Origin of the sequence: Candidatus Nitrospira nitrosa, from assembly GCF_001458735.1 — a bacterium.
In the GTDB taxonomy this organism is placed as follows: domain Bacteria; phylum Nitrospirota; class Nitrospiria; order Nitrospirales; family Nitrospiraceae; genus Nitrospira_D; species Nitrospira_D nitrosa.
Genome location: NZ_CZQA01000013.1, coordinates 115,344 through 173,014, shown reverse-complemented (window position 1 = coordinate 173,014; position 57,671 = coordinate 115,344). Strand labels below are relative to the sequence as shown.

The following is a 57,671-nucleotide window of genomic DNA, read 5'->3' as shown; positions in this document are numbered from 1 at the left end:
GGTTTTGCGTCACTAGCACCGTCAGTTGCCGAGGCCCCCGGTTGTGGACCGGCTGAGGCCGCAGTTTTCTTGTACATTTCTTCGGCTAATTTGTGTGACGCCGTCATGAGCGATTGTGTCGCAGATTCGATGGCCTCGGCATCGGTGCCCTCTAACGCTTTCTTGAGGGCCGCAACCGCGTCCTGGATCTTCGTTTTGTCATCGGCGGAGATCTTGTCACCGTACTCGGTGATATTTTTCTCGGTTTGATAGACCAGATTGTCACCCTGGTTTTTGGCTTCCGCCAATTTGCGCCGCTTCTTGTCGTCTTCGGTATGCGACTGGGCATCCCGAACCAGCTTCTCGACCTCATCTTTGCTCAGGCCGCTTGAAGCCGTGATCTTGATAGACTGCTCTTTTTGAGTGGCCAAATCCTTGGCGGACACATGGACAATGCCGTTTGCATCAATATCAAAGGTGACTTCGATTTGTGGCATGCCGCGAGGGGATGGTGGAATCCCCACCAAATCGAATTGTCCCAGCAGCTTGTTGTCATTTGCCATTTCCCGTTCACCCTGGAAGACGCGAATGGTCACTGCTGTTTGGTTGTCGGCTGCGGTTGAGAAGACTTGGCTCTTCTTGGTCGGAACGGTCGTGTTGCGTTCGATCAGTTTGGTAAATACGCCGCCGAGCGTTTCAATACCCAATGACAAGGGCGTGACGTCCAAGAGCAACACGTCCTTGACCTCGCCCTTGAGGACACCGCCTTGAACACCGGCTCCGATGGCGACGACTTCATCCGGATTGACGCCGCGGTGCGGCTCTTTTCCGAAGAAATCTTTCACAACCTGAATCACTTTCGGCATACGGGTCATACCACCGACCAAGACGATTTCTTGGATGTCTTTGGCCGTGACGCCGGCATCGGACAGGGCTTTGCGGCAAGGTTCGATCGTCCGTTGAATGAGATCGTCGACCAGCTGTTCCAGCTTGGCCCTGGTCAGCTTGGTGACCATATGCTTGGGGCCGCTGGCATCCGCGGTAATGAATGGGAGATTGATTTCGGTTTCTTGAGACGATGAGAGTTCGATTTTGGCCCGTTCAGCCGATTCCTTCAGGCGCTGGAGGGCCATCCGGTCTTTCCGTAAATCGATCCCTTGGTCTTTCTTGAATTCGTCGACCAGCCAGTCCATCACGCGGAGATCGAAGTCGTCTCCACCGAGATAGGTATCTCCGTTGGTAGACTTCACTTCGAAGACGCCTTCGCCGATTTCCAGGACGGACACGTCGAAGGTGCCTCCGCCCAAGTCGTATACGGCGATCCGTTCATCCTTCTTCTTGTCCAAGCCGTAGGCCAGCGAAGCCGCTGTCGGCTCATTGATAATGCGGAGCACGTTCAACCCGGCGATCTGACCCGCATCTTTGGTTGCCTGGCGCTGACTGTCATCGAAATAAGCAGGAACGGTCACGACGGCCTCGGTGACCTTTTCACCGAGATAGTCTTCCGCCGTCTGCCGCATCTTCTGCAGAATCATGGCGGATACTTCCGGCGGGCTATAGCTCTTGCCGCGCAACTCCACATGAGCATCGCCGTTGTCGGCTTCGACTACCTTGTACGGGAGCCGCTTCATGGCTTCTTGGACTTCGCGGCTCTTAAACTTGCGCCCCATCAGTCGTTTGACTGAGAAAATGGTGTTCTCCGGATTAGTAATGGCTTGACGTTTGGCGATCTGGCCGACCAGACGCTCACTCTTGTCGGTGATGGCCACGACGGAAGGAGTGGTTCGACTTCCTTCGGCGTTGGCGATCACGACAGGGTCGCCGCCGCTCATAATTGCCACACAAGAGTTGGTGGTTCCGAGATCGATACCGATAACTTTACCCATTGGTAGACTCCTTCCTTCTCGACAACGACGACAGGGAATCAGTACGCTGTCGCATCCTATTCGCTTGCTTGGGGTGGGCCGGACGACACGCTGACCATGGCGGCTCGCAACACTCGGTCATGCAATCGGTACCCTTTCTGAAACTCCTCTAAGACACGATTGGCCGGCATCTCGGTGGATGGTCCGTACGAGACGGCTTGATGTGTGTGGGGATCGAACTCCTGTCCAGTCGACTCGATGGCCTGCACACCGAATTTGGACAAGACGCCGGACAGTTGCTTGAGTGTCAATTCCACACCCTGGATGAGTGCCGAATCGCTTCCATTTGTCTGAGCCGCCTTGATTGCCCGTTCCATGTTATCGACAACCGGCAGGAGCTCTTTCAGCAGTTGTTCGTTGCCGAATCGAATTTGTTCGCGCTGATCACGCTGTGTCAGCCGCTTATAATTCTCAAATTCTGCTGCCAACCGGAGATACTTCTCATTGAGCGCAGCGCATTCTTCAACCTTAACGGCGAGGTCGTCTTGCGTCGAGGATGAGGCGGTCGATGTCTCAGGTGAGACCTCTTCTAAGTTCTCGATTGTATTAGCGTTTGGTTTTTCGTGTGTGTGATCTTCAGTCATATGGATACCTGTACAGCGTTGGAGATATCCATAAGCGGAAGGAAGTCAACGGGTCATTGGAAAATAAAATGAGACGGGTGAGGGAATCTTTACACCCAGTGAGTTGGATAAGTCCCATGGGCCCGGCGATACAGCAGTTCGAGTCCTTGGAGTGTCAAGAACGGCTCGATATGCTGAATGGATCGCGCCTCTGATGCGATTACCTGGGCCAATCCACCCGTTGCGATCACAAACGAGGAATGTCCCATTTCGGTTTCAATGCGGTGAACAAGGGTGTCCACCAGACCGGCATACCCAAAGATGAGCCCCGACTGAATGCTGCTGGCGGTATCGGTGCCGATGACGGTTTTGGGACGGGCAAGCTCCACCTTACTCAGCTTGGCTGCCCGGCTAAACAGCGCTTCAGCAGAAATTCCCAAACCCGGTGCGATCACGCCCCCCAGATATTCGCCGGTGCCGCTGACGGCACAGAAGGTCGTCGCGGTGCCGAAATCAACGATGATGAGATCTCGACGAAACTTCTCATAGGCAGCAGCCGCATTCACAATCCGATCGCTGCCGATCTCCTTCGGGTTGAGGTACTTCATGGTGAGCCCGGTCTCAAGATCGGATGAGACGGTGAGAGGCGTGCAGCCAAAGGATGTTTCCACCATCGATTCAAATGTTTCCGTAAGAGCCGGCACGACACTCGAAATGATCGCACCGGAGATATGCTCAGGGATTCGGCCGTTCCTAGCCATCAGGCTGAGGCAGAGGACACCATATTCGTCGGCCGTCGTCTTGGGGTCGGTGGCTAACCGCCAGTGGTTCAGGAGCGTCGGCCCCTCAAAGATTCCCACGACGATGTTGGTATTGCCGATATCGATCGCCAGCAGCATGGGATTCATTGTACTTCGGGCGGCCTGCTTTCGCTACTCTCTCAGATGAATCACATCGGCGGCGCGGACATCGATGAGCGCGGGCGGTTGCGTGCGGGGGGAAGCAGAGAGAGGACGTACCTGTAAGGCGCCGTCGGCCGAGAGCGTTTCCGCCGTGCCCAGGATCCGCTGATCGTTGGCGAACTGGACCTTCACCTGACGGCCTAATGTGGCACAGCGAGCGAGGTAGGCCTGCCGCAGGCTGGTCGGCCCATGAGACTGCAGCTCGTCCAGACACTGTTCAAGCTCCCACAGAAGTTGGGCGAGGAGCCGATTCCGATCGATCGGTTGCGGCACGGTTTCGATCAATGAGGCGGCAATGGGACGCAAATCTTCCGGGAATGATTCGAGCGGGACGTTCACGTTCAGCCCGATTCCAATGATCACGATCGGGCCGTTGGTCGTCGTCATGGTGCTTTCGCAGAGAATCCCACCGACTTTACGGTCCTGAAGAAGCAGGTCATTGGGCCATTTCAGAGCGAGGGGCGCAGTAGTACTGTGTCGAGTCGCCTCGGCGACCGCCAGTGCTGTGACCAGCGGTATCCAGGATAACCATTGTGCAAGGGGGAGGCTCTGGCTGTTCCTGCGAACGACGATGGAGCAATAGATGTTATATCCGGGCGGGGAAAACCAGGTGCGCCCATGTCGTCCGTAGCCGCCTGATTGCTGTTCGGCCGCCACCACTGTGCCGTGCGCGGCGCCCTGTTGCGCAAGCGAGCTGGCTTCTCGATTGGTTGAAGGGAGATCCTGATACAGATATAGGGTCTGTCCCAGCGCCGTGGTAGCCAGGGTACTGCGAATCGCTTCGATGTCGAGCGGAGCAGAGGACGCCATGGGTCAGCGATGCCGGCGTCGTGCACGTACAGTCGATGTCATGACGAGACTGACCGTGGCAGCCGGAGCAGAATGGGTCAAGGCTCCGATGGAAATTCGATCAGCGCCGGCCGCCGCCATGGCACGGACATTGTTCAGCGTGATCCCTCCCGATACTTCCACCAGGGCCCGATTGTTAATGAGCGCGACGGCGCGTCGGACCATGTCCGGCGTCATGTTGTCCAGTAAAATCACGTCGGGTTTTCTCGCCAACGCTTGCCGAACCTCGGAGAGGGACTCCACCTCGACAATGATCGGGAGTGTAGGCGATCGACGGCGCTCCGCGAGTCGACAGGCCTCTTCCACCGGCCGTCGATGCCGTCGAAGAAGGGCGAGATGGTTATCCTTGATCAGAATGCCGTCGCTCAGGGAGTACCGGTGATTGGTTCCACCACCGAGCGCCACGGCCCATTTCTGAAGCTTGCGCCAGCCGGGAAGTGTTTTTCTAGTGTCCAGGATACTGACTGAGTAATCGCGCACGGCTCGACAGAATTGCTGCGTCACGGTGGCGATCCCCGAGAGATGTTGAAGAAAGTTCAGAGCAACCCGTTCGGCTTGTAAGATGGACCGTCCGTCTCCTTCGATCTGAAGCAGCAGCTCTCCGTTCTTCGCGTGCTCACCGTCCCCCTTGGAGACAGAGAGTCGTAGGGCAGGATCAACCATGAGAAAGGTCTGGACCGCGGCGGCCATTCCGGCAACGACCAAAGGCCGTTGAGCGATGATCGTGGCTCGCGCCGGTACCGGAGTCGCAAAGAGCGCAGCGGTGGTGGCGTCTCCCTGGGCAAGATCTTCATCGAGTCCCTGGCGCACGGCCCGTCGGATTTCTGCGGCAGGAAGTGTGACCATCGGTCAGGCTCCGAGCATCGTGCGGAGCTGCTGTTGGCTGTCGGCCAGTAAGGCTCGATCACGTGAGAGGGTCTGTCGCCGATCCTGATGCTCGGCAATTACGTCGGGCGGTGCTTTCGAGGTGAACTCCGCGTTTTTCAGCTTTCCGTCGATTCGTTGCAATTCCTTGTCCGTTTCCGCGATTTGTTTATCCAAACGTTCGATGGCTTTCTGGAGATCGACGTCTTCCGCGACGGGGATGCCTACCGAGAGGCCCTCTGCGATGAGTCGTAGCAATCTGGTCGTCGGCCAATCATGCGGCCGACCGATGTCGACGCGACCACGACTCAGATGGGTGATATACGGCTGTAACTGGCTAAGCTGGTGTTGCCTGGCCGGGTCATCGTGCCCGACATGAAACGTGATCTGCTGTCCCGGCGGATAATTCAGGAGAACTCGGGCGGTCCTGGCAAGTCCCACCGTGTGTTCCAATAAGGAAAAGTCCTGTTCAGTCTCAGACGAGACCCATGCCTGGTCGACAACCGGATAGGTCTGCACGACAATACTCTCGCCCTGATGGGGGAGCGTTTGCCAAATCTCTTCTGTGAGGAACGGCATGAAGGGGTGGAGTAGTCGCATGGTGGTTTCCAGCGTCTCCACGAGCGTATGGCGCGTGCTGGCTCCATCCGGGTGTTCGGGACTTTGGAGGACCGGCTTGATCAATTCCACATACCAGTCGCAGTACTCGTGCCAGAAGAATTGATAGAGTGCCGTTGCAGCCCGGTCAAATCGGTAGGACTCCAACTCCGTCGTGACGACTCGGATCGTATGGGCAAGTCGGCTCAGAATCCATCGGTCGGGGAACGTTCGTTGCGCCGGAGGAAGGGTGACGCGTGGGCCGTCGAGGTACATCAATGCAAATCGCGCGACGTTCCAAATTTTATTCGCGAAATTGCGATACCCCTCAATCCGCTCTTCCGCCAATTTCACGTCCCGTCCTGGCGACGCCATTGAGGCGAGTGTAAATCGGAGCGCATCGGTCCCAAACTCATTCATGACGTGAAGGGGATCAATCACGTTACCCTTCGACTTGCTCATTTTCTTGCCCTCGGCGTCGCGGACGAGTGCATGGATGTAAACGTCTTTGAAAGGGACGTCACCCATGAACTTGAGCCCCATCATGATCATGCGCGCGACCCAGAAGAACAAGATGTCGAGACCGGTGACCAGCGTCGAGGTGGGGTAATAGGTCTTGAGTTCAGGTGTGTGATCGGGCCATCCCAAGGTTGAAAACGGCCAGAGTGCGGACGAAAACCAGGTATCGAGAACATCGGGGTCTCGATAGAGATCGGTCCCGCCGCACGACGGACACGTCGCCGGTGCGGTCCTGGAGACGATTGGCGAGGCTCCCGACAAGATCGCTGTTCGGCTCTCAGTTCTGACTACCTGCTTGACGTTGCACGACAAGCAGTACCAGGCTGGAATTTGGTGGCCCCACCAGATTTGGCGGGAGATGCACCAGTCTTTAATGTCACGCATCCAGCCGAGGTAATTATTGGTCCAACCCTCCGGAATGATACGGATACGCCCCTCTTCGACCGCTGCGATGGCCGGTTCGGCCAACGGCTTGATCTTGACGAACCACTGTGGTGACAGATAGGGCTCGACCACGGTTTTACATCGGTAGCACTTTCCCATGGCCATCTTATGGTCATCGACCTTGACCAGGTGTCCACGCTCTTTCAGCAGCGCCTCAACTTTGGGCCTGGCTTTTGAGACGGGCAGGCCCTGCAACTGGTCGATGACGATGGGATCCACGCCGGCTGCGCGCAGACCGTCCGCCTCGAGCAGGGCGTGATGGTCGAGGATCGCGAGTCGCGGGAGCGCATGTCGTTCTCCTGCTTCGTAGTCGTTGAAGTCGTGCGCGGGAGTGATTTTGACGGCGCCGGTTCCGAATTCACGATCAACGAGGAGTGCATCTCCGACGATGGGGATGGTTCGATTCGTCAGAGGGAGGCGGACCTGTTTGCCGATGAGATGCATAAACCGTTCATCGTCCGGGTGGACCGCGACCGCAGTATCGCCGAGCAGCGTTTCGGGTCTGGTTGTGGCGACGGTGAGATGAATGGTTGGATTCTCCGCGAGCGGGTAATCGATGGAATACAGCTTCCCCTTCGTGTCCTCGTGTTCGACCTCAATATCCGACAGTGCGGTGAGGCAGCGGGGGCACCAATTGATCAACCGTTCGCCGCGATAGATCAGCCCATCCTCGTGGAGCCGGACGAACACCTCGAGTACGGCCTTCGATAATCCTTCGTCCATCGTAAACCGGAGCCGGTCCCAGTCGCAGGATTCACCGAGCTGCTTCTGCTGGTTGACGATAGTGTTGCCCGACGTCCCCTTCCATTGCCAGACGCGCTCGATGAACTGATTCCGTCCGAGCGTCTCTCTGGAAAGACCTTCGGCCATCAGCTGCTTTTCGACGACATTCTGTGTGGCGATCCCGGCATGGTCCGTTCCCGGAAGCCAGAGCGTGTTCCGTCCCTGCATCCGGCGCCAGCGGATCAAGATATCTTGGAGAGAATGATTCAGGGCGTGGCCGACGTGAAGCGATCCCGTGACATTCGGCGGGGGGATGACAATGCAATAGGGCTGACCTGAGTGCTGAGGCGAGGCGTGGAAATAGCCGCGTGTGAGCCATTCGTGCGACCATCGTGTTTCGACAGCTTTCGGGTCGTAGGTTTTTTCGAGTTGAGATGCAGCCATAGGTGTTGAGTCCCAGTGTGCGGGCGGCATCTTAGCATGTCTGTGCGGCTGAGAACATGGTGTGAGTCTCAGCTTGTAGCGAGGAGTGGCATATGCTATACAGTCGCGCACCCAAGTGATCACCACTTTATTGTAGGGAGGACCATGGCACGAGGTCGTGAAAAGGATCGGAAGACGCGCAAGAAGCATCGGAAGAATGTCAAGCGGGTGAAAGCCCTGGCGAAGGCTCGACGAGGGAAAAAGGGGAAGAAAAGCTAGAGTTTTGCAGAACGCGAAGTTTCTTCGGTCTCGATCAGTCGTTTGATTTCCGCTTTGATCTGCTGTTCCGCGACATCAGGGACGATGCGCTGAACAGCCTGTTCAACGGCGAGGCCAACCGAGGCTTTGACTGCGGTTTCAACCACGAGTGGCGTTTGTTTCACCACTTCCAGGTGAACCGCATCGGTAACCTGCTGATTGATCGTTCCTACCTGTTCCCGCACAACGGCGGGTAAGTCCTGATGAACGACGGATTGCATTTGTTCTCGAACCAACTGCGCGAGAGGTTCTGCGAGCGGAGGTTTGAAGAGATCCGTAACGGCTTGTCGAATGATCGGTTCGCTGGTCGCGAGTTCTTTTCGGATCACTGCGGGCAATGCTTCAGCAACAAGCGGTTGAATGATCGTCGTGAGATATTCCTGAGACAGAATGCTTCCCAATTGGACCTGGAGCTCCTGCTGAACGAGCGGCCGTACTTGTGCTCCCCATTGCTCATTCAGTATTTTCGGTAATGACACAGCCAGGCTCCGCTCGCTTCGCGTGGTCATGGCCTGTATGAGTTGGTCAGCGAGGCTCCTCACGACATCGTCGGAAGCCGAGGGGGTGATCAGTGGAGTCGGTGCGGTAGCGGGGGTGCTGAGAGGCTGGTTCATAGGCTCCTCCAAACCGGTGAGAACGGACACCTGGTCAGTTTCGTCATCCTCGGAATCGGCCCCAGTTGAGCTCGGCGGCCAGACACGCCGTTTCAGGCCTGTGCTGGTTGCAGTGCTCGTCTGGTGCTGTTGAAGAGATCTCAGTACAGTCAGTAATTCTTCCGTGTGGAAGGGCTTCTTCAGGAATGCCTTGACACCCAATGTGCGGAGATGGTTCTCGTCCGGGTGATCAGCCGGATTGACCAAGGAGATGAGAGCGGTTTCGGCGAGGGTGTCCAATTTGCCGATCTCCTTACAAAACCCTGAAAAGGTCATGTTGTCGAGCTGGTAGTCGGCGATGATCAGAGACGGGGCGCTTCGTCGAGCGGCTTCAAGTGCGGCTGGGCCATCTTGAAACCCTTGAACCTCGAACCCTTCCGGAGTGGAGATCTGTTCGACCAGTCGTCGGACGGCGGGGCTGCTATCTACGACAAAAATCGGCGATGCCATGGAACGCACTCCATCTTTTTGGGGTTTCTTCGAAGCTAACAAGGGGGGTATGCTTTGTCAAGAAAACCAGCAATACAGAGATGGGTGAGTTGACGAGGTCGTTCGGAATTCGACGTTGTTTACTACTTGGATGTATAGGAGTCACGCGATGAGTTCCTCGATACGTGTCGTATTTTTTGATGCCGCCGATACCCTGTTTCATGTGCACGGGTCGGTCGGTGAGATCTATCTTCGGCATGCGATCGAGTTCGGATTTTTACAGAAACCGGACTCGTTATCAGCGATCAAGCAAGCATTTAGCCGAGCGTTCCGCGAGGCGCCGCCACCGGTGTTTGCCACGGCGGATCCGGTACGGCTCAAGCAGAGCGAACGATTATGGTGGTTCGATATCGTCCACAACGTCTTTTATCGTGTCGGAATGTTTGAGCGGTTCGACGAGTTTTTCGACCACGTATTTCGTGTGTTCGAGGATCATGGATCCTGGCGGTTATTTCCTGAAACGGTTTCCACGCTGACTCGGCTGAAGGCGCAGGGGTTGGAGTTGGGGATTATCTCAAATTTTGATTCCAGGATTTTTGGCGTGTTGCGGGGACTTGGCATCGCTGAAGCGTTCGATACCGTGACGATTTCGAGTTTGGCCCAGGCGGCAAAACCGGCTCCACAGATCTTTCACAGCGCCTTAGAAAAGCATGCCGTGGATCCGGAAGAGGCGCTGCATATCGGTGACAGTCTTCGAGAGGATGTGGAGGGTGGAAGAAAGGCCGGACTGCATGTCGCGCTGGTGAACCGTGACGGGAGTACACAACCGGGCGACGTTCCATGCATCACGAGCCTGGTGGAGCTATTCCCATTACTCGATCGGATCAAGTAGGAGCGGAACGAGGTCTTTGGCACGACCTTGCAGCGAGACATCGACAGACGAGGATTGCGGTGTGGGATCCACGTTGATTTCAACGACGAATGCGCCGGCTTCCTTGGCCACAGCAGCAAAGCCAGCGGCCGGATAGACGACGCCAGATGTGCCGATGACGAGCAGAAGGTCGCAGCGTCTCAGGACCGTGGCGCATTGCTCAAGATCCGCCGCGAGTAGGGATTCCCCGAACCAGACGATATGCGGACGCAGCAGAGCCCCGCATTGGGAGCAGGACGGGAGGATGGAAATTGGGACGTCTCGGTTCTCGTCCACTGCGTTGCAACCGGTGCAGCGGACTTTCCAGATATTGCCGTGAATCTCCGAGAGATTCCGTGAGCCGGCATCTCGATGCAAGCCGTCGACGTTTTGTGTCACCAACCAGAAGGCCGGAGCGCGACGTTCTAATTCTACAACTGCGACGTGGGCAGCATTCGGCTGCTTCGTCGCGATCAGCTCGCGCCGCCAGTTGTACCACTCCCACACCAGTTTCGGGTCGCGCTCAAATGCTTCCGGTGTGGCGAGATCTTCCGCCCGGTAGTGACGCCATAACCCGTCTGCGCCGCGAAACGTCGGCACGCCGCTGTCGGCCGAAATGCCCGCACCGGTCAGCACGGTGATGTTCCGAGCCGTGGCGAGGTGTTGTCTTACAAGTCCAAGATGTGAACCAGGTGCCATGCTCTGTCCGGTCTTCTCCGGGCGGGCTGCGTCGTCGCACAGCCGCATGCTATAGTACCCTCCGTTCGCACGCAATATGAGGATAGGCGTATGAAACAGATTTTGATGGTCGGGGCTGGATCGGTTGGTGGATTTTTCGGGGCTCGACTGGCCAAGGTGAATCCCGACGTGTCGTTCCTATTGCGGCCCAAGACGCTGGCGGCCGTGAAACGGAATGGATTGACGATACGCAGTGCCGACGGAACCTTTACGGTGAGGCCACAGGTCGCCGTAGATGTACGTGAGCTTCCTCAGCCGGATCTGATCGTGCTCGCTGTGAAAGCCTATGATCTCGACGAAGTGCTGACTCAGCTCGAACCGGCCATCACGGAGAAGACGGTTATCCTGACGTTACAGAACGGAATCGATACCGAAGACAGGCTCCTGGCACGACTCCAACGCGATTGCGTCGTTGGTGGTGTGGCGTACATCTATTCGAAAATCGCAGCGCCGGGTGTGATCGACCATTACAAGAAAGGCACGGTCGCCATCGGCGAATTGATGGGATATGAGAGTGACCGCCTGCTTGCCATCCGTGATGTGTTTGCATCGGCGAACATTGCCTGTCATCTGTCCAAAGACATTCGTCGGAGTAAGTGGGAGAAGATGTGTTGGAATTGTGTCTTCAATCCGATCACCGTGCTCATCGACGATCATGTGGCGAAGGCACTCGACCATCCGGAAATGACGGGCGTGATCAGGCAGATCGTCGGTGAAGTTGCGGCGATTTCGGCGGCGATGAAGGTTCCGTTGCCGCCGGATATGCCGGAACGAGTCGTGAAAGCGACGCAGGAAATTCGCGATATTCATACGTCGATGTATGACGATTGGAAAGCGGGACGACGAACCGAGATCGACTACCTCAACGGCTTCATTGTTCAGAAGGGGCGGGAGCTTGGGATTCCCACGCCGGTCAACGAAGCCCTGACGGCGATGATCAAGGCGATCACGGAGAAGGAGCCGACCGGTCGTGGTCGAGTTCGGATCGAGGGGGCTGTCATCCAGTCGGTTGCCTTCGATCGTGTCGCACTTGCGGCGCTGCCCGCAGAGCATCAGCTGGATATTTCCACCGTCATGCCCGGGATGCAGGGGCTGGGGATTCGATTGAAGGGGCTCCTGGATGTTCCGGCATTGGCGATCGATGCAGATCATGTTGTCTTCCATGCATCGGACGGAACGTACTCGGCCTGTCTGACACTGCAACAGGCGAAAGAATTTGGGGTGTTGGTCTATGAGCTTCAAGGCACAGCGCTACCGGATGCGAACGGTGGGCCGTTCCGTCTGGTGACGCCGGGGCTGGGCGATCTCTGTGCCAATGTCAAAGGGGTCGCACGAATCGAAGTCACGAAGGGGCCGGGGAGAGATACAAGGCAAACGACCTGTCCTCCGACTCCATGACCTGGATGAGGGGAGATGGCACGAATCGTGGCCCTCGGCGCCAGTAACCTCACTCGGGGATTCCAAACCATCGTCTCGACCGCTCGATCGGTGTGGGGGCCGAAGGTCGAAATACTTGCAGCGTTTGGTCATGGACGATCGTATGGAGCACCGAGCCAATTTCTTTTTCGCACGCTGCCGGCCATTCTCAAGTCTGGTCTCTGGGCGGAGTTGGAGCGGCGTCCTCCGATGACCACGAGAGCACTTGTCACAGACGTCGGCAATGACACTCTGTACGGCTTTTCCGTCGAGCGAACGTTGGGCTGGGTCGAAGAGGTCCTTTGTCGTCTGGCTCAGGTGACACAGGATATCGTTCTCACGGGGTTGCCGCTTGCCGCGGTCTACCGGCTCTCACAGATCAAATTCCTTGCATTCCGTTCGATGCTCGTGCCGTCTTGTCGGCTTACGCTCAGCCAAGTCATCGACCGAGCCGAAGGTGTACACGAAGGGTTGATGAAGTTGTCCTCGGTCTATGGAGCGAAGTTTTTTCAACTTGATCCTGTTTGGTATGGATTCGATCCCATCCATGTGCGGCCGTCATACTGGCGCACAGCCTGGCCGGAGATTTTGGGAGAACGGGTTCTGGAATCGCAAGGGGCTCGATCAATGCTGGAGTCGGCTCGGTTATACCTGATGCGTCCTGAGCGTCGTTCGTTCTTTGGTATTGAACAGGTGAGGCCGCAGTTTGGGGTCACGCTTCGATCCGGCGGACAGGTATGGTTGTATTGATTGCTTCTGCTGTCATCACTCGACAGGCGGCTGTTGTGTGGTCGGACTTGCTTGCAGAGGGAGGGTGAATTGTCTGATTCAAAGTTTCACTATTCGATCTTCATCAAACGGGCTATCACAGGCCTCATTCTCGGCGGTCTCGCCGGCGCAATCCAGGTTTGGTTTTTTAAACGTGATCTCATGCATCTCTGGGCCTCGCTTGCGGCTGGCATGGTGTATATGGCCGCCTGGGTAACCCTCACGGATTGGCTCAAGCTGGCGGGGGGCAAGATTCTCCTTGGTGGAGTCTCAGGGTTGCTGGCAGCCATCGTGTGGTGGGCTATCGCGGTTCCTGCTGACAATGCCTTCATCCAAGCTGTCGTAGCCGGCACTTGTTTTGGGGCGGCCTTTGCCTGGTCGGATCAGCGAAGGACATGAATCGTTTCGTACTTGATATCAGGGGCGCTGACGTGTGATTGCCGCTCCCCTCATGGGTACAGGCGCAGATGCTCGTTTCTCGAGATATTGTTTGGATTCATATTGAGCCAAACCAGCTTGCCCACGAGTGTATGCTGGAGTATAGTGTCTTGTCATGATGTGGGTTGATAAACGCGAACGTCATTTGTTGCCCAAAGGACTGATCTATACCGCTCTGATTTGTTTTGTCTGTCTCTGCGTTCTGTCACAAATGCTTGGTGCACCAGTGACCTTGCTTAGTTTACTCACATCGGATACCCCGGTGGAATTACTCTCTGAAGACTTCTCCATTCTCCCCCTCATACCGGTACCAGTTGCACCGAGTCGTTCTACCTCCTATGCAGAGTTTGAACCGTCGTTCCACATCCCAATCTTTTCAATATCGGTCTTTCACCCTCCTCAGGGCTAGCATTTTTTTTCGAATTGCCTATCGATCGTAAAGACGGAACTCACTGAGGCGTTCCCACGTGGGTCATCGGGACTAAGCACGCTTCGTGTGGTGCGAGGATCGATGTGAGCCTGTGACGTCAAGCGTTCCTCCCCGGATGTAAGGAGTGACGAGGACGATGAAGGTAATAAGTGTTTATACTTGAGTTGTTCTGTTTACTGTAGATGGGCGGATTTTTAAATGTCTCGGGACTGTGTGCAGTGCACGAGCCAGTCGTCAACGAGCGCACTGTCATCGAGCCTGACAAGACGTGAAAAGCGGAGATATTACTCGATTTTAAGATTGAAGAATTCTTTGGGCACACTCAGCCGCCCGACTGTACGACGGCCCAGAAGCTGCAAAATGATCGAAGGAAGTTAGCCCCGCAGTTGTCGGCCCCAACGGGGTGAAGGTTCTAAGTCCGACGAGTCAGGCTATATATAACGGTGCCGACTCCGCCGAACCAATGCACCCGTGATGCTTGGTGTGAGAACACTCGGCTCTGTGTGTCAGGACATCAGGCAGTGAACTGAGTATCTCTGCCATGGGAGGCTTACAAATGATTTCTGTCACGGATAGGTTTAGAAGTAAGCGTGTTTTCGTATGGACGCTGTTTGTCGCAAGCTCATGGTTCTTCCTGCAGACAGGATCTGTGTCTGATAGTGAGACCTGCACAGGCCCCGGTGGGGCTGTCGGCGTTCTTGCTATGCAGGAGGACACCGCTCCTCAACTGCAAGGTATGCCTATTCCAAACAGCACCAGGAAGGACAATCGGACTGACTCAATGGAAACACTTAGCAGCTCTCTTAAACATGCATCCATCTTATTGCACAGAGCGGCAAATGCGATAGAAAAGGATAACGCCCTGGCAGTGCAACTCATCCGGGAAGTGATCTCTATTCTCAGACACCAAGTAATCCCGGCACTTCTCGATCGCAACTCAATATTGGTTCCCATTCGTTCGCTATTACAGGGGTCTGTGCTGGGAATGGATCATGAGGAGTCCATGCATCACCTCAGTCAATCGCTTGTTCAGCAGGAGTCGTCCCCCTCAAACAAGAGAGGAACCTGAAGCTGTGACAGGCAGACTGGATATCGTCTATGACCGGAGAGACCTGGGTTGCAAATTCTCGGAGTTCTCACTCAATGGACTTAAGCGGAGAGCAGAATGAGTGATAATATTCATGCGAAACCATTAGAAAGTCTTTCGGGGACACTTTGTGCAGCGTGCCGACTTCCTGCGAACCCTAATTCTGAAGGTGTCATTATGGAGGTCGGGAAGGGGTGGACTCCTCAAGGCGCCGTCTGCCTTGTTTGGCACCGTTGCTGTTACGATGAGTTCCTGGACCAAGGTGAAGAATCGTGACAGGTTTATTTGGGAATGACGAGAAGAATAATTGTCTGATTCAAAATCGTCGAAGACTTTCTCGCTGGAGAACATGTCATGGTCTGGGACCCAAAAGATCCGTGGGGCAAGAAGCCTGACCCGATTGAGGACGTGCTCAAGCAAGCCAAGTCGAAGATGAAGGAGCTGTTCGCTGCTGGAGACTTTGATGGGTGGAAAAATCACCTGCCAGCGGGAGGACTGCTCAATGTGGTTATCACCGCCTTGCTTATCTTCTTCATCTGGCAGGCGGTCTTTATCGTCGCGCCGGATGAAGAAGGTGTCGTCAAGCGGTTCGGTGTGCCGGTTCGGACGGTCGAGCCGGGTCCCCACTTCAAAATCCCCTTCGCTGAGACCGTCCTCCAACCCAAGGTGGCAAAACTCTACCGGGTCGAGGTCGGCTTTCGCACCAGCCAGCAGGGCCGCCAGCAAATGGTGCCCCAAGAAGCCTTGATGTTGACCGGCGATATGAACATCCTGGCAATCGAATTTATCGTGCAATACAAGATCAAAGAATCCCGCGAGTTTCTGTTCAACGTGGCGGATATCCATGAGACCATCGGCAAAGCTGCGGAAGCCTCCATGCGGGAAGTGGTGGGGAAGAGCAAGATCGACGAAGCCTTAACCACGGGCAAAGCCGTCATTCAGCAAGACACCCTGACGCTCTTACAAACGATCTTGGATCAGTACCAATCCGGTGTGCAGATTGCTGCGGTGCAGCTGCAAGACGTGGATCCGCCGGAAGCGGTCGCCGCCGCCTTCAAGGATGTGACGAACGCCAAGGAAGATCGAGAAAAACTCATCAACCAAGCACAGGGGTATCGTAACGACATCATTCCAAGAGCCAAGGGGGAAGCGGCTGAACTGGTGAACCGAGCCAGGGGGTTTGCGCAGGCCCGCCTCAACCGTGCCCAGGGAGAGACAAACCGGTTCCTCGCCACCCTGAAAGAGTACAACCAGGCAAAAGATGTGATCAGCAAGCGGATTTACATCGAGACGATGGAAGAGATCCTGCCGAGCATGGAGAAGATCATCATTGATGGGAAGGGTGGAGAGCGCTTGCTCCCGTATCTTCCGTTGGATCGCCGCTCCAAACCGACGTCCATGACCGGAGCCAAGACAACCCCACAGACAGAGGGTGAAGAGTCGCGGTCGGAATCGCCCACGCTGAAACCGAGAGGCTCACGATCATGACCAAGCAGGGATTCGCACTGACACTCCTTGCCGTGATCATCGCGTTATTTGTGCTGGGGGCCTCTCCGCTCTTCGTTGTAGACGTCATCCAGACCGCGATCGTCGTCCAGCTCGGGAAACCCGTTCGAAACATCACCGAACCAGGGCTCTACCTGAAAGTTCCGTTCGTCCAAGAAGTCACCTACTTCGACAAACGGCTCTTGGATTATGACTCGAACGCCCAGGACGTTATTACCTCTGACAAGAAGACCCTCTTGCTGGATAATTTTGCGAAATGGCGCATTGTCGACCCCTTGAAGGTGTATCAGAACTTCCAGAGCCAACGAGGCGCGCTCCAACGACTGCACGATATCATCTATTCCGAGCTCCGGGTGGAATTAGGTCGGCACGAATTGCTCGAAATCGTCTCGAGCACGAGAGCGGACATTATGAAAGTGGTCACCGAACGAGCCAAGGAAAAGGCTGCGGGGTACGGCATCGATATTCAGGATGTACGGATCAAGCGAGCCGATTTGCCGGAACAGAACGAGAAAGCCGTTTTCGCGCGCATGCAAGCGGAACGCGAGCGCCAGGCCAAACAATATCGAGCGGAAGGCGCCGAAGAAGCGCAGAAGATTCGATCGGAAGCGGAAAAAGACCGGGAAATTATCCTCGCCCAAGCCTACAAAGAGTCGGAAGAGCTTCGTGGCGGCGGGGACGCCAAAGCCTTCCGAATCTATGCCGACGCCTACCGACAGGATCAAAAGTTTTTCGAGTTTACACGTTCGATGGAGGCCTATAAGACCGCGTTTAAGGACGGCTCAACCCTGGTGATGAGTCCGGACTCGGAATTCTTCCGCTACTTGAAGCAACGCTGACGTGCTCCGCAGCCCAGTTCCCTCAGGTCGATCTTACGGTCCTTCGTTGAGACGTTGCTTCTCCAATGTCGGTACGATTTGACTCTGCACGTCCTCCGTAATCGTGTATCGGACATAGGCGTTTTCAACCATTTGATTGGCATAGAGCCGGCCGGTTGGTGCCTCGACGGTCAGATCGACGCTGGCCTGCGTATTGGGCTGAATTGTGACGGTCTGCTCAATCTTGTCTCCAATATATGGATGCCAGACTTTCAACTTATAGGTGCCGGGGGGAATGTCGGTGAGCTGGAATTGTCCTTCGTTATCGGCGACTGCGTAATATGGATGGTCGGTGACCAGCGCCCAGCTCTCCATATACGGATGAAACCCGCATTGCATGGTGAAAATCTTCCGATCTTTGGTCATCTTGACCGATTGAATCACGGTGGCTCCTTCGTAGTGCTTGTGGACATGCGCGCTCAACCCGGCTTCACGAGGATATCGTGAGCTGATCGGTAATGGAATATTGAACAAGACGCGAGGTCCGAGGTTCGATGTCTCATAGGCTTGAATGTCGTGTAAGGCAGGGTCCATATTCACCACCATTACGTTGTGAAGATCGCGAACAAGTGTGATATACGGCATAAAACGGCAATCAATGGCTTCGATTCTCGGCGGTGTGTACTCGCCGAACGATTTGCCCTTCTCGATGCCCTCGAGATACACAACGACGTTGCGGAACTCTCCCTGTGATCCGACGTCAAACGGCTGTAGCAATCTCCACCCTTTCCCATCAGAAATCCGGCCGCAATAGACCGGGTCCGGCACGGTTGTGAGATTGTACCCCTTTGGCATCGGGACTTTGCCGTGGAGGTGAACCGTTCCAGAAAGCGATCCGCCTTCAGTCAAAAATATTTCTTCATAGGCTTCGCTGCCAGGCGTAACCGCGAGATTGAACGCACAGGCACATGCGACCATCAGACCGTGCCATGTAGCTCTCTTCATCATTGTCCCCTTTCACAGGATCCATTGTTGTCGATATCTATCATCCTCATGAGGCCGTTTCATCGAGATGAATGACCGCCGTTGGGCTCATCGAACGGACCGGGTCGGCGAGATTCGTCCAGATATTGTACCGGATTGTTCGAGCTCGGAGAAAACAGAGGCTGACATAGTCGCCAGGTGGAATGGTGATCATATCCTTCATCGCACCAAACCATGTCGTGAATCCCTTGTCGCAACTGATTTCCGCTATCGGGTGTATTCCGAGCAGTCCCAGGTGAATCGGGACGGAGAGTGCGTTATGCCACCGAATTTCTTCTCCGACGGCGGCATACAATTCAGCGGGAGTAATCGAATCCTGGCTGTCAATCTGAATGTCGTGAATGTGTGGAAATCGATCTCTGGGAGACGATGTCACACAACCGGTGAGGGTGGACACAAACAGAGCCACCCATATCATGCCGTGGATCAACATGTAATGATTCCCTTGCGTTAGAAAGACCAACAGCTTTCTGCTAAAAGCCTACATCGGCTCTTGTCAGAAGAGGGGGCTGACCAATATGAATCGAGCTGAGACTTCAGCGGTTCTTTGGAGGATCCGATCCGTGGCGGTAGACAAAGGCCAGTAAGTCTCGAGGACGAGAACCGATAACATGGCTGGAGGAGCAGTGCATTCTACGCTCTTGGGCTGGAGCCGCTAATGGCGAATAACGACGCATAACTGTCTGGAGGTATTCATACGTCACTTAAATCCCTTATACTACCTTCTATCAGAAATCTCTAGGGAGAAGCGATGGATTATGCTCCATCTGCTCAGTGGTGTTTACAGGACAAGATAGCTCAATTCAGATATCGAGACCGACAAAGGCCTATTCCGATGGCTATCGAATAGGATAGCTGTAGTACCTGTTCGGTCCATGCTAGGAGCATTGTCTAGGGCTTTCCCAATACCTGTCATGCTCATAAGCTGGAAGCAACCTGAAGAGACAGTACCAACACACAAGACGTAACTGATTGACGAATGAGATCGTGACAGTTTAGCATCCTGGCCATCGCCATCTCGTTGATCAATTTAGTGGGAATGGGAACTGTTTCTATTAGGTTGCCCATCAAGTATGAGTCAGAGTATATTCCCTACCGGGAGTCTGGTTAAGGAAAGGACGGTTCGTCTCTTGCCTGTGGGAACAGGTGCAGTCATTCTGATCGCCTTTGTTTGTATCGGCGTGGTATTACAGATGCTGGGAGTTCCCGTCACCTTGCTTGGTCTCCTGACGTCGGATACTCCCGTGGAATCACTCTCCGAAGACTTCTCTATTCCTCCGGTCATACTGGAACCGGGTGTTCCGAGCCACTCTCGTTCTAGTCTGGAGAGTCAATCTCCCAGGCATCTTCCAATCTTCTCCATCGCAGTCTTTCATCCTCCTCAATCGTAGTCTTTGTTAGGGTCCTATCAATTGGCGGTACACGTTCGCTGGGACGTTCACCCGTGGCGTGTCACTCTGCCATGCCATTGATACGGTGTGAATGTTTCTGCGATCTCGAAATATCGTACTGTCCGGTCATTATGGCCGGAGTGAAGGGGAAAGGCGACAGGGGTCGGTACGTTGGGAAATGGAGTGCTGTGGGTAGTGTTGCTGGGCATGCTGAATGTGTCCATGGCAGTTGCCACGTATGGAGCGTACAGACAGATTGTGAGTCGGCGCGTCGGGATTGGAACTGAGAAGAGGCTGGTCGAGGAAGCCTTGCTCAATTTCGTTATGGAGGAGGTCGGTCGGAGCACCGAGATTATTAAAACTCCAATTGCCCGCATCCGATAAACGGAATCATTGGGGCTCAGCCATTTCACGAATGGTGAGGGCAACGAATTGAGCTTGCCGATGAACCGACGATGACAACAACGGGCGCTGTGTAGGGCAGAAGGCGTTATACGGCCACCGACACGAGACTGTACAGGCAGTAGAACTGGATTTGACGAAGGATTGGAGGTCTATGCGATTCAGCACGAAGTACTTCGAAGCGGAGATTGCCAACTTTGTCTTTTTCCGCGCGCCACTACTTGGGTCGATATATATCGGCCCCGATTCCGGATGCGGCTACCTTGTGAGGATTAGCCCGAAGGAGATTGATACGATGCGTCGAGACTATGTCGAGAGGACGAGACAAACATTGCGTGAGCGGCGGGCGTAGGACTTCACGGTGAGGTTACGGAGAAAGTGATGTGCAAGGGATTGTTTACAAGGATTAGGTGGATCGTGCTCGTGGTAGGAGCCGGACTCGTGCCCCTGATCGATCAAGTGCTGGCGGAGCCCAATAAAGCTGAGAAGTCGGCCTCAGCGAAGGTTTCGATAGTCGAGGCTATCACGACCGCGTCTGAAAAAGTAACAGGTGCAGTGATCGAAGCCAAGTTAGAACAGAAGCATGATCAGTTGATTTGGGAGGTCGAAGTCGTCACGCCGGAGAAACAGGTGATGAAGATCCACATTGATGCCCAGACAGGGGCGGCTATTGATGTGGAGGAGCAAACGGTGAAGGCAAGGCGGATTCAGAGGCGGAATTGACGACGTGGGGCAGTCCAAGGCCATCAAGCGAACCGTTCCCTCACATTGAACGCATGTCAACTGATGAGACTGCAATGAGCGGAACGAGTCACCGAATGCTGCGTCGGATGGATCAGTTTCGAGTAATATCCGGTTCGAAGGTAGACGAGGTGCAACCCGCATGGCGTTGATCCATACGCTGACGATTCTGATCTGTCTGGCAGCCCTGTTCAGTTATGTGAATCACCGGCTGCTGAAGTTGCCGATTACGATCGGACTCATGGCTGTGGCACTGGGATTTTCGCTCATCTTGCTGGCACTGGGGAAATTAGGTTTTGGCATTGAGGCTGAAGCACAGCGTTTCATCGGTGCGATTGATTTCAACGAGGCACTGATGCATGGCTTGCTTGGTTTTCTGCTGTTTGCCGGTGCCTTGCATGTGAAACTCGATGAGCTGCTCGATCTCAAATGGGTCATCGGGACCTTAGCCGTCGTGGGGACGATCTTGTCCAGCGTAGTCACTGGCTTGCTCGGCTATGTGCTATTCGATTTGGTTGGTTTATCACTGCCGTTGCTCTATTGTCTGTTGTTCGGTGCCCTGATCTCGCCCACTGATCCCATTGCCGTCATGGGAGTGCTTCGACAGGCTCGCCTTCCCAAGGCGTTGGAAATGAAAATTGTCGGGGAGTCGCTCTTTACTCAGAAGTCAGAAATATAGGCCACACTCGGGTGGTGGAAGAAGGATCGCACCAGAGCGGGGCGGCGACCAATCTCCATCAACTGCCGGGTCACCTGCGCATCGAGAGTCTCCCCCTTCCGAAGCGGCCGCCGCGCCGTCCCGGTTCGCTTTGCATAACTCCAGACCAGTTCATCGGGATTGAGGTCCGGGGCATATCCGGGCAGATAATGCAGGGTCAGTTTGCCGGCGAGGTCTGCGATATACTGGGTAACGGCTTTGGTCTTGTGCGCTGGCAACCCATCCAGGATCAGATGCAAGGGCTTGCGGCGGCCACGCAGCATCCGGCGCAGCAAGGTCACGAGCTGCTCGCCCGTCAGCCCGCCCGTATAGGTCTCAACCCAGAAGGCCCCCTTGGTCGTGATTGCTGAGGCGGCGCTGATGCTCTGACGCTGACCGGGGACCGATACCACCGGGGTTTGACCCTTGGCTCCCCAGGTCCTGCCCTGTACGGCATCGGCCCGAAAGCCTGACTCATCCCAGAAATAGATCTCGGCCTGGTCCCGCTTGGCGCGGCGCACGATCGCTGGATACGTTTCGCGTTGCCAGCGCGCAATCGCGGCAGGATCGCGCTGGTAGGCACGCTGCAACGGCTTCTGCGGTGTCAGCCCCTGGCGTGCCAACACCGCTCCGACCGACGCCAGGCTCAGGCGCACGCCGAAACGCTGGGCGATCAAATCACGCACGATCTGGCGCGTCCACAACCCAAAGTCAAATCCGTACTGCATCGGATTCTTGCCGTTGATCCAGCGAAACATCTGCCGCTCCTGTCCTGCCGTCAATGTCCGGGGACGCCCCGTTGCTGGCCGAGCCGCCAACGCTTTCAGACCCTGGCCACGCCGCCGGGCCGTCTTGAGCCAGCGGTAAATGGTGCAGCGATGAAACCCGTAGCTCGCGATGACCGTGCTCGGCCGTTCGCCGTCGCGCACTCGCGCCACGGCCATGGTGCGAATCGTCTCCAAGGTCCGGTGATCGAGCGTGCGGCCATCGCGTTTCATCGTAACGCCGAGTGTCGCATATCCACAGACTGTTGTCTATATTACTAACTGATGAGTAATGACGGAGTCGGTGTGGTGATTTTTCTCATCGTGTTGAATCTCCTTCCGAAAGAAACGGTTCACGTGACGGATGTGCTGGCCCTTTTTGCGGAAGAAGCACTGGGCGGCGCAGCCTTGGGATTGGTTCTCGGCTATCTCGCGTATCGGATGCTCCGTTCCGTGGATAGCTATCAGGTTGAAATTCTTATTACGCTCGCGTTGGTTATGGGCAGCTTCGGATTGGCGGATTTGCTGCATACGTCCGGCCCGATTGCCGTCGTGGTGGTAGGGCTGCTCATCGGAAACTACGGACGGCAATGGGCCATGTCGGAGACGACGCGGGAACATCTCGATAATTTTTGGGAACTGCTGGATGAGATGTTGAATGCCGTCTTGTTTGTCCTGATCGGATTGGAAGTGCTTGTGTTGAGTTTTAAGCAACCGTATCTCCTTGCCGGACTTGTGGCTATTCCGCTGGTATTGGGAGCACGCTGGCTGAGTGTCGTGCTCCAGATCAGGCTGTTCAGCCTCGTCCGGGAGTTTGCTGCCCGCACGGTAACGATCCTGACCTGGGGCGGCCTGCGCGGCGGAATTTCCGTTGCGTTGGCTCTTTCCCTACCACCGAGTCTCTCCCGTGATGCCCTTGTGACGATCACATACGCCGTTGTGGTGTTTTCGATCATGGTGCAGGGGGTTGACGATCAATCAGGTGCTAGGAAATGCAGTACAGTCTTCACCCGGCATCCACACCAGTGATATGAGAAGAGCTGACCTGCCATGACTGGATATGTGTCAGGATTGTTGTCAGGAAGAGACTGTTTGTTCACTAAGATCGTACCGAGTGTGGACATGACAGTGTGTTGCTCATATGGTAGATTGATCGTATGAGTTCAATGAACCGAATGACATTGCGCTTCCCATGCCGCGTAAGCGCAGTGGGCGGCTTTGTCCTATTGCTCTGCGTCTGCGTAGTCATACAGATGCTTGGAGTCCCAGCCACGTTCGTGGATCTGCTGAGCTCCGATGCGCTCGTGAAGGTGGAGCCTGTCTCGGAAGATCATACGACCGTGTCTCCCTCGCTTGAGTCGGAGCGGCCGAGACTTCTTACTATGGTCACTGAATCTCATCCGGTGCGACGGTTACCGATTTTGACGACATCCCTCTTCCATCCTCCTTCTCTCTAGTACGTCGCGTTCACTCAACACGACAACGTCGAGACATTCTGCGTGATGCGTCCCGTTCTGATGGCATTCACGTAGCGATGAATTCGTTGCGTGTCAAAATGACCAGAGAGTTTGAATGACCATTCGGCTACCAGCGGGAAGTTGGTATGCCGTCTATCGTTCAGAATGAGGTGGAGTGTTTTTATAGAGAAGGAGCGTGTCATGAATTGCTCGGTATGTCGGTCTATGTACCTCGTAGTTCTGTTGACCTTGCAAGCCGATTTGTCGTTTGGTTCTACAGCCGTCGTCGTTCCGCACTCAGCTTTGGAGAGGGTGCAAGCGGATGACGATTACGGTGTGTTGCTTGGAACACATCACATCGTCACGAACGTCAGCCATAATGGGCAAGGTCACGCCCCGGAATTTACTCACTCGAAGGAGATGGAATGGCACATTGAAGAAGTCACTGAGGGCAAACGGTTTCTCACAATACTTGTGCCCACGCATGGCCCATTTGTCGTGAGGCTTCCAGTCGGATCCTACCGTGTGACAACCATGAGGTTCCCTAGCCCTGAGGGGTTTTGGCACGGCGTCCTGCCCACGGCCTTTGAGATACGGCCATGGGAATGTACCTCGCTAGGAACCTCAATGCTTCAGATGCGAGTGGGGTTTGTGACTGGATGGATTTCGCGCCATGTGCTTCATGAGCAGGAATTCAGTCGTGCGAATCATGATCAACTGATCGGAGGAAATCGTTGTTTGATCTCCAAGGCTCCGCTGACGTCATCGGTGAAGCAACCAGTCAGACTGGACCGATCAGAGGCGCAGGAATGAAAGGGCCAATCTCATGAACAGGAATACGCGTTATCATAGTTTCGTTATCGGTCTCTCCATCTGGGCTATCAGTGTGACGCTGGGGTGTGCAGGCCTCAGGGTTCCGCTCCCAACATCACAGATTGCGATCCCGGACGAAGATCACGGACTGTTACTGGGTAAGATTCACCTCACTCGGGATGGAAAGTCACCATCGGAAGGGTTGAGTTGGCCGAAAGAGATGAAATGGTGGGTTGAAGATGAAGCGACGGGGACTCGCTTGATGATCGGGCATCTTCCGCTTGATGGCCCGTTCGCGGTGCAACTCCCAGTCGGTTCCTATCGTGTCACCGACATCAGTTTGGCAGGTACACGAGGCATTTGGCACACTGTGTTGCCGACCGCCTTTACCATTCGGCCACGAGCATGTACGGCACTGGGTACCCTGGATCTTGAGATGCAAACAGGGTTCTTTACGGGATGGATGACACGACAGGTCAGTCATGAGAAAGGAATCGCTGCCGAGGATATGGGCGAGACATACGGGGCAGAGGGCTGTCCCACTCTGGTCGCTCCACTTGAAACACCTGTGAAGAGCGTGGTCAGAAAACAGTTTCCTACCCGAGGTGCCGGCAGGTTCTAGGAATCCAACAGGCCGTCCCCACATCGCCAGTCAGGGTCTTCTGGCTGGCGATGGCATTTGTAATAACGGAACGCCTCGTTACAGCGAGTAAATAGGTTGAGGAATCACCGATGAGTAGTACGGTCTCTACCGTCCTGGCCGATGCGAAGGCAGGTCTTGTGGTGTTCGTTGTGGCGCTACCGCTCTGCCTGGGGATCGCCTTGGCTTCCGGTGCTCCATTAATGTCAGGATTGGTGGCCGGAATCGTCGGCGGGACTGTGGTGGGACTCCTCAGTGGATCCCATACCAGTGTGAGCGGCCCGGCTGCGGGACTGTCGGCGGTCGTGGCCTCGCAAATCCTCTCACTCGGTTCGTTCTCCGCCTTTCTGATGGCTCTGATCCTTGCCGGGATGATCCAAATTAGTCTCGGCGTCGCCAGAGGAGGGTTCATCTCTGAATTCTTCCCCTCCAGTGTCATCAAAGGGTTGTTGGCCGCGATCGGCGTGATCATCATCCTTAAACAGATTCCCCACCTCGTCGGGCATGACGCCGATCCGGAAGGAGACCTGTCCTTCTCCCAGCCGGATCTCGAAACGACGTTTTCCGAACTCTTCCGCATGTTCGGATATTTTCAGCTGGGGGCTGCCGTTGTTGGTCTGTTGTCCGTGGCACTGCTCCTCCTCTGGGACAATTGGAAGCCGTTGAAGACGTCTCTCTTTCCCGCTCCTGTCGCCGTGGTCTTATTCGGTATTGGGGGCGGATTGTGGTTCGAACATCTCGGCGAGCCATGGATCATCAAGCCAAGCCATCTGGTGCAGGTGCCGGTGGCGGGCAACCTTGCTGAGCTGTTCGGACTGCTTCCTCGACCAGACTTCTCGCAATGGATGAATCCGGCAGTCTATACCGCGGGGATGACGCTGGCTCTTGTGGCCTCTCTTGAAACCTTGCTGAATCTCAAGGCCGTTGACCGGATTGATCCACGCCAAGGCACATCACCGCCGAACCAAGAGCTGTGTGCGCAAGGCATCGGGAATGTGGTGTGCGGATTGATCGGCGGGCTCCCAATCACCTCCGTGATCATCCGGAGTTCGGTGAATGTGAATGCGGACGGCCAAACAAAGCTGGCTGCAATCATCCACGGCATCCTGCTTCTCGCCAGTGTTCCGCTCATTCCGACCTGGTTGAATACCATTCCTTTATCCTGCCTAGCGGCTATTTTGTTAGTGACCGGTATTAAACTGGCCAGCCCAGCTCTCATCAAGCAAATGTGGAGCGAGGGCCGATACCAGTTTATTCCGTTTGCGGCAACCGTGACTGCTATCGTGTTCACTGATCTTTTGATCGGCATCGTGATTGGGCTGATCGTGGCCATTGGGTTTATTCTTAATAGCAACATGCGTCGCCCAGTGCATCGGTTGGTCGAGAGGCATCTTGGTGGTGACGTCGTGCATATCGAACTGGCCAACCAGGTAAGTGTCCTGAATCGCGCCGCTCTTGCCAAAGCGTTGAATGATGTATCCAGGAATGGCCGTGTACTTCTTGATGCGCGAAGCACGGATTATATTGATCCGGATGTGCTGGACTTGATTCGAGACTTTAAAGATCAAGCCGGACCAGCCCACGGTGTCGAGGTGAGTCTCGTCGGGTTTCGGAGTGAGTATCACTTTGAGGACCAGATTCACTATGTGGATTACTCGACCCGTGAACTTCAACAGGCCATCACACCGCAGCAGGTCCTGCAGATTCTGAAGGACGGTCACGAGCGGGCCCGCACCGGTCGTCGCCTGACCCGAGACTATAGTCGCCAGGTTCAGGCCACGGCAGCGGCCCAACATCCGTTGGCCGTCGCACTCAGTTGCATCGATTCACGTACCCCTGTGGAATTGATCTTCGATCTCGGCATGGGCGACATTTTCAGTATCCGTGTGGCGGGCAACATCACAAGTCGAGAGGTGTTGGCGAGTGCAGAATACGGGTGTGCGGTGGCAGGGGCAAAACTCATGATCGTGATAGGGCATACCGGATGTGGGGCGGTCTCGGCCGCTGTGAAACTCATAGGCTCACACCTAACGGTTGCCAACGCGACAGGATGTCAGCATTTAGATGCTATTGTGAGCGAGATCCAGCGGTCTGTAGGAGGTATTCCCAATCAGCCGGCTGTGAAACCGGCTTCGCCTGATGCCGGAGTGATCGCAGATGCTGTTGCCAGAGAAAATGTTCTGCGCGTAGTCAAGGAACTACGCCAACAGAGTCGGACGATTGACAACTTGGTTTGCGAACGACGCATTGCCATTATCGGTGCGATGTATGACATTTCTACAGGAGGCATCGAGTTTTTAGTAGAAGATGGACTAGGCGAGGTGAGGATATAGAATAGAGCGTGACAGCCGCTTGTTATTTGATAGCTGATGCGATTTGCCCGCTAGAAGCGATATTTGATCGAAGGCCTTTGACTGCCGGCGTGGCCCTCATGGGGCAAGCATGAGGTGTGTATACCTTTTTCTCCCACCTGAAATGGACATGGGCAATCGCGTTGGGGTATGCGGCGAGATAGGCGTTCACTGGATGATGAACGGCGGTTTATTCACTCCCTGACACAGTTGTCCATCTGTTCCCATGGTTGTCCTTCTTTGCAGCTTTCTCGCGCATGCACTCGTTACTATTAGGTATTCAGGCGTAGTCTATTCAATCGTCATGCAGGACTTTGACGATCAACGGAGTGGAGGAAAGGGGAATAGGCATAATTGAGAGAGGATGGACCATGCCAGATTGCCTGGCAAAAAGTAGCTCGTTTCTGTGTGCCCACTATCTGATGACCTGTATCTGTCGCCACCGTTTCGATTGATACCGCCAGGGGAGCAGTTCCATTCGTACGATCTCAGCTATGATCACTCGTACCATTCGAAATGCTCCTTGACACGGTCCGCCTAAAGAGTGTACATACACCAGTATGAAGTCGCAATGCCCAGAAGAATTTAGCGAATGTGCTGATTGCGCATGTTTTAACGTGCGAAAAGCCGCGCGTGCGATCACCCGATTCTATGACGCTGTCCTCGAACCTTCCGGAATACAGGGAACACAATTTTCCTTGTTAACAGTTGCTCACCTCGCAGGTGAGTTGCCAATCACGGAAACGGCAGATCGTCTTGGTGTAGACAGAACGACGTTAACCCGGAACCTGAGAGTGCTCGAAACTCGAGGGTTCATTGTAGTCGGACCTGGTAAAGATGGACGTACGAAATCGATTCAGTTGACCGATGCGGGTCGAGATACGCTGATGAAGGCGTTGCCCTATTGGAAGAAGGCACAGGAAACAGTCGTTCATGATCTTGGACATGCGCGTTTCAAAACCCTGATGAAAGAATTGTCTGCAATTCGGTCGCTCAGCAAACAATCAATCTAACGAATGCACGGTAGGTGGGTGGTTTATAATGCCACGAAGAGTGCAGATACACTAATTGAGCTTATATTGCCGCGTGAGATGTGCAGATCATAAAGAGCATCTCAAGCATTTTAAGCTTCATCTCCCAGGCTGCCCAGTCATTGAATTGAGGTTCTTGGAGCACGCGCTAACAAATGTTTTTGACTAGATATGTGTATATGCACCATAGGAGGAAATGGCAATGAGTCAGATAGGTCATGGCAGAGCCGAGCAGTTTTTCTGGTGGGTCACTGCGCACTCCAAGGCGCTTGTTCTAGCGGGAGTCATATTAATAGGGAGCCTAGCCGCATTCATCCCGCAGCTGACCATGGATACCTCAGCTGATTCCTTCATTGCCAAGGATAACCCCGCCCGCGTCTATCGAGATCAAGTCAAACAAGTCTTCGGCTTATCGGATCCGTTTGTGATCGCGGTTATCAATCGTGGTGCCACAGGCGTCTTTAATCCCGACACGTTGCAATTGGTGCAGTGGCTGACAGATCGAGTCAAAACCATTCCCAACGTCGACCCTGATCGAGTGATGAGTCTGGCAACGGAGAACAATATTGTCGGCACTGATGACGGCATGCAGGTGAAGAAATTCTTCCAGCCGCCGCCCGTGACGCAGAGTCAGGCCGATACGATTCGTGCAGCGATCGCTGATTTTCCGCTCTACCAGGGCAGTCTGGTGGCACGTGATGCGACGGCGACCTTGGTTACGGCTGAAGTTCTTGACGAGATGAAGAACGAGGCAACGTATCAGGCCTTCATGAGCCTGGTCCAAGAGGTCCCGCAGCTGCCAGAGGTCGAGCTCCATGTGGCTGGCGAAGGGGCAGTCTCTGGCTATCTCTTTAACTACATTGATCATGATGCGAAGCGAATTAATCCGGTTGTTGCGATTGTCATCACGATTGTCCTCTTCATCGCATTTCGGACGGTGCGCGGGATGCTGCTACCGAATTTGGTCGTGCTCGGCACGGCGGCGGCGGCCTTTGGAACCATGGCCGCGGGCGGCGTTCCATTCTATGTAATTACCAACGGTCTCCTTTCCATTTTGATTGGGATGGCAGTCGCAGAACCCATCCATCTCCTCACACACTATTATCAAGTGGGTCGTGCTCATCCTCATCTCACACATCAGGAAATGATTATTCGCACCATGAGCGACGTCTGGAAGCCTCTGACGATGACTATTCTCACCACAGTGGTTGGCTTCATTTCGCTCTATGCCTCCGGCGGGATGCCGCCAATGCAGTATTTTGGTCTCTTTGCGTCCATTGGGATTATAGGAGCCTGGTGTTATGGCCTGGTATTTATTCCGGCCGCATTGATGTTGGTGCCATTCAAGCCGTCTCCCGCGATCAAAGGCGACCAGACGATTGACCGTTATGCTCAATTCGTGACGGCATTGGGCCGCTTTGCGATTCGTCGACCAAGGTTCATTCTCAGCGTGGCACTCGTCGTTGCCGTATTGGGGATGATCGGTGCGTTTCGGCTCATCATCGAGGAGGCGACGATCGAAAACTTTCAGCATGATGAACCCATTTATCGCGCGGACAAAGTGATCAACCAGGTGATGGACGGGACCAATTACCTGGATATTGTGGTGGAGACTCCGACAGCTGAGGGCCTGTTCAACCCGGATGCACTTCACCGTATGGAGGCCCTCCAGAGATTTGTCGAGACGTTGCCTGGCGTGGGTGGGACGACGTCGGTGGTCGACTACGTGAAGCAGATGAATCGGTCGATTAACGAAAACCGCAAGGACGCGTATCGCATTCCCGATAACCGAGACCTGGTGGCGCAACTCTTTCTGCTCTACTCCGCCTCCGCCGATCCGACGGATTTCCAGCAGGAAATTGATTACGAATATCGACGGGCCAATATTCGCGCCAGTATCAAAACGTCCCATTACGTGAACAACCGGGCGGTAATTGAACAGGTCGAACAGTATCTCCTCAAGCAATTCAACAACAATGAGGTCGTGGGCCATTTGAGCGGACGAGTGAATGTCAATCATCACTGGTTAGAGACCATCGCCTCCACCCATTTCGTCAGTGAAGGGATCGCCTTGGTCATTAGCTGGCTCATGGCGTCCTGGCTGTTTCGTTCACTCGGTGCTGGACTCTTTACGCTGGTGCCGGTGTTTGCCTCCGTTCTTCTCGTGTACGGCATCATGGGATTCGGTGGGATTTGGCTTGCTGTCGGGACCTCCATGTTTGCGGCCATTGCGACTGGTTTGGCGATCGATTTTGGTCAGCATACGACCCAGCGGATTCGTGAGCTCATGCGATCGGGTACCGGCACGTTTGAGGAACGGATGGTGCACTTTTTCCCGTCTACAGGGCGGGCGCTGTTTTTCAACTTCCTGGCCATGAGCTTGGGGTTCGGCACCCTCATGATCAGTGCGGTGCCGCCACTGATCCGTTTCGGCAGTTTGGTGGCGGTGGCCATGGCCGTGAGCTTTCTCGCCAGTATTACGGTTATGCCGGCACTGGCGACGATGTTTCGTCCGCGCTTTCTTGGGTTTGCGACCTCCGATCAGGAAACAGCTCAGGCAGTGCAACTTAACCCGGTCTTATCCGTGTCTACCATGAAGGAAGGAAGGTAATTCATATGCGATCACACATGCAGAACTTCTTTATTGGGCTCTTTTTCTTGATTTCCATGTCCGCAGGCGATGTTGCCGCGGAATCCTTACTGGCCGGCGAAGAAGTCGCTCGACGCATTAATGCGCGTAACGAAGGTGAGGTCGTCTCACGTTTTATTACGATGGCAATGACGGACCGCAGCGGCACCGAACGAGTGCGGGAAACGAAGAGCCTCCGAAAGTATTTTGGAAAAGAGAAACGAACGATCATTTTCTATTTGAGTCCTTCAAATATTAAAGATACGGCATTTTTGACCTACGATTACCCGGAAGCCGATCGAGACGATGATCAATGGTTGTACTTGCCCGCAGCCAGAAAAGTGCGCCGTATTTCCGCGTCCGATCGAGGGGACTACTTCCTCGGGACGGACTTTACGTATGAAGACATTCGCAAGGAGACCAAAGTTGGGATTGAAGATTACTCGTGGAAAACTCTCGGCGAGGAGACCATCGATGGGCATCGGTGCCTTCTCGTCGAGGAGATTCCTGTGAATGACAAAACGGCCCAGGAATTGGGCTATAGCAAAGTGCAGTCCTGGATTGATGCCGGAATCTGGATGGTCCGTCAAGCCAAGTACTGGGATGTGGCGGGTAATCCGTTGAAGACCCTCCAGGTCAGGGAGATCACATTGATCCAGGATATCTGGACAGCCCATCAACTAGCTCTAGAAAACCACAAGACCGGCCACAAGACGGTGTTTACCTTCAAAGATGTGAACTATGGGCAAAATGTCAAGGATGAAATGTTCACGGAAGAAGCCTTGCGACGCGGATATTAAGGACCTATGGCACGTTCATATACGACGTGTGGAATTCTGGCGCTGGCGGGGTGGCTCATCGCTGCCAGCGCCATGGCCGAGAGCACGGCAGACGATACGCAATCGAGTCAGTTAAGCAATCATCGGTTCAGTGCGGTGCTTGAATCTGAAGCGGCCTATGGGATGGCACGAGATCGTGCCGATAAACTGGAGATGCTGCTTGAGCCGCAGTGGGAATATCGATGGAGCGAAGATACCCGTATCACCGGGATCGCTCGGCTGTACACGGAAGGATTCGACCATCTGGAACCTGGTCGCCTGAGCCAAGGGGAGGTTTCGCCTAACTCCCGACGCCTACAACTAGGCGACCGAACCGACGTGGAATTGCGCGAGTTCTACCTGAGAACGCGACTCTGGGGGATGCATCTTACGCTCGGCAAACAGCAGGTCGTCTGGGGGAAGGCCGATGGGCTGAAATTGCTCGACGTCGTCAATCCACAAAACTTCAGGGAATTCATTCTCGATAACTTTGACGATTCTCGTATTCCGCTGTGGACCGTGAATGCCGAAGTGCCTGTTGGAGGCGGAAACTTGCAATTGCTCTGGATCCCGGATCGCACCTATCATCGGCTGCCTCAAGCGGATGCTACGTTTGCCTTTAGCTCACCGCTGATCGTTCCCCAAGCGCCTCCTGGTGTTATGGTGAATCTTCGGCCGCTTGAACGTCCCAACAATATCATGATGGATTCCGACGTTGGCATGCGGTTTTCAAAGTTTTGGCATGGCTGGGACCTGACGGTCAACTATCTCTACCACTTTGCGGATTTCCCTGTACTCTTTCAATCCGTGTTGTTAACTCCAAGTGGCGCCACGGTGACAGTAAACCCTCGTTATGAACGCAACCATCTCATCGGAGGGTCCTTTAGTAATGCGTTTGGCAATCTGACCGTACGGGGCGAAGCCATTTATAATACCGATCAATTCGTGTTGACCACGAATCGACGGGACGGTGATGGTGTGATCAAGAGCGGTGAGATTGCCTATGTCTTCGGGCTGGATTGGTCAGGCATCGAAGATACGATGCTGAGCGTCCAGCTCTTTCAAAGTTGGTTGCTCCATCCAGGCGAGGGGATGGTACGAGACCCATTAGATACCATGACCACCGTATTACTGAGACGACATTTTTTGAATGAAACGTTAGAAACTGAAGTGATCTGGTTGCAAAGCGTAAACCAAGGAGATGGACTTGTCCGACCGAAAGTCAGTTATGAGTTGCGGGATAATTTAAAAATTTGGACAGGGTTTGATCTATTTTACGGCGATCGCAAAGGCTTGTTTGGACAATTTGATCGGAACGATAGGCTCGTGATTGGAATGGAGATGGGGCTTTGAGCTGCAGCTGTTCAATTCGATCCTGATCTTCATCTTATCGAATCACTTGTATCTGTCTCCACCGTTCGGACTGATACCGCCAGAGGAGCAGCCCCATCCGTATGGTCCAGTCGGCGATCATCGCCGCCCAGATCAACAAGACGGATTGCCGCATCCAGAGAGCGGCGATGAGGGCCAACGGCACGCGCACGCCCCACATGCCGATCATCGTGGCGCCCATGATGAAGCGTGTGTCGCCGGCGCCGCGCAACGATCCGGCGAGCACCATGGTCAGGGCCAGGGGAATCTGTAATAAGGCGACGATCTTGAGAAACATGATTCCCAGTTCGATTACAGCCTCATCGGTGGTAAAGGCATGGAGCAAGGCGTAGGGGAAAAAGAAAAAGATGAACCCCATGCAGGTCATGATGGCAATGGCTATCCGGTTCGCCTCCCAATTCTCCAACTTCGCCCTTGTATACTTGCCCGCTCCGATACTCTGCCCCACCATCGTGGCGGCGGCGATGGCCAACCCATAACCGGGCAGGAATGATAACGATTCGATGGATAAGCCGACCTGGTGCGCAGCATAGGCCACGGTGCCGTAGAGCAGTACCAGTTTGGTATAGACGAAAATGCCGGCCTGCTGAACGATCCGCTCGCCGGAAACTGATGCCCCGACGTTCCAGATCGATCGAATCAGGTCGAGACGCAAGGTGGAGGACTCTTTAAAGATCGGACGGCAGCGGAGCAGGAGATAGAGGCCTCCAGCTGCTTCGGCCACACCGGCAGCAATCGCAGCGCCCTTGAGACCGAGTGCCGGAAATCCTCCCAGTCCATAGATGAGCGGGTAGGCCAGGACGACGTGTAGGAGGTTGACCCCGATCAACCCGTACATGGGTGTTTTGGTATCGCCAGAAGCCTGAAGCACGGACGCCAACACTTGAATGAGGACCGTACAAGGAAAGACGAGGAAGATGAGAGTGGAATAGGGAAGGGCCAGCTCAATAACCGACTGTTCTGCGCCTAACGCTTCCATCACAAACCGATTACCGGCCATGCCGATTCCAGCCAAGACGAGTGACGCGCCGATCGCCAGCCAGAGGAAATGTCGAGCGGCCTCTCCGGCATCGTGCCGCCGCCTTGCGCCCCAGAGCTGGGCCACGACGACGTTTGTCCCGACGGACACTCCCGACATCAGTGTTGCAGCCACAAAGGCCAACAGTTGGCCGAGCCCCACGGCGGCAATTGACGTGGCGCCCAATCCGCCGACCAAAAAGACGGCGACAATGCCTTCAGCCCGCTGTAAGAGCGTGGTGACGGTGACGGGGAGTGCAAGAACCATCACGGACCGTCTGATTTGGGTGACACCGTTGCCCATGGGGCGCTATCCTAGCAGAGATTCTTCGTTGACCATGTGAGAATTCAGCGATCACACCACACATAGGAAACTGAGAGTGGAAACTCCTAACGAGCTCTTTCCTACCGCCGTACCGCCCCGGCTTTCAAAATCCAAGTTTCTCTCCGGACTGCAATGTCACAAACGACTCTATCTGGAAATTCACCAGCCTGCTCTGGCAACACCGCCGGATGCATCGACGCGGGCGATTTTGGGTATGGGCACCGAGATCGGGGTTCTTGCGCAGCAGCGTTTCCCCGGCGGTGTCCTAGTGAAGGCCGGCTTTCGTCAGCGAGAGGCGGCGGTCGTGGAGACGGCAGGGTTGCTTCAAGATCCCACGGTTCCCTCCATCTTCGAGGGAGCGTTTGAGCACGACGGGGTGCTTGTCCGTGTCGATATTTTGGAGCGTGTCCAGACTGGTTCGGGGGAATCCCCTTCCTGGCGTTTGATCGAAGTGAAGTCCTCGACAAGAGTGAAAGATATCCATCTCGATGATTTGGCGATCCAGAGCTTTATCGTCCAAGGTTCCGGAGTAAACCTGGAAGCGACCTGCCTGATGCACATCAATACAGGCTACCGCTACGATGGGGGTGTGGTTGATCTACGGGCACTCTTTTCAGTCGAACATGTTTCAGAAGCACTGACGGCCAGACGAATGTTAGTGCTGGAACGATTGGCTGCCATGAAGTCCATGTTGTTGGGGGTACAAGCTCCACCGATCGAGCCGGATCAGCATTGCCACAGTCCCTATGAATGTCCCTTCTGGGCCCATTGTACCAAGGACAAGCCGCCACGCTGGATCTATCACTTGCCGGGGAAGAAAGAGATGGTCAGTCAGCTGGTCCGGCAGGGGGTTACGACGATCGACGAGATTCCGGAGGGAGTCCGACTGTCGGATGCACAGCAGAAGGTCAAGAACAACGTAGAATGGGTTTCATCGGAATTGGGTTCACTCCTTCATTCTCTCCGGTACCCCATCCACCATCTCGATGCGGAAACAGTGATGTTGGCCGTCCCACGGTTTCCCTCCACCAGGCCCTATCAGGCCCTTCCGGTGCAATGGTCTAATCACATTGAACTTGAATCCGGTGAGGTCGTGCATCAGGAGTTTCTCCACAACGAGGCGTCTGAGCCACGCAGGCGTTGGGCTGAGGCATTGATCGAGTCCCTCGGCGAGTCCGGCAGTATCTTGGTGTACTCCGCATACGAAGCAGGGCTCATTCGCCAACTGGCGGACATGTTTCCTGAATTTAGATCCGCCTTTCGAGAGATTGGGAAACGGCTGTGGGATCTGCTGCCCGTGATCAAAGAGCATTATTACCATCCCGCCTTTAACGGATCGTACTCGATCAAATCAGTATTGCCGGCGGTGGTGCCGTCGCTTGGGTATGGTGATCTGGCGATTCAAGAAGGCGGGCATGCAGCGGCTGAGTATTATCGTATGGTCTTCGTCGAAACCGATTGGGTGGAACGGGAGACCATCCGAGAAGCCTTGCTACGGTATTGCGCACGAGACACGCTGGCGATGGTGGAGCTGCGGCGGACGCTAAAAACCAAAGCAGGAATCCGACCGGGTAATACTGCGGAAGCCTCATGAGCAGAACCTGTATCTGTAAATTAATTTTACAGTATGCAAGTTGAGCTGGCCCCGATTGTACAGACACCCCACCAAAGATGAGAATGATGCAATCGGAGGACCGCATGAGCACCAGGACCAGACGACGGTACACGGAAGGGTTTAAAGCAGAAGCCGTGCAATTCATATGCAACTCGGCACAGCCTATTGCCCAGGTAGCCTGAGACTTGGGTGTTGCCGACCATCTACTGCACTGCTGGCGGCTGGAGCAGCAACAGCCAGAGACTCACGCCTGTCGGGACTATCGGTTGCAGCAGGAGTTCATCACACAGCCCACGCCGGAGTAGAACGGGATCATCGACCGCTTCTTTCGTAGCCTCAAAAAAGAGCGTGTCTAGCAACACACGTTCCAGACGGTTGATGCTCGACGCGTCATGCAAGCGTGGATGCACTGGTACAACTAGGAACGTCCATATCAGGCGCTGGGGTATCGAAGCCCAATCCAATGCCGCGCCCCAAAAATAATCGAGATCGTGTGGTTTCAGGGGAGCCCTACAGGGGGGCTCACGCTCCGCACTGAATCTTATTGGATTCAGAATCCAATAAGATTCACCTTGTAGAGCCAAAATCCAACCGCAATTTGAATTAACACGTGTATAAAATATTTACAATTGTACGAGCAATCGCTTTCTATGAATAATTGAATAGTTAGCTTGGTAAAAGTGAGTCGGGTTGCTTGTAAGTGTAAAGACATTTTACAAGTGCTTAGCTCTGTTAAATAATACGTATTTATTTTATGGGTAATCTGAGAATCTATTTTATGGTATGAATACTGCTTGGCTAGTAGTTAGGTGCTAAAAAGTAAAACAATTTAGATATCAAGCTCAGTGCTTGGTGGAAGATGGAGGCAGATGATGCATTTGCGGAGTACGCTGTTTGCTTTGCTCTTGGGTATTGGAATGTTGTGGAGCACTTGGGCGTTTGCGCTGACAATTGCTCCAACGACTAATACCTCGGCTTTGGGGGCCGCATTGGGAGGAGGGGGGCTACTAACCATTAATAGTGTTACGATTAACAACGGTGCATCGAGCCAATTTGGAACATATACAGGGTTTACTAGCCCACCGGTCACGATTGGTGATGGGGTCGTGCTTTCAACCGGCCAGGTTGTGCAAACGACACCAGGGTTTAATAATGGATTACAGGGGCCAGGTAGCACTCCGAGCACAAATACAGGCCAACCTGGCACGGCAGCGTTTGATGCCTACGGGGCCGGTAATATTGAGAATTTTTCAGACTCGAATGATGTCGCTTCCATGACAGTGGCATTTACCTTGAGTGCCCCCAGTCAGGTCGGTTTTGATTTTATCTTTGGCTCAATCGAACACCCCGAATTTACGAGCGATTTTACTGATGCATTCTTGGCATTTCTGAATGGCTCAGCTTCGGCAAACCAAATTGTATTTGATGCCGCCAACAATCCAGTGCAGGTCGGGGTGAGCTTTGCCAGTGCACTCACCACGTCTGATACGAACACAGCATTTGGCGACCCACACGGTCTCGTAAAGCTTCAGACCTTTACGTTCAATCAACTATCCGCAGGTTCACATACTCTCAATTTTCAAGTTGGCGATGTCAATGATCATATCCTTGATAGTGCAGTGTTCATCTCAAACTTTCGGGCGGAGGCAGGGACACCTGGGACGACGCCAACTGTTCCTGAACCCAGTACGGTCCTCTTACTTGGCGCGGGCTTAGTAGCGTTAGGATTTGCACGTTATAGGATGTCAGTTCCTCGCGGCAGAGGGTAGTACAGAACATTAGAAGTAATGACTACTTTTAGGATACCCGCAGTGTCGTAAGGCACTGCGGGTATTTATTTATGCTGAAGATGTGCGCAATGGAATAATCGGCTCACAAAGTGCTTATGTGAGCGTGGCAGAGATAACCTCGTATTTGGACCGTGACGGATATGGCATGTCTTAGCCGATGAATTGCTCCTGACTATCGAGGTATTGCTTGAGATCACTGAGAAGGAGCAGCGGCTCATTCATGTGTGAACCGTTGTATGGTAGAGAAAGATGGGCATTCGAAGTATGCGCTTGGGTCTGTTGATATGGCGGAGAGGGTGGGATTCGAACCCACGGTCGAGTTACCCCGACAGCAGTTTTCGAGACTGCCCGATTCGGCCGCTCTCGCACCTCTCCGTTATGGTAGAACGTAGGCTGGTTTGAGTATCGAGCAGGTGAGGACAACGTGCTCAATAGGTGTGCCGAGCTTACCGTGCTGCGTGATGATTTGCAATGGCTTCGTGGGACTCTGTTTTTCTCGACTCTCCATAGAAAAAGCTGAGAGATCACCCCCCTGAGGAGGGAAACGACAACTCCGTCAACTCCGCATTATCCAGTCCCCGCTTGACCAGGGAAGAAATATCCAGCATGCGCTCAATTCTTAGTACATCATCCAGGCGTGTCTTCGTGCTTGGGTGGGGTGGTACAAAGAGCTTGCAGCAGTCCTGGTCCGGCTCGATCGATGTCTCGTAGGTGCCGAGCCGCCTGGCTTCGTCGATGATCTCTCGTTTGTCCATGCCGATCAGTGGGCGGAGGATCGGCAGTTCTGCCGCATCTTCAATCGCACAGATGTTTTGAGGCGTTTGCGACGCCACTTGGCCCAGGCTATCGCCGGTTACCAATGCCCAACACTGTTCCCTTCTGGCCAACTCCTCCGTAATGCGAATCATCATTCGTCGATAGAGGACGATTCGGAACGGAGCCGGCGCATTCAGGACAATCTCACGTTGAATTTCTCCAAAGGGGACGACATAGAGACGTGAGTGATATTGATACTGGGTCAGCGTCTGCACAAGGTCGCGGACCTTCTCTTCAGAAGCTCGGCTGACCAACGGTCGGCCAGAAAAGTGAATGAATGAGGCTTGGCAGCCTCGTTTGATGAGACGGTAGGCGGCGACCGGCGAATCGATCCCACCCGAGATGAGACAGGCCACCTTCCCGCTGACACCGACGGGCATTCCTCCTGGTCCTTCTGTCTTTTCTACGGAGCAGAACGCGTCTTTTGACAGAAGCTCAACATAAATGGTGAGGTCGGGGCTCTTGAGGCTGACCTTCTTGCCAGTGGAGTGACAGATTGCTGCCCCGACTATTTTCTCGACGTCCATAGAGGTCAGGACTAACCGTTTGTCGGCGCGACGGGCTGTGACTCGAAAAGTCTCAAATGACTTGGATCGGAGTTCATCGAGAAGGGTCGATACCAATACATCGAGGTTTGGGGCTGAGAGCTGGAGAGGGAGGGTGTGGCCTAACGAGAAATTGGCGATACCACAGACCCGTGCGAGTCGGCCTCGTACCGTATCTGGATCGGCTTCTGACGGAAGCGTGATACGGATCCGGCTGTGGAGGTTGTCGACCCGTCGAATATCGAGATCACTCAGAGACGTCCGGATATTGTCGACCAAACACTGCTCAAATGAGTCCCGATTTCGGCCTTTGAGCGCGAGCTCATGATAATGAACAATGGCGGTTCTCATGGATGGTGAGGAGTAAGGAGTGAGATAGCTTCTTGCCTTTTACGTACTTTCCAGGAGCCGCTCTGCATCGATTGCCGCCATACAGCCGGTACCGGCGGCTGTAATAGCTTGGCGGTAATGGGAGTCTTGTACGTCTCCGGCCGCAAACACGCCTGGTACGCTTGTCCCTGTGCCCTGATGCGTTCGGATATAGCCCTTTTCGTCCATGTCGAGTTGGCCGGTGAAGAGTGCCGTGTTTGGCCGATGGCCGATGGCCACAAAAACGCCGGCGCAGGAGCGCTCCGTCGTTTTTCCGGTGACGACATTCTTGAGGCGTACGCCGGTGACGACCTCGCTGCCCAGAATATCCTCAACCACGGTATTCCAAACGAAGGCGATCTTCTCGTTGTTCATCGCCCGTTGTTGCATGATTTTTGATGCCCGTAGCTTGTCGCGTCGGTGCACAATCGAAACCTTTGTTGCGAATTTGGTCAGAAAGGTCGCTTCTTCTATCGCACTGTCTCCACCGCCGACGACTACCAATTCCTTGCCACGGAAGAAAAATCCATCACAGGTGGCGCAGGTGGAGACGCCGTGACCCGTGAGGCGTTTCTCATTCGGAAGTCCCATCTGAATGGCGGACGCGCCGGTGGCGATGATGACGGTTTTGGTGTGAACGGCGCGTTCACCGTCGATTGTGATGCTAAATGGACGCTCAGTGAAATCAACTGCGGTGACATCCCCGGTCACAAACTCCGAGCCGAACCGCTCGGCTTGCGCACGCATCTCTTTCATCAGCTCAGGGCCCATGATGCCCTTCGCGAATCCGGGGTAATTTTCGACGTCCGTCGTTGTCGTGAGTTGACCGCCCGATTGCCAACCTTCGATGAGCAGGGGAGACAGGTTTGCTCGTGCCGTATAGATCGCAGCGGTTAACCCGGCCGGTCCTGACCCGATGATGACGACGTTCTGCATAAGAGAGGGACTCTATCACAGCGAGGGAAGCAAACGGTAGAAGGTTGTCTAAGGCTTGGTTGAAATGAGGATGTCAGGCAGTTCACTTTGCAACCCCAGATCAAAGGCAAAACCTATTGCAGAATCGCGATCAGGAGCTATGTGATTAGAAGCGAGACTTGGAGGTTGCCCATTGCGACAGTATCGCAAATGCTTCCTGAACCCGCCTCCTCCCAACCGCACGAGACACTGTTCCGTCAATGACGAGATCGGCCATCTGGGCCTTTTTCGCCAGTGGCATCTGGCTGCGAATGCGCCGAAGGGCTTCAGCTCGTGAGAGACCATTACGCTTCTTAAGGCGGGCGATTTGAGTCTGTTGATCTGCAGTGACCACGATGATCTTCTGCACTCGCTTGTCGATGCCGGCTTCGAAGAGAAGGGGAACATCATAGAGCACAACGGCGGTCGGATCTTTTCTGGCGGCTTCTCTGGTCAGTCGTTGTTGCTCGCGGGCTACGCGAGGATGGATGATGCGTTCTAGTCGGCGTCGTTTTGCTGGATATCTGAAGACGATCGACCCGAGGGCTTGTCGGTTGATCGTTCGATCGGGATTCAGAACTTTCTTGCTAAATGTACGAACAACGTCCCTCCATGCCGGTTTGTCAGGCTGGACGACCTCTCGTGCCAAGGCATCGGCATCAATGACCACGGCTCCGCATTGTTTGAACATCTGTGCCACGGTGCTCTTTCCTGTGGCCACTCCACCTGTGAGCCCTATGAGGATCATAGCGGCGGAGCTTATCATGCGTCACCCTTGACGACAAACTGAGATTGACATCTCCCGTTCTCTGCTTGTATGAATTTTGGCATGTTTCGAGTTCTGCTGATCGTTGTCATGTGTTCGTTCGCCGGTGCCGAGACTGCTATGGCCGAGACAGAGGGCGTGGTCCCTAGTCCGCGGACGATCACCGTTGCCTTGGACGGTTCAGGCGAGTTCTCATCGATACAAGAGGCGGTGGACAGTGCCGGGAAGGGTGATACGGTATTGATTAAGGCTGGCGTCTATCCCCAGGACCTGACCGTCCATAGTAAGGAAAAAATCAAGATCATCGGTGTTGGGATTGGACAGGTTGTTCTGCAAGGGCGAGGGCAGATGGTAGGCGTTCTCCATGTGGGGAAATGGCCTTATGGTGCCACGGATATTGAGATCAGCGGTCTGACGATCAATGAGCATGGCGGACATGCGCTCGGCCTTTTTAATGGCAACCGCATCGTGCTCCGTCAACTTCATGTCAAGGGCATGGTCTTCAGCCAACAGGTTCAGGACGTTCGAATAGAAGACTGCATTATTGGCGGAAGCGAGACAACAGGCGCGCACTTTTCCGACTCTCACGCTACCCTGGTTGGGAATTTCATCCATGACAACGATTATGGTATCAACGTCACCGGCGAGTCGTCGGTTCGATTTGAGCGCAATGTCATTACAAGAAGTCTTTTTGAGGCTGTCGTCATCGGTGATCAGGCTGCTGCCGTGTTAGTGAACAATACCTTGGTGAAGAACGGCGGTGGCGCGACATTTCTCGGTGCCTCGCGGATCGAGGCCATGGGGAACATCGTGAGTTTCAATAAGGTCGGCTTTCTGATCGCCCCATCGAGTCAGATTCGTATTGGGTACAACTTGCTCTTCAACGGCGAGGCTGACTATATGAGAGTTGGTTCGCCGAATCGTCCCGCCCCGGAACTGAGGGCCAAGTCCGATATCTTTGTGGATCCTCGGTTTGTTGATGCGGAGCGTGATGACTTTCGTCTCCCGTCCGATACCACGCTTCTCAATGTAGGGGGATTTCGCTACCTTGGAGCGCTCCCCCCTCACCGACCTGTATCAGCTCAGTAGAAATTCCATTAAAAGCAATGTGATAGCGAGGTGTGCCCCTCGCCGAGATATGCCTGGTATCCTTTGAGGCGCGTACGATGTCGTCCAGTGCACTTTCCGGCTCAAGTAATGGCTCGAGCATGCCGAGAAAGATTCAACCAGGAGGTCGTCCATTGGCTAGCTTCCGAAGCAACCTCGAAAAACTCTCCGGCGAGGCGATTCCCTCACTCATGGACATGGAGTCGGGGAAATTAGTCGGTGCGGTGCTTCCTATGTCCGAACAGGCCCAGATCCAGATGCGGAACAGTATCGAAGTGATTGAGTACCTCCTCAATCAGGAACAAGTGATCTGGAGTTGAGTTTCTGAGCAGTATCCCTTCCTGCCTTCTTTCATTATATTCTCGATATTCTTGGATCAGATAGCGTTCTTCCAGGATCACTCCTCACCTGTCGGATCGTGGTGCGTGCCGCTCGTGGTTCATCCTGGGTCATCCAGGAGCGCGGAAAAAAGACCGAGGAGGGACTTGGGTAAAAGTGTCTCGGCTGGGCACGAGCTTGATTCTGTGGTCTATTGGGCGCATCGTAGTCGTTGTGCACTGCAGCTGCGGTCAGACGCACGGGGTTCGTATGGCGAAAGCAGTTAAGCGGTCTTCTCGTTCTCAAACACTCCATGGCGCCGAACGGCAACGGCTGGAAGAAGATGCTCTACGGAAGCAGCATTGGAAGCGCTGGGGGCCATACCTAAGCGAACGGGCTTGGGGGACGGTTCGGGAAGACTACAGTCCTTATGGTACGGCGTGGGAATCGTTTCCTCACGATCATGCTCGCTCTCGTGCCTACCGCTGGAATGAAGACGGGCTCGCCGGGGTCTCGGATCGTCATCAGTACATCTGTTTCGCGATTGCGCTTTGGAATGGACGCGATCCCATTCTAAAGGAGCGAGTGTTCGGAGTCACAGGCAATGAAGGGAATCACGGCGAAGATGTGAAGGAGTATTATTTCTATTTAGATTCAACGCCAACCCATTCATATATGAAGTATCTGTGTAAGTATCCGCAACTTGAATTTCCCTATGCCAGGTTGGCTGAGGAGAATCGCCGGCGGGGGCGACGAGATGGAGAGTACGAGCTCATTGATACGGGTGTGTTTGATGAGGATCGCTATTTCGATGTGGTGGTTGAGTATGCGAAGAGGACACCGGAGGAGCTCTTCATCAGGATCCAGGTTACAAACCGAGGGCCTGACCGCGCTGAACTGACCCTGCTGCCGACTCTCTGGTTCAGAAATACGTGGTCGTGGGGACTCGATGCTCGTCGGCCACGAATGCGTGAAGGAGCCACAGCAAACAATCTCAGTGTCGTTCAGCTGGAGCACGAGTACTACGGGAAGCGGTTTCTCTGGTGTGAGCGAAAACCATCGTTGCTGTTCACTGAAAACGAGACAAACTCCAGACGATTGTACGGAGATCAGGACGGCTCACGGTACGTGAAGGACAGCTTTCATGATTACATCATTCATGGACAGACCGATGCGGTGAATCCCGGGAAGATCGGCTCGAAGGCAGCTGCGCAGTATGTGCTGACGTTGGCTCCTGGGGAATCGGATATGGTTCGGCTTTGTCTGACGAATGAATCTGATCCAAAAAGAGTTTATGGGAAGCACAGCGATGGACTCTTTGAGCAACGGATTCAGGAGGCCAATGAGTTCTATGAGGAACTGGCTCCGGCACAGCTGTCCGAGGACGCGAAGCTCGTTCAACGACAAGCCTTCGCTGGGCTACTATGGAGCAAACAGTTCTACCACTACGACCTCAAGCGCTGGCTTGTGGGTGATCCGGGGATGCCGGATCCGCCTCAAGAACGACTGCATGGGCGAAACTCCGACTGGACACACCTGTACAATGCCGATGTGATCTCAATGCCGGATAAGTGGGAATATCCCTGGTACGCCGCGTGGGATTTAGCATTCCATTGTATTCCGCTGGCCCTTGTCGACTCGACGTTCGCCAAGGAGCAGCTGATTCTCATGCTCCGAGAGTGGTATATGCATCCGAACGGGCAGATTCCTGCCTATGAATGGGCGTTCGGAGACGTCAACCCTCCCGTCCACGCCTGGGCTGCCTGGCGTGTGTATAAGATCGAGAAGAAACGGAAAGGCGTCGGTGATCACGTCTTCCTTGAACGTGTCTTCCATAAGCTCCTTCTGAACTTTACCTGGTGGGTCAATCGGAAAGACGCGGAAGGGAAGAACATCTTTCAAGGAGGGTTTTTAGGGCTGGACAATATCGGAGTTTTTGATCGGAGTGCTCCCCTGCCGACCGGCGGCCGTATCGAACAGTCGGATGCCACCAGTTGGATGGGGATGTATTGCCTCAATATGCTATCGATCGCACTGGAACTGGCACGTGACAATCGAGCATACGAGGATGTGGCCAGCAAGTTTTTTGAGCACTTCGTCTATATCTGCCGGGCTATGAATAACATCGGCGGGGAGAACATTGAGCTGTGGAATCGAGACGATGGATTTTTTTATGACGTCTTGCACCTGCCGGACGGTCAGACCTGTCCACTCAAGGTCCGATCTCTTGTCGGCCTCATCCCGTTGTTTGCCGTCGAAACCTTGGACTCCGAGTTGATCGATCAACTCCCGCGGTTCAAACACCGGATGCAGTGGTTTATTGAAAACCGACCTGATTTCAGTATCCATGTGGAGACCCAGTCCCAGAACGGTGAAGTCCGACGATTTTTATCCCTCGTGAATCGTTCGCGGTTGAAATCGGTGCTGCGATATATGCTGGACGAAGAGGAATTTCTGTCCCCCTATGGTATTCGGGCCCTCTCGCGGTATCACAAGGACCACCCCTATGTGCTCTCTCTCATGGGCCGAGAGTATCGGGTGGACTATGAACCGGCCGAATCGAGTACGGGGCTCTTCGGAGGCAATTCAAACTGGAGGGGGCCCATTTGGTTTCCAGTCAACTATCTCCTCATTGAATCGCTCCAAAAGTTCCATTACTTCCTTGGTGAGGAGTTTAAGGTCGAGTACCCGGTTCGGTCAGGGCGATTCATCTCGTTGAACGAAGTCGCCTCCGAGCTGTCCCGACGACTGACGCGTATTTTTCTTCGTGATAAGACAGGACGCCGTCCCGTGCATGGCGGGCTCAGGAAATTTCAAGACGATCCATGCTGGCGAGATGCCATCGCATTTTACGAGTATTTCCATGGCGACAATGGGACTGGGATTGGAGCAAGTCATCAGACAGGATGGACCGGCTTAGTCGCCAAGCTTATCCAGCAGAGCGGGGAGTAGGGGGGAAGTGGCACTCGCCCTACGACTTCGCTCCGGACCGTGAGCTTGTCGAACGGTGAAGCGAATCTGAAGAGTACGAGATACGAACGACGAGGACAGTTGATGCGGATCGGCAAAGAAGAATGCCAAGATCCCGATCGTGCGCTGAGTCTGGAATGGTTGGAGACGAATGGGTGTGGGGGATTTGCGTCGGGCACGGTGGCCGGTGCTAATACGCGTCGCTATCATGGCTTGTTGCTTGTGGCGACACCTCAGCAGAACCATCGCTACGTGCTGGTCAATCACTTGGAGGAATGGCTTCATCTGGATGGCGGCGCAATTTCAATTTCGGCGAATCTGTATCCCGGTGTGATCCATCCTCAAGGGTATCGTCACTGCATCTCCTTCTCATCGACGCCTTGGCCAACCTGGACGTTTAGGTTCGACGATCGAACAGTCAGCCGGGAAATCTTCTGCGTGCGAGGCCAGGGCACGGTTGTGGTGCGCTGGAGACTCCTCACTCCAACCACGGATTCAATCGAACTACGGGTACGTCCGATGCTCACGGGTCGTGACTATCATGCCCTGCACCATGACAACGGAGCCCTTGCCCCTGCGGCAGCGATCACCGAGCAGTGGGTGACCTGGCAGCCTTACCAGGGTCTTCCGGCCGTGCATTGCGGACATACCGGAAGCTACCACCATCTCCCCGATTGGTATCGGAATGTGCAGTTCCCTCTGGAACGGGAACGCGGGCTTGATTTTCAGGAAGACTGGTGGTCTCCAGGAGAATTGCTGTTCCACTTGGAACCTGGTGGGGAGCAGGCTCTCGCTCTGACCAGCGAGGGGGGTGACGATATTGAGATCGGAGAACTCATTCGCAAAGAACGTGTCAGGCGTATGAAACATCACCAGGCCGCGAAGGATGCAGACCGCTTTGCCGAAGCACTTCGGCGAGGTGCCGATACATTCTTGGTTCGCCAAGGTTCGAAGCAGACGGTGATTGCCGGATATCCTTGGTTCGCAGATTGGGGGCGAGACACGTTCATCTCATTGCCTGGCCTCTTTCTTGTGACCGGACAGTACAAGGTCGCCTGGGACATTATTGCATCTTTCGTTCCCTTTGTGTCGGAGGGCATGGTTCCGAATCGCTTCCCTGATCATGGCCACGACCCTGAATACAATGCCATCGATGCGTCCCTCTGGTTTATCTACGCCGTCGATCGCTATCTGGCGTACAGCAAGGATTCGAAACGAGTACGAGCCGTTGTCTGGCCGGCCATCAAACAGATTCTCGATGGCTATCGTCAAGGCACAAGATACAATATCAAAATGGATAACGATGGGCTGATTTCGGGAGGGATGCCGGGGATACAACTGACATGGATGGATGCCAAAATCGGGGATTGGGTCGTCACACCACGGCATGGAAAGCCGGTAGAGATTCAAGTCTTGTGGATTCGGGCATTGCAAGTCGGCGTTCGTTTGGCCGCACAGTTTGGTGAGCGAGCCTATGCGGCTGATTGCCGGAGAGATAGAACACGAGCCCTCACATCCTTTCGTACACGATTCTGGTACCAGCGCGGACAGTATCTATACGATACCATTGATGGACCAGAGGGAGACGATCCCTCGATCCGCCCCAATCAAGTGTATGCCATTTCCCTGTGCGATGATTTGCTGAAGAAGGAGCAGGCCATGCGGGTGCTTCAGCTCGTCAAGGAACAGCTCCTCACTCCTGTGGGTCTTCGAACGCTGTCACCGCGAGACAATCGGTATCGGCCACGCTATGAAGGAGGACCGAGAGAACGCGATAGTGCGTACCATCAGGGAACCGTTTGGCCGTTTCTGTTGGGCGCTTTTGTGACTGCCTGGCTGAACACGTTCGGGCGCACTTCCAGGATAAAACGTGAGGCGCGGTCATTTCTAAATGGGATAGAAGCAAATCTACATGAGACGTGTCTGGATCATATATCGGAGATTTTCGACGGGGACCATCCACATACTCCACGCGGCTGTCCTGCGCAGGCCTGGTCGCTGGCAGAACCGCTTCGCGCCATGGTTGAAGATCTTGGATTGCGAACCACACCTGATCCAGTCAACTCCGTTCGACAGAAGCGGCCCACTGTTTCATAAGTCGTCGAGCCGACCAATCCTGGCTATTCTTCCCATCTCTTGACAGGAAAGAGGACGTATTCGTAGTCTGCAGATAGTGTGGAGGCTCTGATATGTTGATGAAGATTTTATCAAGCCGAGGGTATCGAATTGTCATTACCGTTATGGCACTGTGTCTTCTCATTAGTCCCGTCTATTTCTCCGTCACATGGGCGGATGAATTGCCTAAAGAATCCGTATTGCCCTTGGGACTCGCGAACAAGGCGATACAAGCCGCGTTAGATACCTGCACAAAAGACGGCTACCGGGTGAGTGTCTCGGTGGTAGACCGTGACGGCGTCCTTCGTGCCATGGGACGTGCCGATGGCGCTGGGACTCATACAGTCGACAGCAGCCGAAAAAAAGCCTATACCGCTGCCAGCCTACGGCGTCCCACGAGTGAGCTTGCCGATCTCATTGCCAAAGTTCCCACGCTTCAGGCGCTTCGTGAAATCAATGGTGAGGTGCTGGTGTTGGGTGGCGGGCTTCCTATTGAAATTGGACGAGAGGTGGTTGGTGGCATCGGGGTTGGTGGAGCGCCAGGCACCCAGCTGGATGATGCTTGCGCGCAGGGAGGTCTGGATGCCATCGGGGCAGCTCCCAAGGTATCCCCAGCCAAGTGAGAGTCCCAGTATGGGTGATGCTCGGGGTCGCTATGTTGCCGGCTGTGATGGGATGCAATAGTAATATTCCAGAAACCGCGTCCCTGGAACTCACGGCGTTCCAGTTGCGATTAGCCATTGTGAGAACGGCCACCGATCCATTTCTCCAGCGATTCACCCTCACTATGAATATCCAGGGACCGGGAGGTTGTCGGTCCTCTACCGAGTTGTTCCCCGATACGGGCTACGCCGGGCGGCGGAACGTCTACATGGCAGCGAAGGGTCGAGTGTATGTTGTCGGACAGTACGATGCTCGCGTCATCGATACCCAAAACTGTCAGACCAGCCTTGCGGAATTTCGCCATCTCGATCGAGAGGTGATCTTTCTTGGGAGCTTCGATCAGAACCAGGAAAAACAGTGGACCTATGTGTCTGCGCTTCAACGACCGGAATTGCCGTTCGAAAAGCGATAAGGATGGCGAGTGTCAGTGAAGGGTTTCTGCCGGTGTGTGCCACGATGCTGTTCGGTCTCTCTCTCTTGAGGATCATGATCTAACTGTGAGCGATCGCACCACATGCAGCAATCGATCATTGGCTATCATCAAGACGAGCATGGCGACTGGGTTGCCGATCTGGCCTGTGGTCATGGACAGCATGTTCGACATCACCCCCCGTTTTTCAACCGCCCCTGGGTCCTGACTGCTCATGGACGTGAGCAGCATCTCGGCACGCTGCTGAACTGTAAGAAGTGCGAAGAGCCCCCTGTTGCGGCTTCTCCCACGCCATCATAAGCTGCACACAGCCCACGCCTATCTCAGCGTCGATTCCAACCTTTTCCTGACCATCTCCGATCTATGCAACCATTCATTTTCTTGGTGGATGGCGGCCTTGGTGGTACTGTAGGCATGGGCAGTGTCCTCGATAGTACGTCGAAAGGAATGGAGGATATGAGAATGGTCACTGTGACACACACGTCGATGTCGACGAGCGATCCTCGATCCAGATTCTTCGTGCATCGAATCCAAAAGGGGTACGCCGCGTGGATTGGGTTGTTGCTGTTTCTGTATTCGGCATTGTTTTTTACGATGGCCTTCTATGGAGCTCATCTGAAGCCCGTCGTTGCCCTCTATACGAGTGATTCATTGGAGGAGCGGCAGGCAGCAGCTGAAGAGATGTTGACCATAAGCAAGACGGTCTGGGTTGCGGTTCCGGTGCTCTTTTTCGGTTCTGTGATTTTCAGTCTTGTCGTGACACGGCGTGTGGCAGGTCCGCTTTCTCGCCTGGACGAAAGTCTTCAGCAGTGGGCAAAGGGAAACCTTCGTTGGCGCATGCGCTTTCGTCCGAGCGATCGGCTGGATGAGTTGGCTGATCACGCGAATTGTGCGTTGGAAAATATCGAGCGGTCGTTTGAGCAGATTCATCATCAGACACGAGCCTTGCAGGCGGCACTTCAGAAGATTGAAAAGGTTGAGCCTATGGGTGTGAAAGACGCACGGGCGGCTCTGGATGAGATCACCGGGACGTTACAGCAATTCGATTTTCGAGCGGTGGTCAATAGGCGCTGAAGGATGTCATGGCGTGTGTAGAAAGGGAAAATGGTGGATTCACCCTGCTCGAGGTGTTGGTCGTTCTGGCCATGCTAAGCATTCTTGCCGCAGTCGCGATGGTATCGCATGGTCATTTTGTCGACCATGCCAAAGCGGTGGAGGCCGAGGTGGTCCTCGCGGAGGTAAAGAGATTAGAAATGGTTTACCACGCCAATCATGGGACCTATTCCGGTGATGTGACGGCCATCGGCCTTACGCTCCTACCCACGCTCAAGTACTACAAGGTCGAGGTGTGGTTGGATGACGGAGGAGGATCATTTCAAGCGGCTGCCATACCGCTCTTTGGAAAACAGACACAGCCGGCTCTGGTGTTGACGCATACAAAGGATGGGACGACGCTCCAGGAGCAGGAGATTGGAACACTGGCCCGCCAAAGTCAGGCTCTGTCTCTGCCGATCGGGATGTCTTCGAGTCTCGAGGGACAGACGGAGATGAGCACGGGAACACCGAGAAAAGCGCGGCAGGAAGACTGTCGAAAAGGCGGTGAAGCAACGGTGGCCGCAGATGGATTGCTCGATATGAATTTCTGCTTGAAATGACTCTGCTGCGATACGCCTGGTAATTACCTCTGGTCTGTCATTCCTAGAATGAGTGCACGGTAGACTCTTCTGAGATGTCCCAGTAATTGCGAGAAAAAATACAGGGGGTAGAGGCCTCCCACCACGCTTCCCGCCTTTGCAGAGAGGGTATTGGCGTGCTGTGAGTGAAGCAGGGACGAGAGGGCGCGGCCTGTGGCTCATCAATCTATAGCAGAAAGTAGAGCCATTCAGACATCTTGACAGAGCTGATGAGTTTGTTTGACAACCGTGGCCATACGATTCCTATCAAGCGGAACACTGGCTATCCATGTTAACCCAACGTTATCAAGTTGCCGTGCTATTGGCTGTTGTTCTGTTGGGTGGATGCTACCTCTTGTTACCATTGGGCGCTTCATATCTCTTAGCCAACCAGCTACGTGCGTATGGGTACAGTCAGGTCATCCTTCAGCTCGGGTATCCCGGCTGGACCCAGATGACCATACCCGTTGTCTCATTCCAACAAGATTTGGGAGAAGAACGGCTCATGATCTCCCTTACTGATGCGGAGATTCAGTATGACATGGGGCTGCTGTTTCAAGGTCGTGCGAATAGGATCCTGCTCAGAGATGTGGCCATCCATGTGCTGACCGTGCATTCGACAGGAGCCATCACTGGAGGGAAACAAGAGGAAGAGAACAGCGATGAAGAATCGTCACCGTGGAGGTTGCTGACGGCGGGCGATCTTCTGCGCACTCTTCCCATTCTTCCCTTTGGCGAGTTGCAGCTTGAGCGCCTGACCGTGTTCCGCGAGCAAGCAACGGGGCCGCTCCGTAAAGTCACGATTGATGGGGAGCTGACTTCGACCGGCAACGAGGTAGGAGGGCATCTCTCATTCCGAGGGAGAGATACCGGCTCCTATAGCCTCGTGGTGGCCGGGAAGTCGGCCAGTACCTGGTCGGCCACGTTGTCCTCACAGCGGCCACAGGCAGCACCGATTGTTTCCTGGCAGTCCCGATCGCGTCCAACCGGTAGTTCAGACATTCAAGTCGATGGGCAACTTCGAATGGATGTACAGGAGCTGGCTCCGTTCATTGCTCTCCTCGTGCCCATCGGACCGGAACTGGAGAAGGTGACGGGACAGGTTGCACTTGATTGGGCGGGGGTTGCTGCGACAGAGGCTGCGCTCGGATCCCTCTGGGAAGATGAACATACCCGTGTAGACGGGCAAGTACGTATCAATGTCACCCTTCCTGCATTGAAAGGCGTGGCGAAGGACATTGCCCTGGCCTATGTGGGAAGGTTTGCAGGCAATGCCACGCAGGCGGAGTGGGCGATGAGCCCCGGTGTTTTCCTTACAGCTACAGTGAATACCCAACCTCGTCTTATTCCGGACGCTGTTCGGTTGATCCTTCCTCATGGGGATCAGCTGGTGCGGATTGAGAACAAGAATGTCGTACGGGGGACGCTCTACTGGAAAGATCGTCCCATCCGTACCGTGGCTCAAGGCCCACTCCAGGTGACCTACGGCAGGCCATCAGGCCCGGTGGTCGCCACGTTCGAAACCACCAGGGCTGAAGGACGTGGGAGTGAATTGATCTTGGTCGAAGGGGCCTATCAACTGGAAGGAGTGCTCCCCGGGGCATTGACCGAACGGCTGTCTGCAAAAGAGGCGGCCGGCAGAGTTCGGGGGACTGTACGACTAGACCGAGCACATATCGCGGGGGTGTTATTACCGCCGTCTTCGATCACAATAAAACAGATCGGACAAGGTGCGGTCTTTGTCCCGGGAGCTACCGTGAATCTCTCCGAACCCCTGACGGTGGAATGTGACCTGATTCCGAGGTACTGCTCTGCAGGACCACTGACAGCCACGATTCTGGCTCCTACCGTCAGAATAGGCAGTCAAACTGTTAGTAGTACTCAGGGGCTGCTCAGCATCCCAGAGATGGAGACGAGAGAGACGAATTGGACAGCCGGGGGGATGTTGGTGATTACTGGAGTCAGTGTGGGTGCCGGGGGAACGATTCCTGCACCAAGCCATTGGGTGACGAAGTTCTCGGCTGATCACACGAACATTGGGGCGGACCTACAGATCGATCTTCCGGCTTATGAAGGGGTGGTAACCGCCAGGGTTGAGCAATCACTACAGACTCCTTACGGCAGGTTGCATGGCACGATCGGTCCGGTGAGGTTTGATGGGGCTGAGCGGCGGCTCAGCAGACTCACGAGGGCTGTTGGACCATCGAGTGATCTTCTTGATGGGACCATCAGTGCCACAGTTGACGCAACCTGGGATGAGACGGTTGGAAACCACTCTAGCCGCACCAGGGTGATCTCAGCGTCGGCGCGGCTGGTAGCGGAGAATGTTTCCGGGTACTATCATGATTACGGACTGAGGGGGGTGAGCACGTCCATGGTCCTTCGTGCAGAGGGAACGGATTCCATCATGATGGTTCAGCCGGCGACTCTTTTTGTAGCGGCCATCCAGAGTGGTGTGGATGTGAACAATATCAAGACTTCCTATCAGGCACGATGGAAATTGGCAGATCCATTCCCGATCGTTGAGCTGAAAGACCTTCAGTGTGAAATGTTTGGAGGGATGATCACTAGTCCTGGTCTTCTGGTAGACTTGGCATCGCCTTCATCCATGACAACCTTTTCCTTACGCGATCTTGATCTCGCAAAGATTCTCAGTGTGGACCAACAACGGGGACTGGAGGGAACCGGCACGCTCAATGGGACGCTCCCGGTTACGATTACCTCAAGGGGCATGGTGGTGGATGATGGAGTCATTGAGGCGCAGCCTCCAGGGGGAGTGATACGACACCTCTCAACCTCAGAGTCCTCGAAAGCGCTTTCAGACTCCGATCAGTCTCTCCAGTTCGTGGCGCAGGCACTTAATAACTTTCACTACAAGGTGTTGCGTGTGGGGGTCAAGTACGAAGAAACCGGCATGTTAAATTTAAGTGCCCGATTGGAGGGCCGGAATCCAGAGCTTACGCAGACCCCACCCATTCACTTTAATCTCACGGTGCAAGAACATATTCCGACACTCCTGAAGAGTCTCCGGTTGATCGAAGATATTCATGGGATGATTGAGCGTCAATATAGCCGCCCCTGACCATTATGAGGCTGATCATGCTGACGAGACCGATAATGCAGAAATGTGCAGGAACGCTACTCTGGGGTACTGCGGCGCTTGTCATGATCGCGTGCACCCCTCGGGTGGAAGTCGCGGCGCCGGATAAGCCCATTACGATCAATCTCAATGTCAAGATCGATCATGAGATACGACTGAAAGTCGACAAGGACCTGGATCAAGTCTTGTCGAAGGACAGCGGACTGTTCTAGATATCGGAGGGGACAATGACTATGGTACGACGGTTGGCTATTGTGGTGTGTACGACGCTCCTAGGAACCGCGGTTGCTTTTTCAGCGTTTGCCTTGTCGTTGGATGAAGCGAAGGCAAAAGGGCTGGTCGGTGAAAGGCCTAACGGCTATCTAGGGGCCGTGAATCCTTCCAATACTGAAGCCCAAGCCGTCATAGCGGACGTGAATCAGAAGCGGCGACAGGCGTATGAGGATATCGCAAAACGGAACCGCACAGATCTTCGTTCAGTTGAGACCCTGGCCGGAGAAAAAGCGATTCAGAACACCAGACCTGGAAACTTTGTTGAGGGGCCAGGTGGATGGGTCAAAAAATAATCGTAGTTCGGAGGATGTTCAAAAAGGCCGCCCAGCAAGGCCGCAGCGAGCGAAATTGCGAGGTGTACGCCTCGGTACGTTGAGCTGTTGAGCGAAGCGACAACGGCGCTGGAGGATTTTTTCAACATCCTCTTAGCCATAACGGTCATTGTTCCATGGGAGTGCGGTGTTCGAATATCCACGGACTTCCCAGAACCCCTTCTCGTCTTTATCGGAAAACGTAATCTCTTTCACCCACTTCGCTCCTTTCCAGGCATACCGTTTCGGGACGATGACACGCACCGGCCCACCGTGGTCTCGGGAGAGGGGGCTGCCATTCCAATGACGGGCGAGGAGGACATCATCGTCGTTGCAAGCCTCGAGCGGGAGATTCGTCGTGTAGTCGTCGTACGACTTGAAGAGGACAAACCGGGCCAGCGACAGGGGTTTCACGACGGCGATGATATGCTTAAACGTCACGCCTTCCCAGTCGTTGTCATATCGACTCCATGACGTGACACAGTGGAAGTCCGACCGATGGGTGAGTTGGGGTTGAGCCATGAATTGCTCCCACGTCCACGTCAGAGGGGTCGTGACAAATCCTCCGATGCTCAGCCGCCATTCACTCAACGGAATTTCTGGTTTAAAGCCGAGGTCCAGCACGGGGAAGTTTTCGACGAGGTGTTGGCCTGGCGGCAATCGCTCATCTCCGGCATAAAACACTTCACGCTCTTCTCCGCCTCGCCGAGCACGAGCCCATTGTTCTTTGGTCTTTATCAGACGGTTTGATTCGTCCATGCTGGCCTCCTCACGCTAGACTACGGAAATCTTATCCGGCCTGGCAACCGATTTCTTGAAGTTGACTCTGTAAGGTTTCTTAGCATGGTGAAACGAACACCCTGTGTCGCCTATTTCATTGACAGTCAGCGGAGGAGGTCCCATGATACGCCACGAGGCCGCTATGACAACCCCAGCCTTGAATCAGCGCGAATCTGCCCATTCCAATTTAGGGAAGATCTCTATCGCAATTGTGGTGGTGCTTGCCGTTGGGGCCTTCTTCTATCTTGATCTTGGGAAATTTCTTTCCTTAACGGCCTTGAAAGAAAACCGGGATAGCTTGCTGACATTCACGGACGCTAACTTTCCCGCTGCCGTGGCGATCTTTATCGGAACCTATATCCTGGTGACAGGTCTGTCACTTCCTGGTGCAGTGATTCTGACCTTAGCCGGTGGATTTGTGTTTGGTGCGGGGTGGGCGACTCTGTTTATCAATCTGGGGGCAACCACAGGGGCAACACTGGCCTTTCTTACTGCACGATATGTTTTGCGTGATGCGGTGGAGCAGAAGTTTGGGGCTCGACTTGGCCCGTTCCAAGAGGGGTTTGCGAAGAATGCGTTCAGCTATCTCTTGACCCTACGGCTGATTCCGCTCTTTCCCTTCTTTGTCGTCAATCTGGTATCCGGACTCACACGCGTCACTGTCGGAACGTACATCCTTGCCACAGCAATCGGCATCATTCCTGGTTCGTTTGTGTACGCGTACGCAGGGCGTCAACTTGGGACGATCAATTCACTGAAAGAAATCGCCTCCCTCAATGTCATCGGCGCCTTTGTGCTCTTAGGACTGCTGGCACTGGTCCCAGTTGTGTATAAACAGTTTTCTGCAAAGTCGGTAGGAGGAAGAGCTTCTTGATTGATTATACGCAACCAAGGATACCAGGTGATGGTGTCATGCCCTTTGTCAGGCATCGTGGATATGAGTGAACACTATCAGCCGTTGATTCTTCCATACGACGAGTCGAATCAACAGCTTGTCAGCAATGTGCATCCCGCCGATTGGGTCAATCCTGAACCGACAGGTCGGTACAACATGGTAGTGGTTGGAGCAGGAACTGCCGGACTGATTACAGCCGTGGTCGCTGCAAGTCTCGGTGCCAAAGTGGCGCTGATCGAAAAGCATCTGATGGGTGGGGATTGTCTCAATGTGGGGTGTGTGCCCTCAAAAGCTCTGATTCGTGCCGCTAAGGCTTGGGCGGATCTGAGAAAAGCGACGGAGTTTGGCCTCCATATTCCCACGGGGGTGACGTACGACTTTGAGGCCGTTATGTCGCGCATGCGCAAACTGCGGGCCCGCATCAGCCTGAACGATTCTGCTCAGCGCTACACAAACCTTGGGGTCGATGTGTACATCGGGAGCGGACGTTTTCTTGGTTTTGATACGATCCAAGTGGAAGGTTCAGCCGGGGATCGGGTTCTCACGTTTGCAAGAGCCGCTGTCTGTACAGGGGCCAGAGCGGCGATCCCTACCACGCCCGGCTTACAGGGAGTCGACTATCTGACGAATGACAGTGTCTTTTCTCTCACCCAGCTCCCGCAGCGCCTAGGAGTCATTGGGGCGGGGCCGATCGGATGCGAGCTGGCGCAGGCCTTCGCACGGTTTGGAAGCCACGTCACTTTGATTGAAACGGCGCACGGGATTCTGCCCAACGAGGACCGAGATGCCGCAGAGATTGTCGAACAGCAGATGCGTCGTGATGGAATTCAGCTTCTTTGTTGCGGGAAGGGTTTGCAGGTAGAAAAGGTCGAAGGAGGAAAACGGCTGACCGTTGAGTCGCATGCCCAGCAGCACGCGGTCATTGTCGACGAGATTCTGCTCGGGGTCGGGCGAACCCCGAATGTGGAACGGATTGGATTGGAAGCAGCAGGAGTCGAGTACGATCGGAATGGAATTGTGGTGAATCGGCGCTTGCAAACGACGAATCCAAAAATTTTTGCTGCGGGTGATGTCTGCTCGCGCTACAAGTTTACCCATGTGGCTGATGCCATGGCGCAGATCGTCATTCAGAACGCCTTGTTCCCGCATCCTCTTGGTTTAGGCTATGCCAATGTCGAGTCCTTGAACATGCCCTGGTGTACGTTCACCGAACCGGAAATTGCTCATGTCGGGATGTACGAAAAAGATGCCAAGGAGAAGCGGGTCGAAGTTGAAACCTATACCTACAACCTCAGCGAAGTAGATCGGGC

Annotated in this window: 52 protein-coding genes, 1 tRNA gene and 1 pseudogene (2 of these 54 cut by a window edge); 36 read left to right on the top strand and 18 right to left on the bottom strand. The window is 54.4% G+C overall.

What is annotated here, in order from left to right; all coding sequences use genetic code 11:
* From dnaK to COMA1_RS19425, 7 genes are all read right to left on the bottom strand, one after another.
* Positions 1-1,865, bottom strand: partial view of a molecular chaperone DnaK gene (gene dnaK / locus COMA1_RS19455; protein ID WP_090751196.1) — the 5' portion only. It extends 55 nt beyond the left edge of the window; the window shows 1,865 of its 1,920 coding nt (coding positions 1-1,865); the start codon lies at positions 1,863-1,865; the stop codon falls past the left edge of the window.
* A 56-nt stretch (positions 1,866-1,921) separates the two neighbouring features.
* A complete protein-coding gene (grpE, locus tag COMA1_RS19450) occupies positions 1,922-2,488 on the bottom strand; it encodes a nucleotide exchange factor GrpE (protein WP_090751195.1) in 567 nt (188 codons plus the stop codon).
* Between the two features lie 89 nt (positions 2,489-2,577).
* Positions 2,578-3,366 carry a type III pantothenate kinase gene (locus COMA1_RS19445; RefSeq protein WP_090751194.1) on the bottom strand — a complete coding sequence of 263 codons (789 nt, stop codon included), beginning with the start codon at positions 3,364-3,366 and terminating at the stop codon, positions 2,578-2,580.
* A 33-nt stretch (positions 3,367-3,399) separates the two neighbouring features.
* Complete coding sequence (locus COMA1_RS19440) at positions 3,400-4,239, bottom strand: biotin--[acetyl-CoA-carboxylase] ligase (protein WP_090751193.1); 840 nt, start codon at positions 4,237-4,239, stop codon at positions 3,400-3,402.
* A gap of 3 nt (positions 4,240-4,242) precedes the next feature.
* Positions 4,243-5,124 (bottom strand): carboxylating nicotinate-nucleotide diphosphorylase, encoded by an 882-nt coding sequence (gene nadC, locus COMA1_RS19435; RefSeq protein ID WP_090751192.1) that lies wholly within the window; start codon positions 5,122-5,124, stop codon positions 4,243-4,245.
* Between the two features lie 3 nt (positions 5,125-5,127).
* Positions 5,128-7,869, bottom strand: a complete 2,742-nt coding sequence (locus COMA1_RS19430; RefSeq protein ID WP_090751191.1) for a valine--tRNA ligase — start codon at positions 7,867-7,869, stop codon at positions 5,128-5,130.
* Between the two features lie 254 nt (positions 7,870-8,123).
* Complete coding sequence (locus tag COMA1_RS19425) at positions 8,124-9,269, bottom strand: response regulator (RefSeq protein WP_090751190.1); 1,146 nt, start codon at positions 9,267-9,269, stop codon at positions 8,124-8,126.
* Positions 9,270-9,417: 148 nt separating this feature from the next.
* Between COMA1_RS19425 and COMA1_RS19420 the strand changes: the two genes are divergently transcribed.
* Positions 9,418-10,140 (top strand): HAD-IA family hydrolase, encoded by a 723-nt coding sequence (locus COMA1_RS19420; protein ID WP_176698200.1) that lies wholly within the window; start codon positions 9,418-9,420, stop codon positions 10,138-10,140.
* On the opposite strand, the gene COMA1_RS19415 is transcribed toward COMA1_RS19420, so the two are convergent.
* Complete coding sequence (locus COMA1_RS19415) at positions 10,120-10,857, bottom strand: NAD-dependent protein deacylase (RefSeq protein ID WP_090751209.1); 738 nt, start codon at positions 10,855-10,857, stop codon at positions 10,120-10,122. The genes COMA1_RS19420 and COMA1_RS19415 overlap by 21 nt on opposite strands.
* 90 nt (positions 10,858-10,947) lie before the next feature.
* Between COMA1_RS19415 and COMA1_RS19410 the strand changes: the two genes are divergently transcribed.
* From COMA1_RS19410 to hflC, 5 genes are all read left to right on the top strand, one after another.
* Positions 10,948-12,294 (top strand): 2-dehydropantoate 2-reductase, encoded by a 1,347-nt coding sequence (locus COMA1_RS19410; RefSeq protein WP_090751188.1) that lies wholly within the window; start codon positions 10,948-10,950, stop codon positions 12,292-12,294.
* 15 nt (positions 12,295-12,309) lie between these two features.
* Positions 12,310-13,062 carry a hypothetical protein gene (locus COMA1_RS19405; protein WP_090751187.1) on the top strand — a complete coding sequence of 251 codons (753 nt, stop codon included), beginning with the start codon at positions 12,310-12,312 and terminating at the stop codon, positions 13,060-13,062.
* A 69-nt stretch (positions 13,063-13,131) separates the two neighbouring features.
* Positions 13,132-13,479: a hypothetical protein gene (locus COMA1_RS19400; protein ID WP_090751186.1), complete on the top strand. Its 348-nt coding sequence runs from the start codon at positions 13,132-13,134 to the stop codon at positions 13,477-13,479.
* 1,910 nt (positions 13,480-15,389) lie between these two features.
* Entirely contained in the window at positions 15,390-16,523 is a 1,134-nt protein-coding gene (gene hflK, locus COMA1_RS19390; RefSeq protein ID WP_090751184.1) for an FtsH protease activity modulator HflK, read from the top strand.
* Positions 16,520-17,380 carry a protease modulator HflC gene (gene hflC, locus COMA1_RS19385; protein ID WP_090751183.1) on the top strand — a complete coding sequence of 287 codons (861 nt, stop codon included), beginning with the start codon at positions 16,520-16,522 and terminating at the stop codon, positions 17,378-17,380. The genes hflK and hflC overlap by 4 nt, the downstream gene beginning before the upstream one ends.
* A gap of 33 nt (positions 17,381-17,413) precedes the next feature.
* Here the strand turns inward: hflC and COMA1_RS19380 are convergent, their stop codons facing one another.
* Both COMA1_RS19380 and COMA1_RS19375 read right to left on the bottom strand, forming a co-directional pair.
* Positions 17,414-18,367 (bottom strand): peptidase associated/transthyretin-like domain-containing protein, encoded by a 954-nt coding sequence (locus COMA1_RS19380; RefSeq protein ID WP_245631161.1) that lies wholly within the window; start codon positions 18,365-18,367, stop codon positions 17,414-17,416.
* Between the two features lie 43 nt (positions 18,368-18,410).
* Complete coding sequence (locus COMA1_RS19375; RefSeq protein WP_090751181.1) at positions 18,411-18,836, bottom strand: hypothetical protein; 426 nt, start codon at positions 18,834-18,836, stop codon at positions 18,411-18,413.
* Between the two features lie 640 nt (positions 18,837-19,476).
* On the opposite strand from COMA1_RS19375, the gene COMA1_RS21255 reads away from it, so the two are divergent.
* The 5 genes from COMA1_RS21255 (at position 19,477) to COMA1_RS19350 (ending at position 21,616) form a co-directional block, all read left to right on the top strand.
* Positions 19,477-19,794, top strand: coding sequence for a hypothetical protein (locus tag COMA1_RS21255; RefSeq protein ID WP_176698199.1), 318 nt, complete (start codon positions 19,477-19,479; stop codon positions 19,792-19,794).
* A gap of 222 nt (positions 19,795-20,016) precedes the next feature.
* Positions 20,017-20,178: a hypothetical protein gene (locus COMA1_RS21250; RefSeq protein ID WP_176698198.1), complete on the top strand. Its 162-nt coding sequence runs from the start codon at positions 20,017-20,019 to the stop codon at positions 20,176-20,178.
* A 172-nt stretch (positions 20,179-20,350) separates the two neighbouring features.
* Complete coding sequence (locus COMA1_RS19360; protein WP_090751178.1) at positions 20,351-20,548, top strand: hypothetical protein; 198 nt, start codon at positions 20,351-20,353, stop codon at positions 20,546-20,548.
* A gap of 29 nt (positions 20,549-20,577) precedes the next feature.
* Positions 20,578-20,919, top strand: coding sequence for a PepSY domain-containing protein (locus COMA1_RS19355; RefSeq protein WP_090751177.1), 342 nt, complete (start codon positions 20,578-20,580; stop codon positions 20,917-20,919).
* Positions 20,920-21,079: 160 nt separating this feature from the next.
* On the top strand, positions 21,080-21,616 hold the full coding sequence (locus tag COMA1_RS19350) for a cation:proton antiporter domain-containing protein (RefSeq protein ID WP_090751176.1): 537 nt from the start codon (positions 21,080-21,082) through the stop codon (positions 21,614-21,616).
* On the opposite strand, the gene COMA1_RS19345 is transcribed toward COMA1_RS19350, so the two are convergent.
* Entirely contained in the window at positions 21,598-22,632 is a 1,035-nt protein-coding gene (locus COMA1_RS19345) for an IS630 family transposase (protein ID WP_090751175.1), read from the bottom strand. The two genes, COMA1_RS19350 and COMA1_RS19345, sit on opposite strands and share 19 nt — an antisense overlap.
* Positions 22,633-22,683: 51 nt before the next feature.
* Here COMA1_RS19345 and COMA1_RS19340 point away from each other — a divergent pair, with 51 nt between their 5' ends.
* From COMA1_RS19340 to COMA1_RS19305, 9 genes and pseudogenes are all read left to right on the top strand, one after another.
* A complete protein-coding gene (locus tag COMA1_RS19340; RefSeq protein ID WP_090751174.1) occupies positions 22,684-23,427 on the top strand; it encodes a cation:proton antiporter in 744 nt (247 codons plus the stop codon).
* 629 nt (positions 23,428-24,056) lie between these two features.
* Positions 24,057-24,668 carry a hypothetical protein gene (locus tag COMA1_RS19335; RefSeq protein WP_141654428.1) on the top strand — a complete coding sequence of 204 codons (612 nt, stop codon included), beginning with the start codon at positions 24,057-24,059 and terminating at the stop codon, positions 24,666-24,668.
* A 13-nt stretch (positions 24,669-24,681) separates the two neighbouring features.
* On the top strand, positions 24,682-25,290 hold the full coding sequence (locus COMA1_RS19330) for a hypothetical protein (protein WP_090751172.1): 609 nt from the start codon (positions 24,682-24,684) through the stop codon (positions 25,288-25,290).
* A gap of 110 nt (positions 25,291-25,400) precedes the next feature.
* A complete protein-coding gene (locus COMA1_RS19325; RefSeq protein ID WP_090751171.1) occupies positions 25,401-27,641 on the top strand; it encodes a bifunctional SulP family inorganic anion transporter/carbonic anhydrase in 2,241 nt (746 codons plus the stop codon).
* An 83-nt stretch (positions 27,642-27,724) separates the two neighbouring features.
* A pseudogene (locus COMA1_RS22050) lies at positions 27,725-27,864 on the top strand (sodium:proton antiporter NhaD); the annotation flags it as partial.
* 355 nt (positions 27,865-28,219) lie between these two features.
* The gene (locus tag COMA1_RS21905) at positions 28,220-28,672 is read left to right on the top strand and encodes a MarR family winged helix-turn-helix transcriptional regulator (protein WP_090751170.1); all 453 of its coding nucleotides are present in this window, start codon (positions 28,220-28,222) and stop codon (positions 28,670-28,672) included.
* Between the two features lie 220 nt (positions 28,673-28,892).
* Positions 28,893-31,301, top strand: a complete 2,409-nt coding sequence (locus COMA1_RS19315; protein WP_176698197.1) for an efflux RND transporter permease subunit — start codon at positions 28,893-28,895, stop codon at positions 31,299-31,301.
* Positions 31,302-31,306: 5 nt separating this feature from the next.
* Positions 31,307-32,119: an outer membrane lipoprotein-sorting protein gene (locus COMA1_RS19310; protein WP_090751168.1), complete on the top strand. Its 813-nt coding sequence runs from the start codon at positions 31,307-31,309 to the stop codon at positions 32,117-32,119.
* Between the two features lie 6 nt (positions 32,120-32,125).
* Positions 32,126-33,490 (top strand): DUF1302 family protein, encoded by a 1,365-nt coding sequence (locus tag COMA1_RS19305; RefSeq protein WP_090751167.1) that lies wholly within the window; start codon positions 32,126-32,128, stop codon positions 33,488-33,490.
* Positions 33,491-33,524: 34 nt separating this feature from the next.
* On the opposite strand, the gene COMA1_RS19300 is transcribed toward COMA1_RS19305, so the two are convergent.
* Entirely contained in the window at positions 33,525-34,850 is a 1,326-nt protein-coding gene (locus COMA1_RS19300) for an MATE family efflux transporter (protein WP_090751166.1), read from the bottom strand.
* A 76-nt stretch (positions 34,851-34,926) separates the two neighbouring features.
* On the opposite strand from COMA1_RS19300, the gene COMA1_RS19295 reads away from it, so the two are divergent.
* Positions 34,927-36,465: a DUF2779 domain-containing protein gene (locus tag COMA1_RS19295; RefSeq protein WP_090751165.1), complete on the top strand. Its 1,539-nt coding sequence runs from the start codon at positions 34,927-34,929 to the stop codon at positions 36,463-36,465.
* A gap of 224 nt (positions 36,466-36,689) precedes the next feature.
* On the opposite strand, the gene COMA1_RS19290 is transcribed toward COMA1_RS19295, so the two are convergent.
* Positions 36,690-36,896 (bottom strand): hypothetical protein, encoded by a 207-nt coding sequence (locus COMA1_RS19290; protein ID WP_090751164.1) that lies wholly within the window; start codon positions 36,894-36,896, stop codon positions 36,690-36,692.
* 459 nt (positions 36,897-37,355) lie between these two features.
* Here COMA1_RS19290 and COMA1_RS19285 point away from each other — a divergent pair, with 459 nt between their 5' ends.
* Entirely contained in the window at positions 37,356-38,255 is a 900-nt protein-coding gene (locus COMA1_RS19285; protein ID WP_090751163.1) for a choice-of-anchor L family PEP-CTERM protein, read from the top strand.
* 306 nt (positions 38,256-38,561) lie between these two features.
* Here COMA1_RS19285 and COMA1_RS19280 read toward each other — a convergent pair.
* The 4 genes from COMA1_RS19280 to coaE form a co-directional block, all read right to left on the bottom strand.
* A tRNA-Ser gene (locus COMA1_RS19280) sits at positions 38,562-38,651 on the bottom strand.
* Positions 38,652-38,800: 149 nt separating this feature from the next.
* Positions 38,801-39,988, bottom strand: coding sequence for a tRNA uracil 4-sulfurtransferase ThiI (gene thiI, locus COMA1_RS19275; protein ID WP_090751162.1), 1,188 nt, complete (start codon positions 39,986-39,988; stop codon positions 38,801-38,803).
* Positions 39,989-40,027: 39 nt separating this feature from the next.
* On the bottom strand, positions 40,028-40,942 hold the full coding sequence (gene trxB / locus COMA1_RS19270; protein ID WP_090751161.1) for a thioredoxin-disulfide reductase: 915 nt from the start codon (positions 40,940-40,942) through the stop codon (positions 40,028-40,030).
* Between the two features lie 145 nt (positions 40,943-41,087).
* The gene (coaE, locus tag COMA1_RS19265) at positions 41,088-41,708 is read right to left on the bottom strand and encodes a dephospho-CoA kinase (protein ID WP_090751160.1); all 621 of its coding nucleotides are present in this window, start codon (positions 41,706-41,708) and stop codon (positions 41,088-41,090) included.
* 81 nt (positions 41,709-41,789) lie between these two features.
* Between coaE and COMA1_RS19260 the strand changes: the two genes are divergently transcribed.
* The 12 genes from COMA1_RS19260 (at position 41,790) to COMA1_RS19205 (ending at position 54,668) form a co-directional block, all read left to right on the top strand.
* Positions 41,790-42,815, top strand: a complete 1,026-nt coding sequence (locus tag COMA1_RS19260; protein ID WP_176698196.1) for a right-handed parallel beta-helix repeat-containing protein — start codon at positions 41,790-41,792, stop codon at positions 42,813-42,815.
* A 119-nt stretch (positions 42,816-42,934) separates the two neighbouring features.
* Entirely contained in the window at positions 42,935-43,153 is a 219-nt protein-coding gene (locus COMA1_RS19255) for a hypothetical protein (protein ID WP_090751158.1), read from the top strand.
* Between the two features lie 268 nt (positions 43,154-43,421).
* Positions 43,422-46,103 carry an MGH1-like glycoside hydrolase domain-containing protein gene (locus COMA1_RS19250; RefSeq protein WP_090751208.1) on the top strand — a complete coding sequence of 894 codons (2,682 nt, stop codon included), beginning with the start codon at positions 43,422-43,424 and terminating at the stop codon, positions 46,101-46,103.
* Between the two features lie 102 nt (positions 46,104-46,205).
* Complete coding sequence (locus COMA1_RS19245; protein WP_090751157.1) at positions 46,206-48,218, top strand: amylo-alpha-1,6-glucosidase; 2,013 nt, start codon at positions 46,206-46,208, stop codon at positions 48,216-48,218.
* A 92-nt stretch (positions 48,219-48,310) separates the two neighbouring features.
* Complete coding sequence (locus tag COMA1_RS19240; protein ID WP_090751156.1) at positions 48,311-48,859, top strand: GlcG/HbpS family heme-binding protein; 549 nt, start codon at positions 48,311-48,313, stop codon at positions 48,857-48,859.
* Between the two features lie 17 nt (positions 48,860-48,876).
* Positions 48,877-49,311 (top strand): hypothetical protein, encoded by a 435-nt coding sequence (locus COMA1_RS19235; RefSeq protein WP_090751155.1) that lies wholly within the window; start codon positions 48,877-48,879, stop codon positions 49,309-49,311.
* A 102-nt stretch (positions 49,312-49,413) separates the two neighbouring features.
* On the top strand, positions 49,414-49,629 hold the full coding sequence (locus COMA1_RS19230; protein WP_090751154.1) for a DUF3565 domain-containing protein: 216 nt from the start codon (positions 49,414-49,416) through the stop codon (positions 49,627-49,629).
* Between the two features lie 156 nt (positions 49,630-49,785).
* The gene (locus tag COMA1_RS19225; RefSeq protein WP_141654426.1) at positions 49,786-50,403 is read left to right on the top strand and encodes a methyl-accepting chemotaxis protein; all 618 of its coding nucleotides are present in this window, start codon (positions 49,786-49,788) and stop codon (positions 50,401-50,403) included.
* An 8-nt stretch (positions 50,404-50,411) separates the two neighbouring features.
* The gene (locus COMA1_RS19220; RefSeq protein ID WP_090751152.1) at positions 50,412-50,984 is read left to right on the top strand and encodes a type IV pilin protein; all 573 of its coding nucleotides are present in this window, start codon (positions 50,412-50,414) and stop codon (positions 50,982-50,984) included.
* Positions 50,985-51,291: 307 nt separating this feature from the next.
* Positions 51,292-54,084: an intermembrane phospholipid transport YdbH family protein gene (locus COMA1_RS19215; protein ID WP_090751151.1), complete on the top strand. Its 2,793-nt coding sequence runs from the start codon at positions 51,292-51,294 to the stop codon at positions 54,082-54,084.
* A gap of 35 nt (positions 54,085-54,119) precedes the next feature.
* On the top strand, positions 54,120-54,314 hold the full coding sequence (locus COMA1_RS19210) for a YnbE family lipoprotein (protein WP_090751150.1): 195 nt from the start codon (positions 54,120-54,122) through the stop codon (positions 54,312-54,314).
* Positions 54,315-54,329: 15 nt separating this feature from the next.
* Positions 54,330-54,668, top strand: coding sequence for a YdbL family probable chaperone protein (locus COMA1_RS19205; RefSeq protein WP_090751149.1), 339 nt, complete (start codon positions 54,330-54,332; stop codon positions 54,666-54,668).
* A gap of 132 nt (positions 54,669-54,800) precedes the next feature.
* Here the strand turns inward: COMA1_RS19205 and COMA1_RS19200 are convergent, their stop codons facing one another.
* A complete protein-coding gene (locus tag COMA1_RS19200; RefSeq protein ID WP_090751148.1) occupies positions 54,801-55,445 on the bottom strand; it encodes a sulfite oxidase-like oxidoreductase in 645 nt (214 codons plus the stop codon).
* A 142-nt stretch (positions 55,446-55,587) separates the two neighbouring features.
* Between COMA1_RS19200 and COMA1_RS19195 the strand changes: the two genes are divergently transcribed.
* Positions 55,588-56,340, top strand: coding sequence for a TVP38/TMEM64 family protein (locus COMA1_RS19195; protein WP_090751147.1), 753 nt, complete (start codon positions 55,588-55,590; stop codon positions 56,338-56,340).
* Positions 56,341-56,370: 30 nt separating this feature from the next.
* A protein-coding gene (locus COMA1_RS19190) for a mercuric reductase (protein WP_245631159.1) crosses the window boundary here: on the top strand, positions 56,371-57,671 show its 5' portion. 286 nt of this gene lie beyond the right edge of the window; 1,301 of the gene's 1,587 nt are visible here — the first part of the coding sequence; the start codon lies at positions 56,371-56,373; the stop codon falls past the right edge of the window.

Coding starts and splice junctions, on each gene's coding strand:
- COMA1_RS19330 (WP_090751172.1), top strand. CDS start 24,682: ATGAACAGGAATACGCGTTATCATAGTTTCGTTATCGGTCTCTCCATC.
- COMA1_RS19425 (WP_090751190.1), bottom strand. CDS start 9,269: ATGGCATCGCCGATTTTTGTCGTAGATAGCAGCCCCGCCGTCCGACGA.
- COMA1_RS19220 (WP_090751152.1), top strand. CDS start 50,412: ATGGCGTGTGTAGAAAGGGAAAATGGTGGATTCACCCTGCTCGAGGTG.
- COMA1_RS19375 (WP_090751181.1), bottom strand. CDS start 18,836: ATGTTGATCCACGGCATGATATGGGTGGCTCTGTTTGTGTCCACCCTC.
- coaE (WP_090751160.1), bottom strand. CDS start 41,708: ATGATCCTCATAGGGCTCACAGGTGGAGTGGCCACAGGAAAGAGCACC.
- hflC (WP_090751183.1), top strand. CDS start 16,520: ATGACCAAGCAGGGATTCGCACTGACACTCCTTGCCGTGATCATCGCG.
- COMA1_RS19225 (WP_141654426.1), top strand. CDS start 49,786: ATGAGAATGGTCACTGTGACACACACGTCGATGTCGACGAGCGATCCT.
- COMA1_RS19260 (WP_176698196.1), top strand. CDS start 41,790: ATGTTTCGAGTTCTGCTGATCGTTGTCATGTGTTCGTTCGCCGGTGCC.
- COMA1_RS19195 (WP_090751147.1), top strand. CDS start 55,588: ATGATACGCCACGAGGCCGCTATGACAACCCCAGCCTTGAATCAGCGC.
- COMA1_RS19345 (WP_090751175.1), bottom strand. CDS start 22,632: ATGAAACGCGATGGCCGCACGCTCGATCACCGGACCTTGGAGACGATT.
- COMA1_RS19255 (WP_090751158.1), top strand. CDS start 42,935: ATGCCGAGAAAGATTCAACCAGGAGGTCGTCCATTGGCTAGCTTCCGA.
- COMA1_RS19445 (WP_090751194.1), bottom strand. CDS start 3,366: ATGCTGCTGGCGATCGATATCGGCAATACCAACATCGTCGTGGGAATC.
- COMA1_RS19430 (WP_090751191.1), bottom strand. CDS start 7,869: ATGGCTGCATCTCAACTCGAAAAAACCTACGACCCGAAAGCTGTCGAA.
- COMA1_RS19355 (WP_090751177.1), top strand. CDS start 20,578: ATGTGCAAGGGATTGTTTACAAGGATTAGGTGGATCGTGCTCGTGGTA.
- COMA1_RS19215 (WP_090751151.1), top strand. CDS start 51,292: ATGTTAACCCAACGTTATCAAGTTGCCGTGCTATTGGCTGTTGTTCTG.
- COMA1_RS21250 (WP_176698198.1), top strand. CDS start 20,017: ATGGCAGTTGCCACGTATGGAGCGTACAGACAGATTGTGAGTCGGCGC.
- COMA1_RS19210 (WP_090751150.1), top strand. CDS start 54,120: ATGCAGAAATGTGCAGGAACGCTACTCTGGGGTACTGCGGCGCTTGTC.
- COMA1_RS19340 (WP_090751174.1), top strand. CDS start 22,684: ATGAGTAATGACGGAGTCGGTGTGGTGATTTTTCTCATCGTGTTGAAT.
- COMA1_RS19415 (WP_090751209.1), bottom strand. CDS start 10,857: ATGGCACCTGGTTCACATCTTGGACTTGTAAGACAACACCTCGCCACG.
- COMA1_RS19285 (WP_090751163.1), top strand. CDS start 37,356: ATGATGCATTTGCGGAGTACGCTGTTTGCTTTGCTCTTGGGTATTGGA.
- COMA1_RS19230 (WP_090751154.1), top strand. CDS start 49,414: ATGCAGCAATCGATCATTGGCTATCATCAAGACGAGCATGGCGACTGG.
- COMA1_RS19405 (WP_090751187.1), top strand. CDS start 12,310: ATGGCACGAATCGTGGCCCTCGGCGCCAGTAACCTCACTCGGGGATTC.
- COMA1_RS19420 (WP_176698200.1), top strand. CDS start 9,418: ATGAGTTCCTCGATACGTGTCGTATTTTTTGATGCCGCCGATACCCTG.
- COMA1_RS19410 (WP_090751188.1), top strand. CDS start 10,948: ATGAAACAGATTTTGATGGTCGGGGCTGGATCGGTTGGTGGATTTTTC.
- COMA1_RS19235 (WP_090751155.1), top strand. CDS start 48,877: ATGCTCGGGGTCGCTATGTTGCCGGCTGTGATGGGATGCAATAGTAAT.
- COMA1_RS19325 (WP_090751171.1), top strand. CDS start 25,401: ATGAGTAGTACGGTCTCTACCGTCCTGGCCGATGCGAAGGCAGGTCTT.
- grpE (WP_090751195.1), bottom strand. CDS start 2,488: ATGACTGAAGATCACACACACGAAAAACCAAACGCTAATACAATCGAG.
- COMA1_RS19300 (WP_090751166.1), bottom strand. CDS start 34,850: ATGGGCAACGGTGTCACCCAAATCAGACGGTCCGTGATGGTTCTTGCA.
- nadC (WP_090751192.1), bottom strand. CDS start 5,124: ATGGTCACACTTCCTGCCGCAGAAATCCGACGGGCCGTGCGCCAGGGA.
- thiI (WP_090751162.1), bottom strand. CDS start 39,988: ATGAGAACCGCCATTGTTCATTATCATGAGCTCGCGCTCAAAGGCCGA.
- COMA1_RS19380 (WP_245631161.1), bottom strand. CDS start 18,367: ATGATGAAGAGAGCTACATGGCACGGTCTGATGGTCGCATGTGCCTGT.
- COMA1_RS21905 (WP_090751170.1), top strand. CDS start 28,220: ATGAAGTCGCAATGCCCAGAAGAATTTAGCGAATGTGCTGATTGCGCA.
- COMA1_RS19200 (WP_090751148.1), bottom strand. CDS start 55,445: ATGGACGAATCAAACCGTCTGATAAAGACCAAAGAACAATGGGCTCGT.
- COMA1_RS19205 (WP_090751149.1), top strand. CDS start 54,330: ATGACTATGGTACGACGGTTGGCTATTGTGGTGTGTACGACGCTCCTA.
- COMA1_RS19440 (WP_090751193.1), bottom strand. CDS start 4,239: ATGGCGTCCTCTGCTCCGCTCGACATCGAAGCGATTCGCAGTACCCTG.
- trxB (WP_090751161.1), bottom strand. CDS start 40,942: ATGCAGAACGTCGTCATCATCGGGTCAGGACCGGCCGGGTTAACCGCT.
- COMA1_RS19250 (WP_090751208.1), top strand. CDS start 43,422: ATGGCGAAAGCAGTTAAGCGGTCTTCTCGTTCTCAAACACTCCATGGC.
- hflK (WP_090751184.1), top strand. CDS start 15,390: ATGGTCTGGGACCCAAAAGATCCGTGGGGCAAGAAGCCTGACCCGATT.
- COMA1_RS19335 (WP_141654428.1), top strand. CDS start 24,057: ATGAATTGCTCGGTATGTCGGTCTATGTACCTCGTAGTTCTGTTGACC.
- COMA1_RS19310 (WP_090751168.1), top strand. CDS start 31,307: ATGCGATCACACATGCAGAACTTCTTTATTGGGCTCTTTTTCTTGATT.
- COMA1_RS21255 (WP_176698199.1), top strand. CDS start 19,477: ATGAGTCAGAGTATATTCCCTACCGGGAGTCTGGTTAAGGAAAGGACG.
- COMA1_RS19305 (WP_090751167.1), top strand. CDS start 32,126: ATGGCACGTTCATATACGACGTGTGGAATTCTGGCGCTGGCGGGGTGG.
- COMA1_RS19240 (WP_090751156.1), top strand. CDS start 48,311: ATGTTGATGAAGATTTTATCAAGCCGAGGGTATCGAATTGTCATTACC.
- COMA1_RS19360 (WP_090751178.1), top strand. CDS start 20,351: ATGCGATTCAGCACGAAGTACTTCGAAGCGGAGATTGCCAACTTTGTC.
- COMA1_RS19350 (WP_090751176.1), top strand. CDS start 21,080: ATGGCGTTGATCCATACGCTGACGATTCTGATCTGTCTGGCAGCCCTG.
- COMA1_RS19245 (WP_090751157.1), top strand. CDS start 46,206: ATGCGGATCGGCAAAGAAGAATGCCAAGATCCCGATCGTGCGCTGAGT.
- COMA1_RS19315 (WP_176698197.1), top strand. CDS start 28,893: ATGAGTCAGATAGGTCATGGCAGAGCCGAGCAGTTTTTCTGGTGGGTC.